This is a genomic window from Campylobacter sp. RM9334 (assembly GCF_020138145.1).
In the GTDB taxonomy this organism is placed as follows: Bacteria; Campylobacterota; Campylobacteria; order Campylobacterales; family Campylobacteraceae; genus Campylobacter_E.
Genome location: NZ_JACGAX010000004.1, coordinates 57672 through 114100, shown reverse-complemented (window position 1 = coordinate 114100; position 56429 = coordinate 57672). Strand labels below are relative to the sequence as shown.

General features: G+C 26.0%; 66 protein-coding genes, 5 tRNA genes and 1 pseudogene (2 of these 72 cut by a window edge). 47 read left to right on the top strand and 25 right to left on the bottom strand.

Features of this window, described 5'->3' with window-relative positions; genetic code table 11:
- From pyk to AVBRAN9334_RS03165, 3 genes are all read left to right on the top strand, one after another.
- Nucleotides 1-1265, top strand: the 3' portion of a protein-coding gene (pyk, locus tag AVBRAN9334_RS03175; protein ID WP_239803220.1) for a pyruvate kinase. Its footprint begins 175 nt before the window's first position; 1265 of the gene's 1440 nt are visible here — the last part of the coding sequence; the start codon falls outside the window, past its left edge; it ends in the stop codon at nt 1263-1265.
- A gap of 121 nt (nt 1266-1386) precedes the next feature.
- Entirely contained in the window at nt 1387-2988 is a 1602-nt protein-coding gene (locus tag AVBRAN9334_RS03170) for a hypothetical protein (protein WP_336607010.1), read from the top strand.
- Entirely contained in the window at nt 2985-3746 is a 762-nt protein-coding gene (locus AVBRAN9334_RS03165) for an FAD:protein FMN transferase (RefSeq protein WP_336607009.1), read from the top strand. Before AVBRAN9334_RS03170 ends, AVBRAN9334_RS03165 begins: the two co-directional genes overlap by 4 nt.
- Nucleotides 3747-4499: 753 nt before the next feature.
- On the opposite strand, the gene AVBRAN9334_RS03160 is transcribed toward AVBRAN9334_RS03165, so the two are convergent.
- The 4 genes from AVBRAN9334_RS03160 to AVBRAN9334_RS03145 form a co-directional block, all read right to left on the bottom strand.
- Nucleotides 4500-4907: a type II toxin-antitoxin system PemK/MazF family toxin gene (locus tag AVBRAN9334_RS03160; RefSeq protein ID WP_336607008.1), complete on the bottom strand. Its 408-nt coding sequence runs from the start codon at nt 4905-4907 to the stop codon at nt 4500-4502.
- Between the two features lie 24 nt (nt 4908-4931).
- Complete coding sequence (locus AVBRAN9334_RS03155) at nt 4932-6182, bottom strand: tyrosine-type recombinase/integrase (RefSeq protein ID WP_336607007.1); 1251 nt, start codon at nt 6180-6182, stop codon at nt 4932-4934.
- Nucleotides 6183-6626: 444 nt separating this feature from the next.
- Nucleotides 6627-6869: a hypothetical protein gene (locus AVBRAN9334_RS03150; protein WP_239803215.1), complete on the bottom strand. Its 243-nt coding sequence runs from the start codon at nt 6867-6869 to the stop codon at nt 6627-6629.
- Nucleotides 6870-6937: 68 nt separating this feature from the next.
- On the bottom strand, nt 6938-7510 hold the full coding sequence (locus AVBRAN9334_RS03145) for a hypothetical protein (RefSeq protein ID WP_336607006.1): 573 nt from the start codon (nt 7508-7510) through the stop codon (nt 6938-6940).
- A gap of 149 nt (nt 7511-7659) precedes the next feature.
- Here AVBRAN9334_RS03145 and AVBRAN9334_RS03140 point away from each other — a divergent pair, with 149 nt between their 5' ends.
- Nucleotides 7660-8073 (top strand): hypothetical protein, encoded by a 414-nt coding sequence (locus tag AVBRAN9334_RS03140; RefSeq protein WP_336607005.1) that lies wholly within the window; start codon nt 7660-7662, stop codon nt 8071-8073.
- Nucleotides 8074-8173: 100 nt separating this feature from the next.
- On the opposite strand, the gene AVBRAN9334_RS03135 is transcribed toward AVBRAN9334_RS03140, so the two are convergent.
- On the bottom strand, nt 8174-9343 hold the full coding sequence (locus tag AVBRAN9334_RS03135; protein ID WP_336607004.1) for an AAA family ATPase: 1170 nt from the start codon (nt 9341-9343) through the stop codon (nt 8174-8176).
- Between the two features lie 102 nt (nt 9344-9445).
- On the opposite strand from AVBRAN9334_RS03135, the gene AVBRAN9334_RS03130 reads away from it, so the two are divergent.
- From AVBRAN9334_RS03130 to AVBRAN9334_RS03015, 24 genes are all read left to right on the top strand, one after another.
- Nucleotides 9446-9715, top strand: coding sequence for a TrbC/VirB2 family protein (locus tag AVBRAN9334_RS03130; RefSeq protein ID WP_336607003.1), 270 nt, complete (start codon nt 9446-9448; stop codon nt 9713-9715).
- Entirely contained in the window at nt 9716-12496 is a 2781-nt protein-coding gene (locus AVBRAN9334_RS03125; RefSeq protein WP_336607002.1) for a TraG/VirB4 family ATPase, read from the top strand.
- Nucleotides 12477-13253, top strand: a complete 777-nt coding sequence (locus AVBRAN9334_RS03120; RefSeq protein ID WP_336607001.1) for a type IV secretion system protein — start codon at nt 12477-12479, stop codon at nt 13251-13253. The genes AVBRAN9334_RS03125 and AVBRAN9334_RS03120 overlap by 20 nt, the downstream gene beginning before the upstream one ends.
- The gene (locus AVBRAN9334_RS03115) at nt 13253-14341 is read left to right on the top strand and encodes a type IV secretion system protein (RefSeq protein WP_336607000.1); all 1089 of its coding nucleotides are present in this window, start codon (nt 13253-13255) and stop codon (nt 14339-14341) included. The genes AVBRAN9334_RS03120 and AVBRAN9334_RS03115 overlap by 1 nt, the downstream gene beginning before the upstream one ends.
- Nucleotides 14338-14478 (top strand): hypothetical protein, encoded by a 141-nt coding sequence (locus AVBRAN9334_RS03110; protein WP_239803207.1) that lies wholly within the window; start codon nt 14338-14340, stop codon nt 14476-14478. The genes AVBRAN9334_RS03115 and AVBRAN9334_RS03110 overlap by 4 nt, the downstream gene beginning before the upstream one ends.
- Nucleotides 14462-15133: a virB8 family protein gene (locus AVBRAN9334_RS03105; RefSeq protein ID WP_336606999.1), complete on the top strand. Its 672-nt coding sequence runs from the start codon at nt 14462-14464 to the stop codon at nt 15131-15133. The genes AVBRAN9334_RS03110 and AVBRAN9334_RS03105 overlap by 17 nt, the downstream gene beginning before the upstream one ends.
- A gap of 1 nt (nt 15134) precedes the next feature.
- A complete protein-coding gene (locus tag AVBRAN9334_RS03100) occupies nt 15135-16043 on the top strand; it encodes a TrbG/VirB9 family P-type conjugative transfer protein (RefSeq protein WP_336606998.1) in 909 nt (302 codons plus the stop codon).
- The gene (gene virB10 / locus AVBRAN9334_RS03095) at nt 16033-17310 is read left to right on the top strand and encodes a type IV secretion system protein VirB10 (protein WP_239803204.1); all 1278 of its coding nucleotides are present in this window, start codon (nt 16033-16035) and stop codon (nt 17308-17310) included. The genes AVBRAN9334_RS03100 and virB10 overlap by 11 nt, the downstream gene beginning before the upstream one ends.
- Nucleotides 17300-18253, top strand: a complete 954-nt coding sequence (locus tag AVBRAN9334_RS03090) for an ATPase, T2SS/T4P/T4SS family (RefSeq protein WP_239803203.1) — start codon at nt 17300-17302, stop codon at nt 18251-18253. The genes virB10 and AVBRAN9334_RS03090 overlap by 11 nt, the downstream gene beginning before the upstream one ends.
- Nucleotides 18237-20108 (top strand): type IV secretory system conjugative DNA transfer family protein, encoded by a 1872-nt coding sequence (locus AVBRAN9334_RS03085; protein ID WP_336606997.1) that lies wholly within the window; start codon nt 18237-18239, stop codon nt 20106-20108. Before AVBRAN9334_RS03090 ends, AVBRAN9334_RS03085 begins: the two co-directional genes overlap by 17 nt.
- Nucleotides 20105-20503: a cag pathogenicity island Cag12 family protein gene (locus AVBRAN9334_RS03080; protein WP_239803201.1), complete on the top strand. Its 399-nt coding sequence runs from the start codon at nt 20105-20107 to the stop codon at nt 20501-20503. Before AVBRAN9334_RS03085 ends, AVBRAN9334_RS03080 begins: the two co-directional genes overlap by 4 nt.
- A 10-nt stretch (nt 20504-20513) precedes the next feature.
- Nucleotides 20514-21272: a TrbM/KikA/MpfK family conjugal transfer protein gene (locus AVBRAN9334_RS03075; protein WP_336606996.1), complete on the top strand. Its 759-nt coding sequence runs from the start codon at nt 20514-20516 to the stop codon at nt 21270-21272.
- 1 nt (nt 21273) lies between these two features.
- Complete coding sequence (locus AVBRAN9334_RS03070; RefSeq protein WP_239803199.1) at nt 21274-21930, top strand: hypothetical protein; 657 nt, start codon at nt 21274-21276, stop codon at nt 21928-21930.
- A 70-nt stretch (nt 21931-22000) separates the two neighbouring features.
- On the top strand, nt 22001-22654 hold the full coding sequence (locus tag AVBRAN9334_RS03065; RefSeq protein ID WP_239803198.1) for a hypothetical protein: 654 nt from the start codon (nt 22001-22003) through the stop codon (nt 22652-22654).
- A gap of 37 nt (nt 22655-22691) precedes the next feature.
- Complete coding sequence (locus AVBRAN9334_RS03060) at nt 22692-23273, top strand: hypothetical protein (RefSeq protein ID WP_239803197.1); 582 nt, start codon at nt 22692-22694, stop codon at nt 23271-23273.
- A complete protein-coding gene (locus tag AVBRAN9334_RS03055; protein WP_336606995.1) occupies nt 23273-25432 on the top strand; it encodes a DNA topoisomerase 3 in 2160 nt (719 codons plus the stop codon). The genes AVBRAN9334_RS03060 and AVBRAN9334_RS03055 overlap by 1 nt, the downstream gene beginning before the upstream one ends.
- Nucleotides 25432-26736, top strand: coding sequence for a PcfJ domain-containing protein (locus tag AVBRAN9334_RS03050; protein ID WP_336606994.1), 1305 nt, complete (start codon nt 25432-25434; stop codon nt 26734-26736). The genes AVBRAN9334_RS03055 and AVBRAN9334_RS03050 overlap by 1 nt, the downstream gene beginning before the upstream one ends.
- Nucleotides 26737-26815: 79 nt before the next feature.
- Nucleotides 26816-27100, top strand: coding sequence for a hypothetical protein (locus AVBRAN9334_RS03045; protein WP_239803194.1), 285 nt, complete (start codon nt 26816-26818; stop codon nt 27098-27100).
- On the top strand, nt 27097-27750 hold the full coding sequence (locus AVBRAN9334_RS03040; protein WP_336606993.1) for a zeta toxin family protein: 654 nt from the start codon (nt 27097-27099) through the stop codon (nt 27748-27750). The genes AVBRAN9334_RS03045 and AVBRAN9334_RS03040 overlap by 4 nt, the downstream gene beginning before the upstream one ends.
- A gap of 184 nt (nt 27751-27934) precedes the next feature.
- Nucleotides 27935-28387, top strand: a complete 453-nt coding sequence (locus AVBRAN9334_RS03035; RefSeq protein WP_239803192.1) for a hypothetical protein — start codon at nt 27935-27937, stop codon at nt 28385-28387.
- Nucleotides 28374-28838 carry a lytic transglycosylase domain-containing protein gene (locus AVBRAN9334_RS03030; protein WP_239803191.1) on the top strand — a complete coding sequence of 155 codons (465 nt, stop codon included), beginning with the start codon at nt 28374-28376 and terminating at the stop codon, nt 28836-28838. Before AVBRAN9334_RS03035 ends, AVBRAN9334_RS03030 begins: the two co-directional genes overlap by 14 nt.
- 10 nt (nt 28839-28848) lie before the next feature.
- The gene (locus AVBRAN9334_RS03025) at nt 28849-29844 is read left to right on the top strand and encodes a toprim domain-containing protein (protein ID WP_336606992.1); all 996 of its coding nucleotides are present in this window, start codon (nt 28849-28851) and stop codon (nt 29842-29844) included.
- Complete coding sequence (locus AVBRAN9334_RS03020) at nt 29844-29978, top strand: hypothetical protein (protein ID WP_275591983.1); 135 nt, start codon at nt 29844-29846, stop codon at nt 29976-29978. The genes AVBRAN9334_RS03025 and AVBRAN9334_RS03020 overlap by 1 nt, the downstream gene beginning before the upstream one ends.
- Nucleotides 29971-30993, top strand: a complete 1023-nt coding sequence (locus tag AVBRAN9334_RS03015) for an ArdC family protein (RefSeq protein WP_336606991.1) — start codon at nt 29971-29973, stop codon at nt 30991-30993. The genes AVBRAN9334_RS03020 and AVBRAN9334_RS03015 overlap by 8 nt, the downstream gene beginning before the upstream one ends.
- A gap of 6 nt (nt 30994-30999) precedes the next feature.
- Here AVBRAN9334_RS03015 and AVBRAN9334_RS03010 read toward each other — a convergent pair whose 3' ends face one another.
- From AVBRAN9334_RS03010 to AVBRAN9334_RS02980, 7 genes are all read right to left on the bottom strand, one after another.
- Nucleotides 31000-31302, bottom strand: coding sequence for a hypothetical protein (locus AVBRAN9334_RS03010; RefSeq protein ID WP_239803187.1), 303 nt, complete (start codon nt 31300-31302; stop codon nt 31000-31002).
- A gap of 88 nt (nt 31303-31390) precedes the next feature.
- Nucleotides 31391-31768 carry a hypothetical protein gene (locus AVBRAN9334_RS03005; protein ID WP_336606990.1) on the bottom strand — a complete coding sequence of 126 codons (378 nt, stop codon included), beginning with the start codon at nt 31766-31768 and terminating at the stop codon, nt 31391-31393.
- The gene (locus AVBRAN9334_RS03000; RefSeq protein WP_239803185.1) at nt 31761-31988 is read right to left on the bottom strand and encodes a hypothetical protein; all 228 of its coding nucleotides are present in this window, start codon (nt 31986-31988) and stop codon (nt 31761-31763) included. The genes AVBRAN9334_RS03005 and AVBRAN9334_RS03000 overlap by 8 nt, the downstream gene beginning before the upstream one ends.
- Nucleotides 31988-32389 carry a hypothetical protein gene (locus AVBRAN9334_RS02995; RefSeq protein WP_336606989.1) on the bottom strand — a complete coding sequence of 134 codons (402 nt, stop codon included), beginning with the start codon at nt 32387-32389 and terminating at the stop codon, nt 31988-31990. Before AVBRAN9334_RS02995 ends, AVBRAN9334_RS03000 begins: the two co-directional genes overlap by 1 nt.
- Nucleotides 32390-32419: 30 nt before the next feature.
- Complete coding sequence (gene mobP1 / locus AVBRAN9334_RS02990; protein WP_336606988.1) at nt 32420-33583, bottom strand: MobP1 family relaxase; 1164 nt, start codon at nt 33581-33583, stop codon at nt 32420-32422.
- Nucleotides 33584-34120: a plasmid mobilization relaxosome protein MobC gene (gene mobC, locus AVBRAN9334_RS02985; protein WP_336606987.1), complete on the bottom strand. Its 537-nt coding sequence runs from the start codon at nt 34118-34120 to the stop codon at nt 33584-33586.
- Between the two features lie 9 nt (nt 34121-34129).
- Nucleotides 34130-34816 carry a hypothetical protein gene (locus AVBRAN9334_RS02980; RefSeq protein WP_336606986.1) on the bottom strand — a complete coding sequence of 229 codons (687 nt, stop codon included), beginning with the start codon at nt 34814-34816 and terminating at the stop codon, nt 34130-34132.
- A gap of 234 nt (nt 34817-35050) precedes the next feature.
- Between AVBRAN9334_RS02980 and AVBRAN9334_RS02975 the strand changes: the two genes are divergently transcribed.
- From AVBRAN9334_RS02975 to AVBRAN9334_RS02960, 4 genes are all read left to right on the top strand, one after another.
- Nucleotides 35051-35281 (top strand): hypothetical protein, encoded by a 231-nt coding sequence (locus AVBRAN9334_RS02975; RefSeq protein WP_336606985.1) that lies wholly within the window; start codon nt 35051-35053, stop codon nt 35279-35281.
- Nucleotides 35271-35939: a hypothetical protein gene (locus AVBRAN9334_RS02970; RefSeq protein ID WP_336606984.1), complete on the top strand. Its 669-nt coding sequence runs from the start codon at nt 35271-35273 to the stop codon at nt 35937-35939. Before AVBRAN9334_RS02975 ends, AVBRAN9334_RS02970 begins: the two co-directional genes overlap by 11 nt.
- A gap of 11 nt (nt 35940-35950) precedes the next feature.
- Nucleotides 35951-36529, top strand: a complete 579-nt coding sequence (locus tag AVBRAN9334_RS02965) for a hypothetical protein (RefSeq protein ID WP_336606983.1) — start codon at nt 35951-35953, stop codon at nt 36527-36529.
- A gap of 338 nt (nt 36530-36867) precedes the next feature.
- Entirely contained in the window at nt 36868-37125 is a 258-nt protein-coding gene (locus AVBRAN9334_RS02960) for a hypothetical protein (protein WP_336606982.1), read from the top strand.
- 425 nt (nt 37126-37550) lie between these two features.
- Here AVBRAN9334_RS02960 and AVBRAN9334_RS02955 read toward each other — a convergent pair whose 3' ends face one another.
- The 4 genes from AVBRAN9334_RS02955 to AVBRAN9334_RS02940 all read right to left on the bottom strand — a co-directional run bounded on the left by AVBRAN9334_RS02955 (nt 37551) and on the right by AVBRAN9334_RS02940 (nt 39192).
- A complete protein-coding gene (locus AVBRAN9334_RS02955) occupies nt 37551-37940 on the bottom strand; it encodes a hypothetical protein (protein WP_239803174.1) in 390 nt (129 codons plus the stop codon).
- Between the two features lie 10 nt (nt 37941-37950).
- Nucleotides 37951-38343: a hypothetical protein gene (locus AVBRAN9334_RS02950; RefSeq protein WP_336606981.1), complete on the bottom strand. Its 393-nt coding sequence runs from the start codon at nt 38341-38343 to the stop codon at nt 37951-37953.
- A gap of 76 nt (nt 38344-38419) precedes the next feature.
- Nucleotides 38420-38494 (bottom strand) — tRNA-Asn (locus AVBRAN9334_RS02945).
- A 149-nt stretch (nt 38495-38643) separates the two neighbouring features.
- Nucleotides 38644-39192, bottom strand: coding sequence for a biotin transporter BioY (locus AVBRAN9334_RS02940; RefSeq protein WP_336606980.1), 549 nt, complete (start codon nt 39190-39192; stop codon nt 38644-38646).
- A 64-nt stretch (nt 39193-39256) separates the two neighbouring features.
- Between AVBRAN9334_RS02940 and AVBRAN9334_RS02935 the strand changes: the two genes are divergently transcribed.
- A complete protein-coding gene (locus AVBRAN9334_RS02935; RefSeq protein ID WP_336606979.1) occupies nt 39257-41446 on the top strand; it encodes a molybdopterin-dependent oxidoreductase in 2190 nt (729 codons plus the stop codon).
- 39 nt (nt 41447-41485) lie between these two features.
- Here the strand turns inward: AVBRAN9334_RS02935 and AVBRAN9334_RS10180 are convergent, their stop codons facing one another.
- A complete protein-coding gene (locus tag AVBRAN9334_RS10180; protein ID WP_442862318.1) occupies nt 41486-42010 on the bottom strand; it encodes a methyl-accepting chemotaxis protein in 525 nt (174 codons plus the stop codon).
- A gap of 648 nt (nt 42011-42658) precedes the next feature.
- Nucleotides 42659-43432: pseudogene (locus AVBRAN9334_RS10175) on the bottom strand (nitrate- and nitrite sensing domain-containing protein); the annotation flags it as partial.
- Between the two features lie 75 nt (nt 43433-43507).
- Between AVBRAN9334_RS10175 and AVBRAN9334_RS02925 the strand changes: the two are divergent.
- Genes AVBRAN9334_RS02925 through AVBRAN9334_RS02900 form a run of 6 tightly spaced genes read left to right on the top strand, consistent with a single transcriptional unit; the run spans nt 43508 to nt 47169 of the window.
- Nucleotides 43508-44347 carry a hypothetical protein gene (locus tag AVBRAN9334_RS02925; RefSeq protein ID WP_336606977.1) on the top strand — a complete coding sequence of 280 codons (840 nt, stop codon included), beginning with the start codon at nt 43508-43510 and terminating at the stop codon, nt 44345-44347.
- Nucleotides 44348-44356: 9 nt separating this feature from the next.
- Nucleotides 44357-44914, top strand: coding sequence for a TlpA family protein disulfide reductase (locus tag AVBRAN9334_RS02920; protein WP_214119653.1), 558 nt, complete (start codon nt 44357-44359; stop codon nt 44912-44914).
- Nucleotides 44911-45309, top strand: a complete 399-nt coding sequence (locus AVBRAN9334_RS02915) for an META domain-containing protein (RefSeq protein ID WP_336606976.1) — start codon at nt 44911-44913, stop codon at nt 45307-45309. Before AVBRAN9334_RS02920 ends, AVBRAN9334_RS02915 begins: the two co-directional genes overlap by 4 nt.
- Nucleotides 45309-46106 carry a tRNA pseudouridine(55) synthase TruB gene (truB, locus tag AVBRAN9334_RS02910; RefSeq protein WP_336606975.1) on the top strand — a complete coding sequence of 266 codons (798 nt, stop codon included), beginning with the start codon at nt 45309-45311 and terminating at the stop codon, nt 46104-46106. Before AVBRAN9334_RS02915 ends, truB begins: the two co-directional genes overlap by 1 nt.
- Entirely contained in the window at nt 46100-46342 is a 243-nt protein-coding gene (gene csrA, locus AVBRAN9334_RS02905) for a carbon storage regulator CsrA (protein WP_214116264.1), read from the top strand. The genes truB and csrA overlap by 7 nt, the downstream gene beginning before the upstream one ends.
- Nucleotides 46342-47169 (top strand): 4-(cytidine 5'-diphospho)-2-C-methyl-D-erythritol kinase, encoded by an 828-nt coding sequence (locus AVBRAN9334_RS02900; RefSeq protein ID WP_336606974.1) that lies wholly within the window; start codon nt 46342-46344, stop codon nt 47167-47169. Before csrA ends, AVBRAN9334_RS02900 begins: the two co-directional genes overlap by 1 nt.
- A gap of 1 nt (nt 47170) precedes the next feature.
- Here AVBRAN9334_RS02900 and AVBRAN9334_RS02895 read toward each other — a convergent pair whose 3' ends face one another.
- Entirely contained in the window at nt 47171-47593 is a 423-nt protein-coding gene (locus tag AVBRAN9334_RS02895; RefSeq protein WP_336606973.1) for a Sua5 YciO YrdC YwlC family protein, read from the bottom strand.
- Nucleotides 47590-47859 (bottom strand): flagellar biosynthesis protein FliQ, encoded by a 270-nt coding sequence (fliQ, locus tag AVBRAN9334_RS02890; RefSeq protein WP_336607018.1) that lies wholly within the window; start codon nt 47857-47859, stop codon nt 47590-47592. Before fliQ ends, AVBRAN9334_RS02895 begins: the two co-directional genes overlap by 4 nt.
- 191 nt (nt 47860-48050) lie before the next feature.
- On the opposite strand from fliQ, the gene AVBRAN9334_RS02885 reads away from it, so the two are divergent.
- The 5 genes from AVBRAN9334_RS02885 to AVBRAN9334_RS02865 all read left to right on the top strand — a co-directional run bounded on the left by AVBRAN9334_RS02885 (nt 48051) and on the right by AVBRAN9334_RS02865 (nt 49397).
- Entirely contained in the window at nt 48051-48947 is an 897-nt protein-coding gene (locus AVBRAN9334_RS02885; RefSeq protein ID WP_336606972.1) for a GGDEF domain-containing protein, read from the top strand.
- A gap of 64 nt (nt 48948-49011) precedes the next feature.
- A tRNA-Gly gene (locus AVBRAN9334_RS02880) sits at nt 49012-49086 on the top strand.
- Nucleotides 49087-49102: 16 nt separating this feature from the next.
- A tRNA-Leu gene (locus tag AVBRAN9334_RS02875) sits at nt 49103-49190 on the top strand.
- Nucleotides 49191-49193: 3 nt separating this feature from the next.
- Nucleotides 49194-49267, top strand: a tRNA-Cys gene (locus tag AVBRAN9334_RS02870).
- Between the two features lie 42 nt (nt 49268-49309).
- A tRNA-Ser gene (locus AVBRAN9334_RS02865) sits at nt 49310-49397 on the top strand.
- A gap of 126 nt (nt 49398-49523) precedes the next feature.
- Here AVBRAN9334_RS02865 and AVBRAN9334_RS02860 read toward each other — a convergent pair.
- Nucleotides 49524-50099, bottom strand: coding sequence for a DJ-1 family glyoxalase III (locus tag AVBRAN9334_RS02860; protein ID WP_214119649.1), 576 nt, complete (start codon nt 50097-50099; stop codon nt 49524-49526).
- Nucleotides 50100-50194: 95 nt separating this feature from the next.
- Here AVBRAN9334_RS02860 and AVBRAN9334_RS02855 point away from each other — a divergent pair, with 95 nt between their 5' ends.
- Nucleotides 50195-51010, top strand: a complete 816-nt coding sequence (locus AVBRAN9334_RS02855; protein ID WP_214119648.1) for a mechanosensitive ion channel family protein — start codon at nt 50195-50197, stop codon at nt 51008-51010.
- 33 nt (nt 51011-51043) lie between these two features.
- On the opposite strand, the gene AVBRAN9334_RS02850 is transcribed toward AVBRAN9334_RS02855, so the two are convergent.
- The 4 genes from AVBRAN9334_RS02850 to AVBRAN9334_RS02835 are packed head-to-tail and all read right to left on the bottom strand — an operon-like array spanning nt 51044 to nt 55232.
- Entirely contained in the window at nt 51044-51850 is an 807-nt protein-coding gene (locus AVBRAN9334_RS02850) for a metal ABC transporter permease (RefSeq protein ID WP_442862417.1), read from the bottom strand.
- On the bottom strand, nt 51831-52556 hold the full coding sequence (locus AVBRAN9334_RS02845) for a metal ABC transporter ATP-binding protein (protein WP_336606971.1): 726 nt from the start codon (nt 52554-52556) through the stop codon (nt 51831-51833). The genes AVBRAN9334_RS02850 and AVBRAN9334_RS02845 overlap by 20 nt, the downstream gene beginning before the upstream one ends.
- Nucleotides 52553-53836 carry a hypothetical protein gene (locus AVBRAN9334_RS02840; RefSeq protein ID WP_214119647.1) on the bottom strand — a complete coding sequence of 428 codons (1284 nt, stop codon included), beginning with the start codon at nt 53834-53836 and terminating at the stop codon, nt 52553-52555. Before AVBRAN9334_RS02840 ends, AVBRAN9334_RS02845 begins: the two co-directional genes overlap by 4 nt.
- A complete protein-coding gene (locus AVBRAN9334_RS02835; RefSeq protein WP_336606970.1) occupies nt 53799-55232 on the bottom strand; it encodes a metal ABC transporter solute-binding protein, Zn/Mn family in 1434 nt (477 codons plus the stop codon). Before AVBRAN9334_RS02835 ends, AVBRAN9334_RS02840 begins: the two co-directional genes overlap by 38 nt.
- A 121-nt stretch (nt 55233-55353) precedes the next feature.
- Between AVBRAN9334_RS02835 and AVBRAN9334_RS02830 the strand changes: the two genes are divergently transcribed.
- On the top strand, nt 55354-55710 hold the full coding sequence (locus AVBRAN9334_RS02830) for a transcriptional repressor (RefSeq protein WP_336606969.1): 357 nt from the start codon (nt 55354-55356) through the stop codon (nt 55708-55710).
- Nucleotides 55703-56429 carry the 5' portion of a cytochrome-c peroxidase gene (locus AVBRAN9334_RS02825; protein ID WP_214116310.1) on the top strand. Its footprint extends 137 nt past the window's final position, so the window shows 727 of its 864 coding nt (coding positions 1-727); it begins with the start codon at nt 55703-55705; the stop codon falls past the right edge of the window. The genes AVBRAN9334_RS02830 and AVBRAN9334_RS02825 overlap by 8 nt, the downstream gene beginning before the upstream one ends.

Sequence of the window (56429 nt, the reverse complement as noted above, 5' to 3'; positions counted from 1 at the left end):
AAAATATCGGAGTATTACAAGATATTTCAGGGCCAAAGATTAGGGTATTAGAATTACCTGAGCCATTTTTATTAAAAAAAGGCGATAGATTAGATATTTATAGACATACAATAAAGGCTAATCAAAAAGCACAAAATCACTATGAAGTAAGCACAAATTATAATGAAATTCTAGGTGCAGTAAGAGTTAGCGAAGCTATATATTTATGCGATGGTTCTATTAAAGTAATAGTTGAAGATGTAAATCAAGATTATTTAAAATGCCAAGTTCAAAACGATGGAAAATTGGCGTCAAATAAAGGTATAAATTTTCCTAATACAAAAATCAATATAGAAGTAATTACTAAAAAAGATAAAGATGATTTATTGTGGGGTGTTAAAAATGATGTTGATTACATGGCAATATCTTTTGTTCAAAACGCTTATGATATCAAAAATGCTAAGCAAATATTAGCCGAAAACGGAAATAAAACTGCTGTTTTTGCAAAGATTGAAAAATTTGATGCTGTTGAGAATATAGATGAAATTCTTAATGTAAGCGATGGGATAATGGTTGCTCGTGGGGATTTAGGAATAGAAGTTCCTTTTTATAAGGTTCCAAGCATACAAAAATCAATAATCAAAAAAGCTAACGAAATAGGTAAGCCAGTAATTACTGCAACTCAAATGTTATTTTCTTTAGCAAATAACAAAAGTGCAACTAGAGCAGAGATAAGCGATGTTGCAAATGCTGTGTTAGATGGAACTGATGCTGTTATGCTTAGCGAAGAAAGTGCAGTTGGAATTGACCCTGTAAATGCCGTTAGCATTATGGCTGCAACGATTAGCGAAGTAGAGAAAATCTATCCATATTGCAATTTTAATCACGATAAAAGAGATATGACTGATACCATCGCAGCATCAGCTGTGCAACTTGCAAAAGATATTAATGCAGATGCATTGATTTGTCTTACAAGTAGTGGTGCAAGTGTTAAAAAAATGGCAAGATATAGACCTGATACAAAGATAATAACAATGAGCCATTGCGATAAAACATTAAAAAGCCTTAGTATTTGTTGGGGTCTTAGTGAAGCTTATGTGGTTGATAAGGCAGGTAGTTTGCACGAACTTTTACAAAATTGTGTAAGAGTAGGGGTAAAAAAAGGCATTATGGATAAGAGTAAAAATTATGTTATTACAGCAGGTTATCCTGTAGGAGAAACAGGTAGCACGAATTTAATCAGAGTTCTTGGAAAAGAACAAATAGAGTATTATTTAAACTTGTAGAAAAAAAGGAATTTAAAATAGGCTTTTGCTTATTTTAAATTCTAAAAAATGAATGATATTTAAACTTATATTAAATAATAATTATTATAATACTTATCAATAATTATGAAAGGAAGTTTAAATGAAGAGAATATTCTTAAGCTCAACTTTAGCTTGTGTTTTAGCAAGTTCTTTAAATGCTAGTTATGTAATAAAACCAAATGAAATGATTGATATTTATGATGATAGTATTAATAAAACTAGCATTCAAGCAAATCTTATTAAGTCTTTAAATCCAGATAATAGTTTTAAATGGCATTATGCAAGATACTTTGAAGGAAAATCAAAAACTGATTTATATTTTAGAGATATTAGTGTAAGAGATGATAAATTACTAGCAGCAGGGAGCTATCATTCATCAATAGTGTTATTTGATTTAAAAAATGATAATATTGTTTATAATGATTTTTATGCGATAAAAGATGCTGATCATTCTGAATTAGGTAAGAAATATCCAGAAGCTACTGACGATGCAAAAAAACAAGAAAAAGTTAAAGAAAATAGCAAAACAGATAATAACGATGATGATGAGTGGAGTGGGGCAAGTGAGCTTTTTGTAGAGCAAGTAGAATTTATAGATGATAAAACTGCTTTTGTAAATACTATGCCAAAATATTTAGGAAGAGATAATAAAAATGCTAGACCATATTTGCACCATTCAGGACTACATAAAATAAAATTAGATAATAGCGGTGATTTAAAGGAATTAGCCTTTTTAAAGGGCGAATATTTTTTGTTTAGAAAATACAAAGATGGTGTAATTGCTTTAGATGATAAAGAAACTTTTAGTATTTTTGATAAGAATTTAAAATTGATAAAAAGCTTTAAGATTAAAGATGTAGTAAAAGCTGATGTTAGGCTTGATAGATTATTTGTGCTTTTAAAAGGCGAAAATAAAGGCATTTATGAATACGATATTAAAAAATCTAAACTAAATAAAATCGCAGATTTTAACGCACAATATTTTGGTCGTCCTATAAAAGCTACTACAAGCCCTTTTTTAGTAAGTCCTGATGCAAAAAATATTTATTATACAACACCACATAATTATAATTCTAAGCTATGTAAAGTAAGTGTATTAAATCACACAACAGAGTGTTCAAATACAGGTTTTGCTTTATATTCTGGCTCTTATGCTATTAGTCCAGATGGTAAAACTTTGGCTTATACTTTTGGAGATAGATTAGGGCAAACTAGTATTTTTAATATTGAAAATAAGCCGTATTTAGCAGGAAGTATTAAGGGTGGGAATGTAAGTTATGCCGCTACATTTAAAGACAATAATACATTAATTGTTTCTAATAATCGTAGAAATATTGATATTTATGATTTATCAAAAGGCAAAAGCATTAGCATAGATGATAAATTTGAGAATTTAAAAGCAAATATTTTTAGTTTTATTGCACCAAATATGGAAAACATTAAAATTAAGATGAAAAATAGTGGTGGAAAAGAAAAAATAAAATCAGATATTATTTTTCCACAACATATTGATGGGATAAATATTGTTTATCTTTTACCTGATGAGTTTGCAGATTTTGTTGATGAAAAAGGTAAAATTTTTGCTTTACCAAAAAATGATTTAAGTGGGGAATTTAGCGTTATATTAAAGCTATGTGAAAACGGCAAAATAATTCGTGAAGAAGCTTTAACAACTCCATTTAATATAAAAGTTAGTAAGTGAAAGAATTTATTTTTTCTTGCTTTAGCACAAAATGTGTTGTTAAATTAGAAGCTAGCGAATATGAAGCTTCTAATTTGGCTATTAAATGTTTTGAGCTTTGTAAAAATCTACATTTAAAATATAATTATTTTGATAATTCTTCGCTGGTATCTAAAATTAATAATAAAAGCAAAAATCGGATAAAATTAGACCAACAAACTATGATGATTTTGCAAAAACTCTTAAGTCTTAGTGAAATTACTAATTATGCTTTTGATATTACACTAATCAATAAAAAATTAAAAAACAATGCAAAATATGGTAAAAATTCATATTTTTTATCTAAAAAATTTATAGAATTTGAAGATATAAATACAAAAATTGACTTAGGTGGTGTGATTAAAGAATTTGCAGTTGATGAATGTGCTAAAATTTGTGAAAAATACAAATATGTGATTAATTTTGGAGGGGATTTAAAGACTAATAAAGAAATATTTGTAAATATTAAAAATCCTAAAAATCCACAAGAAGCTATTAAAAAATGGCAAATCTTAAATCAATCGCTAACAACTTCAGCACAATATGAAAGGGCAAATCACATAATAAATACAAAAGATTTTAAATACTCTCAAGTTAGTGTAATAGGAGAAAACACGCTTAGTTGTGGGGTATTTTCAACTGCTTTGTGCTTTGAAGAATTTATTTTGCCTAAAGAGTATTTAGCAATTTGCATTGATTTTAATAACGAAATAAAATACCAATCTAGTCGTGATAGGTAATTTAATATATTTTAAGTGAAGTTAAAATAAAGAGAGTTTTATTATATTACTTTAGAACAATCTTAATTTAAAATTATTGTTACAAATGCTTGTTTTTTTAGATATTTAAAGAAAAATAGCAATAATTTTTGTATTACTTTCGCAAAATAGATAGAACTACAAATACCGCTTCTTATTTTACTTATTGCAACATAATTTTTATCAAAATCATTATTAAGATTATTTTTAAAAACTTAAATATATCTTTATGAATAGTGCTTAAAACTATTGCTTGTTATATTTTATTTGTAATATTTTACTAATTCTTAATATGTTTGTTTTGTTAAAATAATTAGAAGTTTCACTAAGTTTTATACCTATATTTAATATAGTTTTTATCTATGATTTTTATATTGTGCTATCAATTTTAAATTCTATTTTTTGCAAATAATTATATTGTGAATTTAACATTTAAAATATTTGTTTGATTTTAGATACGAGCTAAAAATAAAATTAAAGGAAATAAAAAAGTGGCTCCGGATGTAGGATATTTTTTAAATACATAAAAGCTTATTAATAAAGATAATATGGTAATTTAATTACAAAAGTTAATTTAAAAGTAACTAAAATAAAAGAATTAAACAAACATTATATAAGCTATTTGCAAATTAACTAAACAAATACTATAATAAAAATGTTTCACCCTTTTTGGGTTAGTCGCCCCCTTATCTCACAAGATAATGGCTCGGGTTTCCCCCACCTTTTGGTGTGGGGTTATTTAATTACTTCTCTTACTAGTATTTGTTTTATATTTAAAAAATCATTTTTTAGTAATTTAATTTTAGCTTGATACATAACTCTTTTATTATCAAACACTTTAATTTGAGACAATAAAGCAGTTTGTAAGCTTCCATTACTATCAAAAACATAACGATATTTATTAGCTTTTTCATATACTTTAGAACTTAAAGGAACACCTAAAAACAGCCTATTACCAGCACTATCAAAAAGCTTATTAATCACTAGCACAGGTCTAGCATAATCTTTACCTTTGCCATAAACTTCATAACCTATATTTAATCCTATTTTAACCCAATAAACTTCCCCAATTTTTATATTTTTATGTTTATTATTATCATTTGTTTTCTTTTTAACTTCATTCCAGTCATCATAATTCATCATAGCAAAATCCTATTTTTTCTTATTTTATAATAATTTTTCTATATTGTTGATATAGTCGCCATACCATTGCATTAAAATCATTTTTTCTTTTATAGATGATCTACTTCTTTCATAATGCATCGCTATGCCTTTTGTAGAATGATCCATAACTTCTTCAATTACTTTTTCACTAATACCCATACTATTTAAAGTGGTAATATTTAAACTACATATTGTTTTAAAAGTGCTTCTAAATCCATAAGGGACTACTTTTCCATAATATTTATAATTTAAAGTTTCTCTAATAGCTTTACTTATAGTATTTGTTGATATGTGCTTATTTTTGTATTTTGAAGGAAATACATAAATATTATTTTTTGAAATTGATTTTAATTCAGATAAAATTTTAATCATATATGTATTCAATGCTATTGTATGTTCATTTTTATTCTTCATTTCACTTGCTGGAATAGTCCATAATTTATTTTTAAAATCAATATAACTCCATTTCGCAGATACTGTGTTAAATGGTCTATTTGCAGTGAGAATTTGTAAAAATATTGCATATTTAATATTTAAATCAATTTTATTATTTTCTTTTAGGCATTTTATAAAATTTTTTATATCTTCATTATTTATTATAGCAGGTCTTCTGCCATCACGAGAGTTAATTTTATTAAATTCTTTTAAAGTAATAAAGTGTTCTTTTAAATTATTTGCTGGATTATTTTGTATGTAATTATCTGCTATCGCTAAATCAAAAATTGATTTTAAATATGATATTAGCCTGTGTATTATATCAATTCTACTTTTATTTTTATTTGCTGGATTATATATGCTAGTTAGTATATCTAATAATTCACTATGTTTAATATCTGCAATGTTTTTATCTCCCAACTTGGGTAAAAGGTATTTATTAATTCTTTGCATTATTTGTTTTATATATCTTTCATTTCTACATTTGTTTTGAACTATTTTTATATATTGTTTATATAAAATACTAAAATTGTAATTTACCCTATTGATGCTTAAATTGTAGTTTTCATCAATAAGTAGTTTTCTTAATATTTTAATTGCATCAGCTCTTGCTTCTTTTATAGAGTATATATTTTCTCTAAATTCATGAAGTTTTATCATTTTGTTTTTATACCTAATACAAAATGTTTTCATACCACTAGGATAAATTCTTAGATATAGTTCTTTTGGATTACCAACACATTTAATATATGCTTTATTGTTATTTTGTAATTTTTTAATATCTTTATTTGTTAAATTAGTGCTACTAATTCTTCCCATTATTATCCTTTTACAGTTTATAGTTTTAAGTTACTTAAAAAGTTATTTAAAGTATGTTTAAGTCAAAAAATAATATACTGAACTTGTTTTATACTTTCATTACCTTCTTATTTAAAATCTAATAATTTTTATTTTTTTTTACTTTATAAATACCACTAGTCTGTTACTTGTCTGACACTAGTCTGACCACTAGTCTGCTCTATAAAATAGACTAGTCTGACTAGTCTGTATATTTTTTACATATAAAAATTATTAAAATTTAAAAAATAGCAAAAAAAGTAATGAATTTTAAGTATTTTTAACGCTTGTCTGACACTAGTCTGACCACTAGTCTGCTCTATAAAATAGACTAGTCCGTAATCTTATGCACTAGTCTGAATTTTATTAATACTTATCTGGAATTTATATTAATTTATAGATTAAAATAGTTTATTTTAAATTATTTTAGTTTTCAGCCATTTTTTCTCTTAGTAGTTGTCTAAAAAAGCTATTTCTGCTTATATAATTTTCTGCACAATATTGTTCTAAAGCATTAAATTCATCTTCTGTTAATGTAACTGTAAAACCTTTAGTAACTTTTAACTTAGAGTTTTTTTTCTTTCTAGTTTGTTTTTGAGCTTCTTTATATGTATTTACAACATTGTCTTTTAAAATATCATCAATACTTACTTCTAATTTTTTAGTCATTTTTTATCCTTGTCAATATATTTTACTAATTATATTAATTATAGTCAATTAAAATAATTTAAAATAAATTAAAATAATTTATTGTTTTTAATATACTTTAATAGCTCATAATAAGATTTAATGAAATTTTTATAGCTATGCATTGATAGTGTGTTTTCTTTATATAATTCATTAAAGCTTTTTCCATAATTCATAGAATTTAATACAATTTTTGAGTCTTTAAAATAAAAAATTGGTATATTGCAATCTTTAATTTTTTTTAGGTTTTTTATTAAAAAAGCTACTTCTTTGTTGTCTTTAAAGCCAGTAGCGAGTATGATAAAATTTTTATTAAATTCTTTTAGTTCATTATAAGTTTCATAAGTTCTAATTATTGAATTTAAATTTGGATTTGTTGGTATTATTACATAATTTGACTTTTCAACAATATTTAAAATACCTTTTGCTACAAATCCACCAAAATCATATACACAATTATCTATTAGTTTTACTTCTTGAGAGATTTTAGCTTTATTTGGATAGATATGTTCAATACAGCTATTGTCATTTGATTGTAAATACATATTTAAATCTTTTGCTATTGAAAAGGCAAAAGGAGTTTTACCAACACCACCTTTTTTTGATATAACTGAAATTATCATTTTTTATTCCTTTAAATAATATATTTTAGTATATAATATATTAAAATAAATTAAAATAAGCTAAAATAATTTAAAATAGTTTAATTTAAGCTATAATTAATTTATGATTAATATAATTAAACAAATAATTCAAAATAAAGGAAGAAAGTATGAAAACAATTAATTTAGTGGCTGCAGGTATAGTGTGTTTATTTTCTACTGGTTGTGTTTTGCCAAAATTACCACCTGTTCCTGATGCGTTAAAAGCACCGGAAATAAATAATAATAATAGTAAAAGTGATATTACAAAAAGACCTATGATTTTAATGGAGTATCCTGATGGAAGAATAGAAACTCAAGGTAATATGAATTATGGTAAAAAGTGTGTATTAGAAAAAGATAGTAGAAGTGGTAGAATTACAAAAACAGGTGTTGTTGTTCGTGATAGATGTGTTCCTGACCATTGTAAAAAGTGGTATGATGATGTAGATCTTCAGCCTAAAAATGAAAAGGAAGAAGAAGAGTTAAAATTCTGTGAAATTGATGTTAAGTCAATTAATTTTGGCTATCAGCTAATTAAATAATTACATACCTAGCTTTTAGCTAGGTATTTTGTTTTTAGATTATACTTCATTTTTTTGTTTATACAATTATTAGTGTTTATTGCCTTACTTATATTATCAATCACTTCACAATACCATCTATTGTATTGGCATTATCGTTTTTGATAAGTTTATAAATGCTTTTATTGTTTTCCTTGATTTTTTCTTTAGCCCATAAAACACCACAATAATTATTTAAAATATTTGCAATTTTACTTTTATCTTTAACTATGCCTTCACTTATTAAATAATTTTTAATTTGTGTATAATTAGCTTCTTTATTGTTTGATAAAAATTCTATTATTTCATCTACTATTTTGGTATCGTTTTTATTCTCACTTGCCCATAATAAATCAACTTCTATCAATCTATGCTTATCTAAATCAAATTGAAAAGCCTTGTTTTTTAAATCACCATTTCTTGCTTTTATAGTTTTAAATATAAAAGTTTGTTTATCTGGGTTATTTTCAAGGATAAAAGCATTTGTTGTATCTTCTAAAAATGCAGATGAACCCGCGTAATTTTCTCCTAAATCTTTTTGTGGTTTATTTGTATGGTGTAAAAATATAACAGTAGCTCCAGCATCTCTTAAAGCTTTTACTAATCTCATAAATTCACTTACATCTTTGTTTTTATCTCTATCGCCTAGAATAAAGTTTTTTATGCTATCTAAGATAAACAATGTATTTGTTAAATCTACATTTTTAAATTTGTTAAGGAATATATTTGCTTCTTCTGCTGAATAATTGCTAGATGAAAACATATTAAATCTACTTCCAAATTCGTTTCTTATTTTATAGATTTTCCTATTTGTCAATGTAGCTATTGAATTATCTAAATCAAAATATACAACTTTATGTTCTATTGATTGTTTTAAAAAACTAGTGCAAATTCCTAAAGCAGTTAAAGATTTACCACCACTAGGCTTTGAAGCTATCATTGTGATTTCGTTTTTAACAATTAAATTATTTATAATGTATTCAATTTTTGACTTATCACTATCTAATGTTTCATAGTTAAACATATTCATATTAATTATGCTTTCAAAATTTTCACTGTTTATTTCAGAGTTTTCTAAAGCTTGTATTTTTTGCAATAAAAAATCTATTGTATGTTGAATATATTCTTTTTCTTTATCAAGCTTTATTTTTGATAATAAAGTTTTTAAGTTATCTACTTCTTTTTGAAATTCTGCTATTTCTTTATATTTGTTTTGTATAGCTTTTGCTATTTGAGTTTTATTTTCTATCATTTTTATTAGCCCTTCATTTAAGAATAATAAAAAAGACTATCATAAAAAAGTAAATGAAAATTATATTAAAATACTAAATAAAAAACAAAAAAAAGGATTAAAATGAAAAATAAAATAAATTATTTATTTTTATTATTGCTACCAAATTTTTTATTTGGTGCTGGTGGTTTGTCAAAAGTAAATAACTTATTTGACACAGTTTTAGGTTGGATTTTAGCAGTTGCTTTCACAATATCAACAATTGCATTAGTGTATTCTGGAATTAAAGTTATGTGGGGCGGACATCCGTTTCAAGAATATTCAAGAGTAATTGTTGGTTCTATTGTTATAGCTTCTTCAAGTGCAATTATTGGTGCTATTTACGCTTTTTAAATGAATACAGATTTATTTTTTAAAGCACTAAGCAGACCTGCTATGCTTTTTGGCGTTCCTATGATGCCTTTATTATCTGTTATGATGTTTATATTGTTTTCTGCAATATATATCAATCTATTTTTCTTTTTTTTAGCTATACCTATATTTTTTATAATGCGTTTTATGGCTAAAAAAGATGATATGATTTTTAGGCTTTTATTTTTAAAATTAAAATTTTTTACAAATCCTGCACAAAAAAAATTTTATAAAACTAAAGCATATGTAACTTCAAGTTATACACATAATAAAACTTATAATAATCTAACAAAATTAAGTATTAGTGCATTACATAGTCTTGCAAATATTTCATCGCACATTCCATTTCAAACTCTAATAAATAATCATATTATAACTACTAAAGAATGTGAATATGTAGCAACATTTGTTATTGATGGTGTTGATTTTGAAGTAGAAAATAGTGTGGATTTAGAAGTTAATAAAAATAAATTAAATATGTTAATAAAATCATATTCTTCTGAAAACATATCTTTTTATTTTCATAATTGCAGAATTGAATTAAACGATTATTTAAATAGTCTTTTTAAAAATAATTTTTTAAAAGATTTTAATGATAGGTATTATTCAAATTTTAACCAATTGAAAGAAAACAAGCTAGTATTATCAGTCATATATTCACCATTAAATAAACTTGCCAGTTCAAAATTTAAAAAATTGAGCGTAGAAACAAAAATTCAAGAGATTAGGCAACATGTTAAAAATTTTGAAGAATTGCTTTTGGGGATTGAAGGTAATTTAAAGGATTTTGGAGTTGCAAGACTTGGTAAATACATTGAAAATAATATAGTTTATTCATCTCAACTTGAGTTTTATAACTTTTTGCTTTCAGGAACTTTTTCAAAAGTGCGTGTGAATGATACAGTGTTATGTGATTATTTGCAAGGTAATATGAGCGCAATTTTATTTGGACATAATATTGCACAAATTGATTTAAACAATGGTAAAAAAAGATTTTTAAAAGCAATTGAAATTAAAGAATATCCAAATTATAGCTATATTGGTATGCTAGATCATCTTATGTATTTAAATATAAATTATGTTATTACACAAAGTTTTACTCCTATGAAGAAAGTAGATGCAAAAGAAGCAATTGGTTTGCAAAAAAAGAGATTAGTTAGTGCAGAAGATGATGCTATATCGCAAATAATAGATATTGATCAAGCATTAGATGATTTAACTTCTGGTGAAATTTCTTTCGGAAATTATCATTTTTCATTAATTGTATATGCTGATAGTATAAAAGAAGTAGAAGAAAATACAAATATAATAATATCAAAACTTGCAGATGAAGGCTTTTTGACTACTATTGCTAATATTGCTTTACCTGCAACTTATTTTGCTCAAATACCTGCAAATTATCAAATTAGACCACGACTTCATAAAATTTCAAGTAAAAATTATGCTTCATTGATTGCTTTGCATAATTTTGGTAAAGGTAAAAAGGATAAAAATTGTTGGGGTCAAGCAGTATCTATTTTAAGAACCCTTAATGGATCTCCATATTATTTTAATTTTCATGAAACAAGATTTAACAATGATGATTTTGGTGAATTATTATTAGCAAATACTATGATTTTAGGTAAATCAGGTGGTGGTAAAACAGCACTAATGAATTTTTTATTAAATCAACTTGCAAAATATTCTGATCCTTCAACTTTCCCAGTATCAATTCCAGAAGACAAGAAAAAAGCCACCTTTTTTTACCTAGATAAAGATAAAGGTGCTATTGGTAATATTATTGCCCAAAATGGAACTTACATTACTATTGATGGTGGAAATCCAACAGGCTTTAATCCTTTTATGTGTGATAACACACCAGAAAATATAAGAAATTTACAAATTCTTATGAAATTATTAGTTACTAGAAATGATGAGAAAATATCCGTAAAAGAAGAAGAAGATTTAAATTTTGCAGTTATTTCAATAATGAATAATTTTAATAAAGAAGAAAGAAAATATGGAATCACATTAATGCTAGAGCATTTAACTGAAGGAACAAATGAGATTAACTCAATTAGAAGTAGATTGGCACAATGGAGTAAAAATAAGCAGTTTGGTTGGGTGTTTGATAACGAAAATGACAATTTTTCTTTTAAAGATGATTGCAATTTATTTGGTATAGATGGAACTGATTTATTAAGTGATAATGACATTAATGGTCCTGTATCATTTTATATTCTATGGAGAATATTTGAAAAGTGCGATGGTAGAAGATTTGCATTATTTGTTGATGAAGCTTGGGATTGGATTAGAAATCCAGTAGTTGCAAAAGAAATACACAATAAAGAAAAAACAATAAGAAAGTTAAATGGATTTTTGGTGCTTGGAACTCAAAGTGTTGAAGATTTTGCCAAATCACCTATTGCAAGTGCAATAATAGAGCAAAGTGCAACTATATTATTACTGTCAAATCCACAAGCAAAAGAAGATGATTATTGTAAAGTTTTAAATCTTTCTAAAGAAGAGTATGAATTTGCAAAAAATACAATTCCTTCAATGTATCAAGTATTAATCAAAAAAGCAGAAGAAAGAGCTATTGTAAGTCTTGATCTTAGTTCTATCGGTAAAACATATTTAAAAATTATTTCTACAGGCAAAGCTTATGTTGAAAAACTTGAAAAAATAAATAAATTAGAAGTAGATTATAAAACAAAATTTCAAAAGATTTTAGAACTTTATAATGAAAGTATTGGAGATTGTAATGAAAAAAACATTGTTTAAATCATTAGTTGTTTTGTTATGCTTTACAAATAATGCTGTTGCCAGTGGAATACCAACAATTGATGTTGCTGCAATTGCACAAAATATTAAATCATATATAGATGATTTGAAGGAATATGCAGTGGAAGCTAATCGTTGGGCAACTACATTGATGCAGTATAGACAAGTAGTTGAACACTATGCACAAGAATTAAAAAATACTACTGGTATTAGTGATATTGTATCAGCAATAAATAGTGCTGAAGGTTTATATGAAGAAACTATAAAATTCAAAAGCAACTCATTGCAATTGCACTCTATGGTTAAAGAAGATTTAACAAGCGAAGGTTTAAAACAGCGTGGTAAAGAGTTATCTACAAAATTTTTATTAAGCGATTATTGCAGTAGCTATGAATCTAAAAACAAACAAGCAATTTGCTATAGAGAAGTTGCCACAACTTTTCAAAATGAAGAAGAGCTGAAAGAAATAGATAAGAATTTTAATGCTACATTAAAAGAAATTGAATCTTTAGCTAAAAAAGCAGTAAAAGCTACAACAATGAAAGAATCAGCTGATGCTCAAACTGCACTGCAAATAGCTCAATCAAAATTACAAACACAAGAACAACAATTAAAAATATTAAACGAAAAGCATATTAGAGCAATGCAAATTAATGAGCAGTTAAAAGAAGATGAGCGAGTAAATTATAATAACAATCAGTATAGAAATTTAAAACTAGCAAGAAAATTTAAACTTGATGATGTAAGGTTTGAATAATGATTGTTTATAAGCCAGATACAGGTGCTTTTATTTATGTTGGAGAGCTTGTATCAAATATTTTTGAGATTGATTCAAGTTCTAGTCCTTTTTATACTGCTTCTTCTATTATTCAAGGTTTTGTAATTACACTGCAATATACTGCTATTACTTATTTAACTATATGGCTAATATATGAGTTTTTACAATTTTCAATGTCTATAAAACAACAAAGTTTCGCAACTTTATTGTGGGATTTTATGATGAAGATTATAGTGATATTTTTGTTTATGAATTACGGTAATTTCATCGGTTTATTTAAATCAGCAATAAATGATGTAATGAACTATGCCGGTAATTTTGCCTTTAGTGGTAGTAATTGGACTGCTTGGGAAAAAGTTCAAGCTTATATGGATTCTATAGTAAAACTTGTTGCAAAGATGATAGATGATGCATCGTGGTGGTCTGGTGAAAAAATTGTAGCTGGGCTATCTGGGCTTTTTGGTTTAGCTGGTGGTCTTATTGGTTCTTTATCTTTAGCTTCTGCATTAAGTATAGTTCAAATCACTAATTCTATTTTAATAATGATAGCCCCATTAATGTTTGCATTTTTATTGCTTAAATCAACCAAACAAGTATTTTCACAATATATATCATTGTTAATAAGTAATTTTTTAGCACTTTTATTTATAAATATTTTTGCAAGCGTTATTATTCAGTTTGTTATGTCTTTAACAAATGATGAAATTTATGAAAAAAATCCTAATATTATTTTAGTGGTTATTTCTTGTATAGTTTCAGGTGTAATTTTACGCACCGGAACAACATTAGCTCTTCAATTAGCACAACAATTATCATCTGTTAGCCTAGATAGTGCTGTAAAGTCAGCCCAAACTTCAACTAGTGTAGGCTCTTTAGTAACTACTGGTGCAACTGCTAAATTAGGTTATATGAGTAGATTATTACCTGGTGGAATAGTAAATCAAGGTAAAAAAGAATTTGGAGCAGTTAAAAACGGATACCAAAGGGCTAAGAATGCTTATAACAAAACCAAACATGGAATTAATTCAATTAGAAATAATACTGCGAAATGGAGAAATAGCAAATGAAGTATTTGCCAACAATACTATTAATATTAATCTTAAATGCTTGTTCTATAAATAATAAAAATTTTGACAAATTATTTGATGGAACTAATTGGGAAGCTGTAAATAAAACGGAGAGTAATAATGAAAAAAACAAATGATGAAAATATTGCTTTAAGCTATGAAGCAAGTCTTAGATATTTACTAGATGTATCAAATAAAAGAGCTTGGACTATATCATTTATATCAATAATTATTGCAATCATTAGTGTAGTTGCAGTGTGTTTATTAACACCATTAAAAACAGTTGAGCCTTATGTAATAAAAGTTGATAATAAAACTGGTGAAACAAGTGTTATTACAATATTAAATGAAGAAAATTTTACTAGTAGTGAAGCTTTAGATAAGTTTTTTATTGGTGATTATGTTAAAACACGAGAAAGCTATTATTACAATATACTTGAAAAAGATTATTTAAAAACTCAATTATATTCATCTGATGAAGTTAAGAAAGAATATATAAGGTTATTTGAAGGTTCTGATTCTATATTAGAAAAATTAAAAAATTCTTATGAAATAAATGTAAAAATAAAATCAATCGTTTTAGGTGAAAGTGCTGGTATTAAATTAGCTACAGTTAGGTTTAAAACAATAACAAAAGATTTAAGAAGTGGTGTAGAACAAGAGAGTAATAAAATCGCCACTATTACATACGATTATTTAATAAATACAAGATTAGATGAAGCTACAAGACTTGAAAACCCACTTAGCTTTCAAGTGTTAAATTATAGATTAGATTACGAAATAGGACAATGATATGAAAAAAGTTATATTATTAATTACAATTTTTACGATTTATGGTTTTTGTGTAAATATTCCTAAACCTACAAAAGAAGATAAAAGAATTCAAGTTGCAGAGTTTAATGCTAATGAAGTATATGAAATAAAAGCTAAAAATGGCTATATTTCAATGCTTAAATTTGCTCATGATGAAAGAATTATAAATATAGTTTGCGGTTTTTTGGAAGGCTGGTCTATTAAATCAGATACTAATTTTATATTTATAAAACCACAAGCATATATTGCAAAAGCACAAGAGCAAACTATGGTAGATAGCAATGGTAATTTAGTATCGTTTTCTGACAATCAAGATGTAGTAATTCAACCAAACGCAAAAGATTGGAAAACAAATCTAATAATTACTACAAATAAAAGAATTTATACATTTGATTTACTTCTAACTGCAAAATTAGATTCTTCTTATAGAGTTGATTTTAAATACACTGATGATATTGCAAAAGTAAATCAATTAATTGCTAATAAAACTAAACTTGAAAACGAAGAAAAAGAAATTGAGCAAGAATTAAACAATATCAATGTTCCTAAAAATTATCATTTTGTTCAACATGTTAATAAAAATAGCGAAGATATAAGCGTTGATTATGCGTATGATGATGGTGTTTTTACATATTTAGCTTTTAATACAAATAAAACAATACCATCTGTATTTGAATATGATAAACAAAATAAAGAGAGCATATTAAATACTCATATTACTAAAGATAATGATTATACAGTTTTAGTGATTCATAAAATTCCAAAACAAATTTTGCTTCGTTCAGGTGATAAATTAGTTGGTATTAAAAATTTAGGTGCTGGTAAAAATTTATATCCATTAAAAAATACTAAATCTGATAAAGTTGAAAGGGTAATAAATGAGCAATAACGAACAAAATAGAAGTAAAATTAATGAAATAAATCAAGAACAAGAAAAAATAAATAATAATTTAGAATTAGATGTAGATACTAATTCTAAAATAAAACTACAAGCTACTGCAGTTATTTGTTTATGCGTTGTAATTGCTATATTGGTTTTTTATCAATTTGTAAAAACAGACAAGACAAAAGAAGAACCAATTAAGCAAAATACAGAAACTATTATAAGTGCAAAAAATCGTAGTTTTGAAATAAAGAATAATACACAAATTCAAGATGAGTTGGAAGTAAAAAAAGATTTAGAAGCTTTATTTGGATTAAAAGAACAAAATACTACTTTAGAACCAGCTATTATACTGAATACAAATGAAAACAATAAGCTAGTTAATAAACCTAGGGTTTTAAAATCTAGTGCAAATTTTAGTGTTAATAACTCATCTCAAAACACAAATAAAAGTCAATTAGAATTACTTGATGAAAATATAGCACAAGCACAAAATTTAAATAATTATTACAATGATAAAATAGCAGAAGAAACAAACAGGCTTAACTTATTAATGAGTAACCCAGAATCTTTTAACAATAATTCTAATAATTTAGATTTTAATAACTCATCACAAAACTATTCAAATAATAGCTCGTATCAAATAAATATGGCGAGAATAAATAATATTAATCCACATTTTTTATTATCAAAAGGTAGTTTTATTCATTGTTCTTTAAACACAAGAATTGTTTCTATGTTAGCAGGTAATGTTAGTTGCACTATTAGTAATGATGTATATAGTGCAGATGGCACTGTTTTGTTGATTGATCGTGGTTCAACCATGTTTGGTTCTTTTAAAAGTGGTGAAATTAGTGATGGTGTAAATAGATTGTTTGTTGTTTGGGAAGAAATAAGAACTCCTAATAATTTAATTATTCCTATAAACTCACCTGCAACAGATGGACTTGGTGCAAGTGGTATGAGTGGCTATGTAGATCATCAATATTTAAAACGATTTGGCTCTGCTATATTTTTAAGCATAATTGATGATGCAGTTAATGTAGCTATTAATGGTAAAAGGGGTAAAGATAATGTTGATTATACTGAAAATACAAGAGAAAATGCACGAGAATTAGCAAATACTGCACTGCAAGAATTTATAAAAATAAAGCCTGTTTTATATAAAAATCAAGGCGAAATAGTAAGCGTATATGTAAATAAAGATGTTGATTTTTCTAAAGTTTATAAGCTAAAAATGAAGACTAAAATAGGGCAAGGCTATGAGCGATAATACTTCTTTAAATAAATATGCGGAAATGCTTTTTGGTAAATTTTTGAAAGATGATTCAATAAATGAAGTTTGCTATCAAGGTGGCAATTTAATTTGGTGTGAAGATATTCAAGGAAAATGGACTGCTTATGAAAACGATATTAATGAACAAAAAGCCTTATCTTTTGCTAAAGCTAGTGCTAGTTTTAAAAAAGATGAAATAGATAAAAATAAACCTATATTATCTTGCATTTTACCTACTGGTGAGCGTATTCAGATAGTAATTTCACCTGCTACAAAAGATAAAATTGTATCAATTACTATTAGAAAGCCTAGTAAAGTTAGATATACAATCAATGATTACATAGAAAGGGGTGCAATAACTAAAGAATTTGCAAATAATTTAGGTGAAGCTATCAAAAATGGTAAAAATGTCGTTATTTGTGGTGAAACAGGTAGTGGAAAAACTACCTTCATGAAAACCTTAATTGATTTTATCCCATTAGATGATCGTATTATTACTATTGAAGATGTAGAAGAAATTAAATTTTATGACCATAAAAATTATGTGCAACTATTTTATCCTAGTGAAGCAAAAATAACCGATGCAGTAAATTCTGCTACTTTATTAAAAAGTTGTTTAAGAATGAAGCCTGATAGAATTTTGTTAGCTGAAGTTAGGGGTGGGGAAACTTATGATTTTTTAAATGTAATCTCAAGTGGGCATAACGGCTCTATGACAAGTTGCCACGCTGGAAGTGTTGGTGGTTGTATTGACAGGCTTGTAATGATGTCTATGCAAAATGATATGGCAAGGGCATTAGGAAAAGATATGTTAATAGATGTTGTAAAAAAAGCCATAGATATAATCATAGTTTTTAAAAATATAAATGGTAAAAGACAAATACTTGAGTATTTGTATGATGGTAAAATACATAAGGTTTATAATGAAAAAGCTAACTAAATCACAAATTATAGCTTTAGTATTTTTATTTATTTTGATTGATTATGCACTAACTATAATTTTTTGTTTGTATTTTAATGGGCTTTTAAAAAAAATATATTTGATTAAAATTGGATTTGTATTTAGTGCTATTATTAATAACTATCCTTATATTTACAAATCTTTAGGTTTTGCAACTTTGATAAGTTCTTTGATATGTTTAATTATTCCTTTAATACCACGACAGCAATCTTTACATGGTGATGCAAGATTTGCCACTAAAAGAGAAATTAAAAAAATGGGGTTATTTGGCAAAAAAGGTATTATCGTTGGTAAATATCAAGGCAAATTGTTAAAATTTGGTGGTCAGCAATTTGTTGCCCTTGGTGCTCCAACTCGTAGTGGTAAAGGTGTTGGTATTGTTATTCCTAATTTACTTGAATGGGAAGAAAGTGCAGTAGTTCAAGACATTAAACAAGAATGCTTTGATTATACTTCAAAATATAGAAAAGAAAAATTGGGCAATGAAGTATATTTATTTAATCCATTTGATAGAAGAACACATAGATATAACCCACTAGCATACATAAATATGAATGGCACAAATGTTGATGCAGAATTAACTGATTTTGCAAATATTTTATATCCAGTAGTAGGAGATCCAACAACGCAATTTTTTAATCAATTAGCACAAAATTTATTTATAGGACTTTGTTATCTAACTCACGACTTATTAAGTTCTGAAATGGGACTAGCATTTATTAGAAATTATAAACTAGATGTTTCTTTTACGCTTTATGGGATATTATCTATCAGCGAAGGTTTTAATTTTACTGTTGAAAGTAGTGAAGATGAAGAAGAAAGTATAAAACAAGAAATTAAAGGTTTTGAAAATACTTATAATTGGTTGTGTGAGCTAGGAATTGCAAGCCCTAAAGCACAAGAGCGTATAAAATCTTATTTGGCAATAGCTTCTGATAATACTAGAAGTGGAGTGATGAGTTCTTTTAATGCTCCATTAATGATCTTTAGAGCAGATAATATGCGACTTGCAACTAGTGCTAACGATTTTGATTTTAGAGATTTAAGAAAGAAAAAAATGACAATATATGTTGGCATTACTCCTGATCAATTAGATAATGCAAAACTCATTTTAAATATATTTTGGCAACAGTTAATACTATTAAATACAAAAGAGTTACCACAACAAAATCCAGAGCTACAACATACAGTATTGTGTTTGATGGATGAATTTACTTCAAGTGGTTATTTATCAAAATACTTAACAGGAGTTGCATTTATGGCAGGTTTTGGATTTAGAAGTTTAATGATATATCAGTCAGATTCACAACTTGAAATGCCAATCCCTAATGGGTATGGTAAAGAAGGTGCAAAAACTTTATTAACAAATCATGCATGTCAAATATATTATGCACCTAGAGAGCAAGAAGATGCTGAAAGAATTTCAAAAATTTTAGGAAATATGACAGTAATCAACAAATCAACAAATTATCAAAACGCATTAAGTTTAAATGTAGGTGGTAGTGAAAGCAAAACAGTAAGGGCACTAATGCTTCCACAAGAACTTCGTGAAATGTCATTTGAAAAAGAGCTTATAACAATAGATGCCGGAAAGCCTATTTTATGTGATAAGGCATTTTATTATAGTGATAATTATTTTATGGACAAATTTAAATCTATTTCAAAATCTCTAGCAAAAATAAAAGATTTGCCAACTAAAAAAGAGTTGGAAACTGTAATCCAAAATGGAGAAACAAGAATAAATATACCTTATCAAAATTTTGAAATTATGAAACAAGAAAATGAAAAACTTTTAGAAGAAAATTTATTAAAACTAACAAAGGAAGCAGCATGAAATTAAAATTATTTTTATTTATTTTAGTAGGATTATTTATTACAAACTGTGCAAAAAGTTCAGTAAAAATTGATAGTCCAAAATATGATCTTGTAAAACAACAAGTAGTAGAAAATACGACTTTTAATGTTATCAAAGATCCTAGTCTAAACTATTCGTGGGTTACTAATTACTTATTTTATTTTAAAGAAAATATTTTAGTTGAAAATAATAAGAAGGTAAGCTTTTTTTACTATGCACATAATAGTGATCAAATATATATATTTGCAAGAAAAGAGCTTGCTGAAAAATATGCTTTTTATTTAAAACATAATGGAATAACAGCAAATATAGTTATATATGACTTTATAGCAAATGAACCTAATTTGGTAAATATTATTTTTGAACATAAATAAGGAGATTGATATGCAAAGTTCTATTAAATTTATAGTTATATTGTTTTTTAGTATTAGTAGCCTATATGCCGATCAATTTACTGGCGATAAAAGAACTGCTTGTGAAGTTATATTATGTATGTCAAGTGGTAAAAAACCTTCGGAATGCAATGCACCTATAAGAAAATTTTTTTCAATTAGAGCTAAGAAGCCTTGGAAGACTTTTGAATTAAGAAGAGATTTTTTAAAACTATGTCCAACGAGCAATGGGAATGAAGTTGATGATGATTTAATTATGGCTGATTTAAAAGAATCAATTTTGAATGTTCCACATGAATGCACAGCAGAAATATTAAATAAGCAATATGAATATACTATAGGACAAGGGTATTATCCAGAAAAAAATTGCAAAGTTAATAATAAAGATAAATTAATTAGAATTACACATAAGCTACCACCACAATGTATAAAGCTAATTAACAATGCATATACAGATTTAAAAATGCCTAAAAATATATGTGATGGCAAATATTATACTATTAATGATTTTAATCGTGGATACTATGAAACCATTATTAATAGGAGTGATGATTTTCGGAATATTTATAAGTTAAATAAATTTTCACAACCTTCTAATTTATGGTTAAATTTATACAGACAAGACCAATATCAAGTTAGCAAATATCGTTGTAGTTATATAGTAGAAAGTGTTGAAAATTTTGATAAAACATATTACTACGATGTATATACGCAAAAGCATAAAATCAATAAAGAATGTTGGGTGTATTAAAATGAGCAATCAAGATAATATAATTGATTTAGTTGCAGAAGGTCTAATAGAATATCATGATGGTGATGAAAAAGATATATTAAATTATTCAAAACTCATAGATAGTCAAAATAAGCTTAAGAGTAAAATCTTAAGCTTAATAGATACAGCTAGAAGTTACAATAATTTAAGTGAAGTTGAAAAGAGTTTGTTTTATGAACTAGAAAGTAATTTTAATACTTTTTTTAATACTTGGGTAAATTTTTGTATTTTATTTAAAAAAGCACCTACGCAAGATGAGTTGATAGCTCAAAATAATATTTTAACAACCAAAAAAATAATAAATGATTTTAATCAAATTCATTCTCATTTTAAAGATTTGCAAATAGAAGAAAAATCTAAAATATTTAATACCAATTTTTCTAATTTTATAAATAATCAAGAAGCCAAACTAGAAACAACGGCACAAGAATTTGATGAGTTTTTAAAGAATTTTATAACAAGACAAGAAAACTATTTAAACAAATTTGAAAATCAAGTTAAAGAATTAAATCAAAATTATGCCAAAAGCATAAATTCAATGATGAAGAAAGCAAAAATGACTTTTAATATTTTGCTTGGTTTAAATTTTATTTTAGCTTTTATTTTAGGTGGAGTAATTTTTAAATTGCTTGCTTAAAAATACGCAAAATTATACATAAAATTATATGTATATATAATTTTATTTATTATTTTACAAAGGAGAAAATATGAATGTTTTTGTAACAAGTGGTAAAGTAGGAGATGATAAAACCATCATCGGTTTTGGTTCATTGCAAGAATATGAAGGGCAAAAGCCTAATGCAAGAGATGTTTTTAATAAGATTAATTCTATTGATGCTTTTTTAAAGTCAGTTGATGCTGATAAAATTCCATTGAATTTAAAAGTAGGAAATAAAGAAACTGGCGAAACCTATATGAAAGCTGATGCATATTATCAAAAAGGTATTAGTAAAGATGGTAAAGCATATGCGTTTAATAAAATAGCAATAGAAATTCAACCTGAAAAACGCAATGAAGCAGGAGAATTAATGCAAAATGCTGAAAAATTATACGCAACTAAAACTAAAGAAGGATATGCATTTGATAAGACAAATGATGATGCAATAATTGACAAATTTAATTCACTAATTAAAGATGGTGTTGATTTTACATTAAGTGCTACAAAAAACACAACTCTTGAAAAATATCCAAATTTAATGCAAGTTGTAAATAAAATTGATAAATCAGCAAATATAGAGATTGATTTTGTTCAATCGCAAGGTGCAGTAATTAAATCTATTCAAAGTCCAGCAGGTAATAAACTAGAAAGTGGAACAGAGCAAATAATGAATTATGCTAAAGATAAAAGTATGGATAGATAAATAATATGTGGGCTATTTAGCCCACTAAAGGACTGATATGAGTGAGAAAGAATTGGAGATTTTTAAGCTTGGTAAGGATTTAGCAAATATTTTATCAAGCAATGAAGCAAAAGCAGATTTAAAAGCTTTATACGATAAACACCCTGAAATGTTTAAAAATCTAATTGAAGTAAAAGAAGTAATACAAGAAGTAGTAAGCAATCCTGAAGTTGTTAAAGAAGCAAAAAACAATATAGATGTTTATGCAATGAAAAAACTTGATAAATTATATGAAAGTAAAGAAAAAATAGGTGATGTAGTTATAGGTAAAAATAACTTAAAAATTTATCATGCTAATAAAATGAGAGTTAGTGAATTAAAAAGAATACAAAAAAATATTAATTTAGAGCAATCCGTAGATGCAGACCCCAACACCCTGCATACGACTATGTTGGAAAAACCTCACGACTTGGAGCTGATGAATAAAAATTCATCTGGTGCAAACGCACTTTCTACGGATAATAAAGACATTATACAAGAAAATAATAAAAAGTTCTTTAGTGAAAGCTTAAATAAAGCAATAGAAAAAGGTGTGGTAAAAACCAGTAGCGAAAATAACAAGAAAGAATGGGAGAAATGATGAGAGTATTCATAGCTGAAAAACCTGAATTAGCAAGAGTGATTGCAAATAATTTAAATGAAAATACTGTTAAAAATGATGGATATATTCAAAAAGGTAATGATATTGTTACTTGGGCTTTTGGACATATTTTAGAACTTTTTATGCCTGAAGACTATAAGCAAGATTGGGGCAAGTGGAATATAAATGATTTGCCACTACAAATTGATGAGTTTAGATACAAGCCTAAAGACAGCTCTAAAAAGCAGCTTAAAATAATTTGTGATTTGTTAAAAAAAGCTACTGAAGTTATAAATTGTGGTGATGCAGATGAAGAAGGTCAAATTTTAGTAGATGAAATAATAAATTATGCAAACTATAAAGGAAGCGTAAAGAGATTATTATTACATGATTTAACTGATAAAGGTGTTAAAAAAGCTTTAAGTGAAATTAAAAATAATAGCGATTTTAAAGGTATTAGCGAATGTGGATTTGCTAGAAGCCAAGCTGACTGGATTGTTGGAATCAATCTAACTCGTGCATATACTACTATAGCTCAAAGTAGTGGATATAAAGGTGTTTTAAGTGTTGGTCGTGTTCAAACTCCTATTTTAGCTATGATAGTTGCTAGAGATTTGGAAAACGAAAATCATAAATCAAGTTACTATTATACTTTAACAGGAGAATTTGAAACAGAAAATTTAAAATTAAAAGCTAATTTAAAAACAAGCGAAAAAATTGTTGATGAAGTGGTTGCAAATGATATAAAATCAAAATGTGAAAATAAAGAATTTGATTGCATAGTTAATCATGAAAACAAAATAGAAAATCCACCACTACCATATAATTTGCTTTTGCTTCAAGCTGAATGCTCTAAAATATTTAACTATAAGCCTGATAAAACATTAGAAATTACACAAAGTTTAAGGGAAAAACACAAGCTAATATCTTACAATAGATCAGATTGTCAATATTTACCAGAGAATTTGCATAAAGAAAGCCCAGAAATTTTATCAGCTATAAAAAATAATCTAACAGGTTTTACAAATATTATAAATAATTCTGATACTAGTATTAAAAGTAGTGCATTTAATGATAACAATATAACGGCTCATTATGGTATTATTCCAACGGAACAAAAAGTTGATATAAAAGCTTTAAGTAAAGATGAATTAAATGTTTATGAAATGATAGCAAAAAGATTTGCATTACAATTTTTTAAACCTAAAAAATATTTGCATACTAGTGTAGTTTTTAAGTATGATGAATATGAATTTAGCACAAGCTCAAATAAAACTACATTTGCAGGTTTTAGCGAATTTATTGATACTAATGATAGCGAAATTAATACCGATGAAGAGCAAGAAAACGAAGAGTATTCACAAGATCTAAGCACACTTGAAAACTGCAAATCTTATTCAAGTAATATAAATATAAATAAAAAACAAACTAAACCTAGACCATTATATACTATGGCAACTTTATTAAAAGATTTAACAAGTGTAAGTAAATATGTAAAAGATGAAAAAATAAAAGCACTTCTAAAAGAAAAGGATAAGGATAAAAAGGGTGAAAGTGGTGGCATAGGCACACCAGCAACAAGAAGTGAGCATATTAAAAAGTTATTTGAGCGTGGATATATTGTTGAAGTTAAGAAAAAGATTAAATCTACTGATTTAGGAAGAAATTTAATAAAGCTATCACCTAAGCTTCTGACAAGTCCTGATATGACTGCGTTGTGGTTTGAAAATCAAAAAGATATAGAAGCTTTTAAATTAAGCAGAAATGATTTTTTAAGAGCAGTATTTAATGATGTAAAAAACGATATAGAGAGTTTGAAAAACAATGATGATTTAAAAACATTTGCAAGTGATAATGCAATAGATAAAACATATCCATGTAAAGTTTGCAATAATGGTTATATGCAAAGAAGAAAAACAAAAGATGATAAATATTTTTGGGGTTGTTCTAATTATAAGGGTGGTTGCTCCAAAACATATAATGATAAAGCTGGAAAACCTGATGGTTATAATGCAAATATTTATCCTTGCAAACAATGTGGTGCTGGAGTATTAGAGCGTAAAAAATCACAAAAAGGTAATTACTTTTGGGGTTGTTCTAATTGGCGTAATGGTTGCAAAGCAATGTTTTATGATGATAATGGAAAACCTAAAAAATAATGCAATTTTTTAACTGTTCTTGTTTAGATGATAGAAAGCAATTTAAAGATAAGATAAGGAGTGATTTTTCTTATCTTATCCCTTTTATAGAATATTACGAGATTAATTATTTAGTATGCTATCAAATTGATAAAATTGCTATATTAGTAACTGATGATGCCAATAAATTATTTAATACGCTTAATATTATTAAAGAAGCTAATATATGTGATTATTTTCAAATAAAAGATAAAGAAATTTATTTATTTACAATAAATATTTCATCATATTATAATAATATAATATTTGATATAAATAATTATTTGTATTGTAGTTTTAATGATGGTGTTATTAATACTTATGGAAGAAATACAACAATAAGAACATTTATTTTAGAAAATAGCCTATATGATATATATTGTTTTATGAATAATAAAAATAAGTATCCAGCAACCTTAAAGCATTTATGTAATTTAAATAAGCATTTTGTATATACATATTTATCATTTTTAAACTCAAATGTGGCTAAAGATATTTTATATGATTTAAAAAATGCTAATGAAGAAGATTTTATAAGCTATTATATGAAAATAGAAATAAAACTATTAGAAAACACACCAAACAAACAAGAATTATTAAAATTAAAATATCCGAATAAAAATATACCTAAAGTAGTAAATAAAATTGATTTAGCAAAATCAAAAGCATTATTTAATTTAGAAAAATATTTAAGTGCCACACACTATAAAAGAGTATGGCATAATGTTTTAAAACTAAATTATGATGATTATGGAAATTATTCAAAAGAACGCATATTATCTAATTATATGTTTAAGTTTAATGGTTTTAAAATAGATTTAAATTATAGTCTTGATGATTTGAAAATACTATTATCAGATTATATAAAACTATCAATATCGCTTAAAAGACCTATTAATTTAGATATAACTTCAGTAAAAAGACTTAAATCGCTACACGATGATTTAGTGGTTGAATATGACTATAAAATAGCTAAAAAGAACAAAATGGTTATTAAAAAAGATAATCCATTCTTAAAGTTAAAATTACCTGATAATTTTAAAATGATTAAAACTAATTTTGATTTAATCCAAGAAGGTAGAAGAAATAAAAACTGCGTTGCTTCTTATATAGATAAAATCAATAGTGAAAAATGTGGAATTTTTACTTTAGATTATAATGATAAGCACTATACAATAGAGATTATAAAATATAGAAATAAGTATTACATAAATCAAATAAAAACATTTGCAAATGAAGAAGCAAGTAAAGAAGTGGTTGAGTATGTTAAGGCATACCTTAATTAAGATATTTTTGAAAAATTATTTTAATTTATTTTAATTTATTTTATGTTAAAATAAATTAAAATAATTGAAAGGAGATAAGATGTCAGATTTTGTAATTTTAGAAAATAAAGAACAAGCATTAAAATACCTTGAAAGCTTAAAAGATACTATGAGTGAGAATATTTATCAAAAGATACAGATGGGTTTGCATAAATCATACGATAGCGATGATGAAGGAATAATTACTGAAAAATCATTAAGAGATCATATTGAATATGAAAACTTGATTGAATTAGGAAAAACTAAAGAAGCTGATGTTTATAAAAGTGAAAAGATGACCGAAAATATGAATATTTATTTAAAAGCCGAAGGTATTGTTAGATGAATAAACCTATAGCTTTATTTTTGGCAGGCACAAATGGAAGTGGGAAATCTACTTATAGGTTTGCAAATAAAATTGAATTTTTAAATTTAATAAATATAGATCCAGATAAATTTATTAAAGATAATAATGGCAATAATGCACTAGGCTCTAAGTTGGCTATAAATACATTTAATGCGTGTATTAAAAATAAAATTTCTTTTTCTATGGAAACTACGCTTTCAGGTAAAAGTGTTTTAAATAGAATAAAACAGGCTAAAAACAATGGTTTTAATGTCAAAATTATATATATTGGGCTTGATAACTCTAATCTTAATATACAAAGAGTTGAAGCAAGGGTTAATCGTGGTGGGCATAATATTGAAACTAATCTTATTATTAAAAGATATAAAGAAAGTAGATTAAATTTAATAAAATCACTGCCACTTATTGATAACTTAAAACTTTACGATAATTCAACAAATAAATTAATTAAATGTTTAGAAGTGGATAAGCAAAAATTAATAGATTTGAATACGCCATTGAAAAAATGGGTTAGTGATGTGTGTTCTAATATATTATTTAACGAAAACGGTAATTTATGTTTGCCTATTAAAAATATTGAAAAAATGACTGATATTGGTAAAAATAAAGATATAAATAAAGAACTTTAGATGTGGAAAATATTTTTTTTCTTTATTGATTTCTATTATTTGTTTTGCAAATGAAGAAGTTAGTGAAGCGATTGGGTGTGTTAAAATATACCTTTAATTAAAATGTTTTTTAAAACAATCATTTCAAGTTATATAAAGTTATTTTAAATTAAAATTAATTTAAATATTATTTAAGGAGAATTTAATGAAAAAATATAAAATTTTAGTAGCATTAGCTACAGCGACACTTTTTATCTCTTGTGGAGAAGATATTAATAAACCAAATTTCGGACATGAATATGTTAGTAAATATATAAAACATTGTTTATTTTTTCAAGCAAAAACTGATACTACTATTACTTCTATTGTTGCTGAAGATGGAAAATGTGGATTAGAGATCCCTATAAATATGCATAATTTTTGGGATGTATCGGAAAACGGTAATGAAATGATTAAATATGGCTATTCAACAGAATTTACAGACAAAGGTGTGAAAAATACCAAATCAATAATAGAAAGAAAAAAAATTGAAATTAAATTGAAAGAAGGGGAAAAATTTTACTTCGTTTCAGGTTGTTATCCTATAAAAAAATTAATATTAGAAACAGATATAGGTAAATTTGAGTATAAAGATCTCAAAAAAGATGATAAAAAATAAATTAATTTTTATTTTACTATTGCCTTTTATTTGTTTTGCAAATGAAAATGCCTATGATGCGTTATTTGTTAAATACTCTAAAATACATAAGATTCCATCGCAGCTTTTGTGGGCAATAGCAAAAACTGAAAGTAATTTTAATCCAAGTGCGATAAATAAAGCAAACGACAATGGCACTTACGATATAGGTTTGATGCAAGTTAATTCTATACATGAAGAAAATTTAAAAAAATTAGGTTTAACATTAAATGATTTGTATGATCCAGAAATTAATGTGCGATATGCAAGTGCATATCTAGCCAAATGTTTTAAAAAATGGGGATTTAATTACAAAGGTCTAAATTGTTATAATGGTAGAATTTCAAATAACAATTACAATATAAAGGTTTTAAATAAATTGCGAAAAAAACAAAAAATAGTATATAAAAATACTAATGCAATTATTAAATAAAGGGGGTAAAATGAATACTAGAGAAGATACTGCATACATACTTACTCAATTAGGTTATGAAGTTGATAGATATTTTAGATTTAAATTAAGAGATGAAAAAACTGCAAGTGCTTCAATCAATCTTAATGGTAGAATTAAAGATTTTGGTAGTGGTTGGTATGGTTCTTGTGTTGATTTATTGTGTGAATTTCATAAGTATTCTAAAAAGGAAGCTTTTGATAAAGTAAATGAATTTATGGGTGTAAATAATAAACAATATGCACTAAGCGAACCTAGTTTTAAAGAAAACAAGGAGCATTCATCGCTATCTATAAGTGAAGATTATATATCTAATTACGAATTGCAAAGAAAAGAAAATTTTACTCGTTATAGCGAACTTTTAAAACAAACATTGCCAAATATTGATAATCACAAAAGAATTGAATTAGCTAAAAAATATCAGATAGGATATTCTAAAGAATCAGATAGGTTAATAATGCCTATTCGTGATCTTGATAATAAGGCTATGACTTTATGGAAATATAATCCTAATCCTAAGCCATTCGTGGGTAGTAATAAAGAATTAATACAGTTACCAAAAGTAATGTTTTCAAAAGGTAAAAAGCGTTGCCCTTTTAATTTAAACGATCTTAATGAATATAGAACTAATTTAAATAAAGCTATTTTGGTTGTTGAAGGAGAAAAAGATTGTTTAAATGCAATTGCAAATGGATTTAGAGCGATCACTCTTGGTTCTGCTACAAGTTTAGTAGAAGATAAATATATTCATCTTTTTAAAGATACTAATATAACTATTTGTTATGACTATGATGATGCTGGGAAGAATGGAGCAAAAGCACTTGCAGAACAACTTAAGAATACCTGCAAAAAGATAGAAATTTTTGATTGGGAGCAAGTATCTAAGCAGTTTAAAATTGAATTGTCTAAAGGTTTTGATTTTACTGATTTTATGAAAATAACAAATGAAAAAAAACATAATGATAAAACAAAAGATAGGGGAAATTAATGCAAAATAAAGATTTTAATCAAGAAATAGATTTATTAGAAGATGGAGAAGTGGTTGCAATTTATAGTGAAGAAGAAGCTAAAAAATTAGGTATTATTGACTTTTTGGAAAGTGCTGGTGATATTAATGAGTGATATAAAATTCAATAACTCTAGTGCTGATAAAAATCATCAATATATTGAAGATTTTACAAATACACTTATAAAATCATTAGAAAATAACACTGCACCATGGATACAGCCATGGAAAGCAACAGGTCTAAAAAATAATCCACATAATGCTATTACAGAACAAGAATATAACGGTTGTAATGCTTTGTTATTAGAGATAATTACTGCTGAAAAGGGATATAAAGATCCTAGATGGCTAACCTTTAAACAAGCAAAAGATCTAGGTGGTTTTGTTAAAAAAGGCGAGAAAGGCGTTCCTATTAGGTTTGTTAGTGTTATTGAACCTAAAACAACAGATTTAGAAAAAGAGATGGAAGAAGGACTTATATCTTTAAATGATGATAAAAAATATATAGTTAAGCATTATACTTTATTTAATGCAGAGCAAATAGAAAATATGCCAGAACGAAAACAATTTAAAGTAGATCCTAATTTTGAATTTAAATCAATTGAAAATGCAGAAAAAATATTGGCTAATTCAGGAGCTATTATTGAGCATAAACTAGGCGATAGAGCATATTATAATCCTTCATTAGATAAAATAGTATTACCTGAAAAACAGCAATTTAAAAACGAAATGGGTTATTATAGTGTAGCATTACATGAATTAGGTCATTGGACAGGACATAAAAATAGATTAAATAGAAATTTAGAAGGTGGTTTTGGTAGTGAGCAATACGCAAGAGAAGAATTGAGAGCAGAAATTGCTAGTTATATGTTATGTAAAAAATTAAATATTGATTTTGATCCTAGCGAACATTTATCATATATTAATTCATGGAAAAAGATTATAAACAATAATCCAAATGAATTATATCAAGCAACAAAAGATGCTTTAAAAATAGTTGAATATGTTAGCGATTTTAGTATTGATAAAAATATCAAAAAAGAAAATGCTATATCAAAAAATGTTATGGATAATGTATTAAAAAATGTATTAAATAAAACAAAAGGAAGCGATATTGAAATAGCTAAGTAAAACTACTTAGCTATGAATTGTTGTAGTATTTGATTTTTCTTCTAATAAATAAACTGATAACATGATTGTAAAGTATGCAAGTAAGTATGCACCAGAATTTTGAGCCAAACTATACCCTGTTAATGCATTACATATATTTAAAAACAATAAACCACCAGACCCAATAAAAGAAAGAGATCTAGTATTGCTAAAAATGCTGAAAAATATAAATAAAATAATACATGTATAGTTTAATGCATCAAAGCGAGTTGAATAATCGTTACCAAAGATTGACTCACAAAATTTTACAAAAAATATCAATTCTTCCATAGACAAATTCCTTTTTTTATGTTTAATTTTATTCTACCATAAAAAAATAAAAAAGAAGATAATGTGTGTTGGTGGAAGCATTATATTGTTAATTTTCTTTTTTATCTTCTAGTATAAATCCATAGCTATTTAAAAATAAATATCCTAAATAAAACCAAAATAAAAACATTATAATGTTTTCAAAATCTTTAATTTCATCTAATCTTAGCAAAAGGCTTATAATTAATTGATAGGAAAATAATTTTATACCAGCAGTATATAAGATAAATAAAATTTTACGCTTAATTCCTATTCTTTTAATATGATAAATATTATTAATTATAACAAGTAAAAAAACAATAATAGTAATTATATGTATTTTTGCCTCATAATCAGTTGTAGAATAATTTCTTAGAAACAAAAGTATTAAAACAAAAATATCAATTAAATTAATATATTTTAAAAATTTAAAATATATTTTATTCATTATTATTCCTATTGATTATTGCATTATATAATTTTCTTGTAGCACTTTCTCTTAAATCTTTAATAGCATCTTCATCAAGTAATAAAAATTCATGAAATTTTATTTTATAATATTTTTTAATTAATGGAAAACTCCCAAAAAAATATTCATAAATAAAAATAATTATCAATATAATCGCAACAATTGAAAGCATAGCTGATATAGCAATAAATATTGGCATTATAACTCCTTTAATTTTTCTTCATATTGAGTTTTTATAAAATTAATTAAAATTTTACTCTTAAAATTAGTTTGTCCATACTTTAAAATCATTCTAATACAATAAGTATCATCTATTATTTTATATTTAGAATTAGAGCCAAATTCACAAATATATAATTTCTCACTTCTAAGTAAGTGTTGTAATGAAAATTTTTGACCACGCTCTTTTTCTTTATAAAGTTCATTATGTTTTGGAATCTGTATTACAGGATTAGATACTATATGTATCTTTATATTGTTATCGGTATCTATAAAAATATAATCTTCATATTTATTGTTAATATAACCATTAGCAAAAATATAAACTAAATATACGATTATAATGATAGGTAAATACTCAAAGATTTTTTTTATTTTCATAAAACTCCTTTATAACACATTAAACTATCTCTAATCTCTATCAAAAATATTTTTATTTTTAACGAAGCTTAAATCTTTAAAATTGCTTATGTTTGTTTTATCTTCTAATCTACTATTAATTTTTGGTTTTTCTGTTGATGCAACATATTCATCTTTGTTTAATATTTTATATATAGCTTTTTTCTTGTCTTTATTTTTCAATGGAATTAAATTCTTTTCGTTCTTATCTTTTATAGATACTTCCCATATATTTTTATAAGTGGTTAATTCATAATATTGAAATTGTTTATTAGGTAATTTTTTCTTAGCTGTCACTTTTGCTTCTAATTGATCAGTCACAGCAAAATAGCATTTATCACCTACGCATACATTATTGTTATCTACAACTTCTTTTAAGTCTTTGCCCCACAATATAAATTCTTTATCATTTTTATCCTTCATTTTTACATAAAAGCTTGGCTCATTATCTTCTTTAAATTCATATAAAGCATCACCGAAACTTATCACTTCATGATAATTCATATATTTATCTTTTTCTTTATACACTTTAGGAGTTAAATTAATTTTAGTTTTTATTGTTGCAGTTGCTTCTACTTTTAAAGCATTGAGTTCTAGTGCAAATAATTTTCTTAAATCTTGCAAATCCTTTTTTCTTATATGTTGTCTTTTACCAAAATTATCTTTTACTTTTAATACAACATGGCAATGTGGATTATCTGTATCTTTGTGCATAGCTACTAGAAAACTATTATTAGGATACTTAGTTTTTAAAGTCTTTGTTAAAGCTTCTTTGATTTTTTCTACTGGTGCATTTTTATGATCTTTCATTGAAAATATGATATTGTGTGTTTCCTTTATTTGCTTTTTATTTTTACTTGTATCATATTCAAATTCATCATACGCTAAAAAATTTTCAATAGCTTCATCATTGTTATTATATATATTGCTATCTTGATCAAATAATTCCAACTTTTCTTTTCTTGAAATGTAATTTAAATGCCGTTTCAGGCTTTTTGCATCATAACATGAACTGGCTATTTTAATCATAACTTCAGTATTTTTTTTACTATTAATATATATTTTATGCAATGTGCGTTTTTTATAATTTTTAGGAAGTTTTGCAACTTTTTCTTTTTTAATAAATACTTTTTTAGCTTTTAATTCTTCATCTTCTAGGTATATTTTTTTAGCCATTTATAATCTCTTTGTTAAAGCCATATAGTCTGATAAAATTTGCTTTATTATTAGTTTAATTTCATTGTTTGTATCTTCTACAATTTTATTAAATTTTTGCATGTCAGGACTAAAGTTATCAAATCTTTTTTCATTTAAAACTTTTGCAATTTGATTTATATTTACACCTATTTTTTTAATTTCTACAATAGCTTTAATTAGTTCATTAAATTGATTTTTGCTAACATACTTTTCATCTTTTAAAGATGATAATATTAAATATTTAGCTTCCTTAGTAATTGAATTAAAGCCATGTATTTTTCTAAAATTTTCTAATGCTTCATACTCATCTTTGCTTATGAAAATTCTAATCTCTTTATACTTGGTTTCCATATCTTTAATATTTTCATCTTTTAAAAATTTATAATTCTCCTTAATACATATTAGTATAAGCTCATGTATTACTTGAGTATATGAAACTCCTTTAGTTTCTTTTAACTTATCTAAATATTCAAGTGCATAATCTTTTAATCTAATTGTAGTTTTTTTAGAACTCATTTTTTCCCACTAGCATATAAAATTAAAATATGGTTGACTATTATTTATTTTTTCAAGCATAGATACAAATTCTTCAGCAATTAACTTTGGGTGACTTAAAATATTTACATTTTTAGAAACGGTATCTATATCCATTGAATAACATTTTGAAGAGTCCACTAGAGTTAAATGAACACCCAAATCTTGATGAAATTTAAATTCAAGTTTATTTAAATTATCGCAATCTTTTGCATTATAAAAAAATTCGTTTTCGGTTACTCTAACTTTAAAACCATAACGATATTTATCATCGAATCTTGGTCTTATATCTTTTGTTACTAAATCTGCATGATAGTCTTTATAGTTCTTTTGTTCTTCTAAAAAATTATTTTTTATAGTTTCAATATCTAATAACTTAATATCTATTTTAGGAAAATAATTTGACATTATTTTATAAAGACTTTGTCTGATAATGCAACGAATTTCAAAACGTTTGCTATGACTATATAATAATGGAATTAATTGCTCTGGATGATTTATGGTTTGCTGTGTATAATCATCATATCTAAAATGAAAAGAAAGGTTATGTAAAATACGACGTGTAATAGTTTTAAAATCAACATTATTTAATTTATTTATAAAATTTTCAAAATCTTCATGTTCGACTAATTTAGTAACACTTCCTAAAGTTAAAATATCATTCTTAATTTTATCCATATCTATTCCTTTCACGCTAATAACATATAAGAGCTAACAGCAGTTTTGACAATAGTATAAAAAAGTGTATGGCACTTTTTGGATACTTTGTCTATCCTGCCTAACCTTATTTCGTTATAAAATAAATAATAACTCTCTTAAGTTAATTAAAATAAAAAATATTATAAAATATAGAATTAAAAAATAAAATTAATTATATTGTATATAATAAAAAAAAATACTTAAGGAGACAATATGTATTCAAAACAAGATCAAATTATTGCATCATTAGAAGAAAAGCTTAAAGATGCTAAGCAAAAGAAAAAAGATTTAGAAAATAAATTTTTTCTTGAATTAGGTAAGCAAGCAATGATGCTTTTAGAAAAAGAAAAAGAATTCTATTCTTTATTTGGTGAGTTATGTAAAAAATATGATTTAAAAATAATAAATGATTTATCTATAAAGGAGAAAGAGCATGAAAGATAAATTTGAAAGCATTACAATAATATCAGTTGAAGATATGGATAAAAAAAGACAGGATATATTTTCAACTAATAAAGAATTTAAAGATAACGAAAAAAATGCATTGCTTCAATCTTTAGCTATGTTAGATGATATTGTTAAAGCCAGTGCAAAAGAAAATTTAAAATTCCCCAACGAGTTTATAAAATTAAAAATAAAGCTCAATGGAAAAGAGCAAGAACTAAATACTCCTTTAGGCGTTGGAGCATTTGGTAAGGATTTAAACCACTTGATAAATTTATCAAATACGAATTTAAATAAAGAAGTTGCAGACAAAAATACAAACAAACAAGTATTTGAATTGTTAGAAAGATTTGGCGAAGGTGGTAAGTTTAAACAACCTGAAAAACAAGAAAATTTTAAAAATATATTTAATGATTTACGCTCAATAAATTTACACGATGAAGAATTAAATGGAGTTTATCAAGCTACTTTAGATTTTTTTGAAATGTTTAAAGATGGCAATGCAAAAGTTATTGATAATTCCAAACAAGCCATTTCGTTAAAAGAAGCACAGGCTACACAAAAACTTAAAGAAAACATTGTAGAAATTATAAAAGAAAATAAAGTTGCTAATGTAAAAGAGAGTCAAAAAGACATTTCAAAACCTATACATAGATAAAAGGAAAAAAGATGAATTATATTATTAATAAAGAAGCTGATTTTTATATAGAAAAATTAAAAAAACATCTACAAGATAATTGTTTTTTAGACACAAAAAAAGATAGTAAAAAAAATGTTTTTGATTTTTTCAAATGTGGTATTGATTATATGATTGATATTTTAGAATTAAATAGATTAGAACTTAATTATGAAGCTTATGGTTGTTCTATTAATGCAGAAAGTATTTTATGCTTTAATGAATTAGATAAGTGGAATGCTAAAATAGAATATGTAGCAGATAAATATAATAATATAGGTTTTTTTCTTTATATTTGTAAATTTGAATTAAAAGATTTTACATTAAATGAGTTAAAAAAACTAGATATAGATAATATTGTTAAACACGCAACAGAATATGAATGTATAAAAAATAATAATATTTTTAAACTTGAATTAAATGATAAAATCACAAAAGAGAATTTAATAAATTGCATTATTTTTTATAGCAGAATTTATATTTTACTAAGAATTAAAAGCTCAGAAATTATTGAAAACATAATGTTTAAAAACACTAACATATCTAATAAAAACGATGTAATCAATTGGTAAAATGCAATGTTACTTTTTAAATAATAGAATATATAAATATAAGCATAGCAGTTAATAAAGCATATTTAACTTGTGATAAGACTCCATCTGGTGATGAAGTATATACACCTTTTTATGCAGTAGAACCATTACTAGAATTTATTCCTAAAAGCAAAACAATATGGTGTCCATTTGATAAACAATGGTCAGCATTCGTTCAGCTTTTTACAAAAAATGGTAATAAGGTAATTTACTCTCACATTGATGATAGTAGGGGGGGGGGATTTTTTTATTATGAACTTAAAGAACATTACGATATTATTATTTCAAATCCACCGTATAGCAAAAAAGATAAAGTCTTGAAAAAGTGCTACGAGTTAAATAAACCATTTTGCTTATTAATGCCAATAAAAGCATTGCAAGGTAAGGCTAGCGTAGATTTGTTTTTAAAATATGGGTTAGAATTAATAGTTTTTGATTTAAGGATAGATTATCACACTAATAGAAATTTTGAAAAAACGACTAAGGGAAATCATTTTGGTAGCGCTTATTTTTGTTATAAAGTATTAAAAGAAAAAATAATTTTTAAAAAATTAATAAATATGAGAAAAGTTTAAAATAATATGGCAGTTTTATCTTTTTGGGCTAATAAAATATCTGCCATATATTTAGAATTATAATAAAAATAAGTTAATAAAATAAAAAATAAAATAAAAAATTGATATAAATATATTCTAAACTAAAATAATTTAAAATAAACTATTTTAATCTATAAATTAATATAAATTCCAGACAAGTATTAATAAAATTCAGACTAGTGCATAAGATTACGGACTAGTCTATTTTATAGGGCAGACTAGTGGTCAGACTAGTGGCAGAGAAGCGTTAAAAATACTTAAAATTCATTCCTTTTTTTTGCTATTTTTTAAATTTTAATAATTTTTATATGTAAAAAATATACAGACTAGTCAGACTAGTCTATTTTATAGGGCAGACTAGTGGTCAGACTAGTGTCAGACAAGTAACAGACAATTAAAGTATTTTAATTATCATCTAATAAATCTATATTTATATTTTCTATATCAACATAATTTATGAAATTACCATCAGAATCAATATTAGCTAATTTACCGCCTTGTGTGCCTATTCTTTTTAACTTTAATACTTCTTTAACATATCTTGCAAGTTGTTTATCTGTAACCATAACTTCTAAATTATTTTTTAGTAATTCAATTATTTCTTTATATGTTTTACCACATTGTAATGCAATAATTATTACTTCTTTGATTTCATCAAATATTTTAAAACGCATTTCTTCGTTATATGTTTCTATTTCATTCTTTAAAGCTTGTTTTAATTTGGGTAATTTTTTCTTAATATCGCTTATGTTGGCTTTATGTAACGGTGTAAGTTTGTTATTTTCTTCTTTCATATTTTTCCTTTTACAGATCCTTAATGTCTAACTCGTTTATATCTACATGCTTAATAAATTTTCCTTCATCATCAATATAAGCAAGTTTTCCACCATTGCCACCAAATCGTTTAATTTTTAAATATTCTTTTAAGTAATCAGAAATTTGTTTTGCTGAAACTTTAAGATTAAAATTTGCTCTTATAATATTTGCTATTTCATTTAAAGGAATATCGTGTATAGCCATTAACAATATTTCATTTTTAAAATTATTCAGTAATTCAAGACGATTATTTTTTATTATTTTCGTCTTATTATTTTTAATTTTATTAGACACTTCTTTTTTGAAATTTAAAAGATCATTATTTTTTATAACAACAGAAGTATCATATATTGATTTAAGTTTTACATTATTATCTTTCATATAAGCTCCTAATTTTCACTAACCTAATATCTTTTCTTAAAGACAAAAATAAATAAAATTAAGGGAAATAAAAAAGTGGCTCCGGATGTAGGATTCGAACCTACGACCAAGCGGTTAACAGCCGCCTACTCTACCGCTGAGCTAATCCGGAATAAGTAGTAATCGTTAAGTAAAAGCGTAATAATAGCCAAGAAAATTTTGTTTGTCAAGAGTTTTTTGAAAAAAATATAAAAAAAATGTGAAATTTAATAAAAAATGCTTTTAGTCAAAATGATTTATTGACCTAAAAGCACTTATAAATTATAAGTTTTTAAATAGTTTATAAGCAGGATTTATAAGCAATGCAGCACAAAATGCTTTTGCAATATCAGTTACTATGAAAGGATATAACCCTATACTAAGTATTTTATCCTTAGGAACATAAAAGCTTAAAATAAATAAGCCACAAATATAAAGCACCGCAGTAGCTACTAGAGCATATAAACTTAACGCAAAGACATTATTTATATCATGGTCTTTAGCTTTTCCCATAATATAACCCATAGCAATCAAACCAAAAATATACCCACCACTAGGGCTTAAAATTGCGTGCAAACCACCACCGCTAGCAAATACAGGAAAGCCACACAAACCTTCTAAAAACCATAAAATCAAACTAAATAAAGCTAGTCTTGAGCCTAAAGCATAAGATATAGTTAAAACCACCATAGTTTGCATAGTAAAGGGTATGATGTCTATGCTTATTTTTAAATTAGCAGCAAATGCTATTAAAATACTTGCTAGTAATACTTTAGCTGTATTGCTTGCAGTATTTTTCTTTAAGTAAAAACTTTTTAAAGCTGCTAACATAATCCCTCCTTTGTAAAATTAAAAAATGATTATATACTAAAACAATATTTATAAAGGAAGAATTATGAAAAAACATTTAATAGCCACTAGAGTAGGGGCGTTTTATTTAGAAGATGATAAAATAACGCCTTTTATTTACGATGAAGCCCCGACTGATTTGATTAATAATTACACAAGCAGAATAAATCATAGCTCAAGGATTAAAAATCCTTGCGTTAGGCGTGGATTTTTAGATGGTTCTAAGGATAGATTAAATGATGAATTTATAGAGATTTCTTGGGATAAAGCCTTTGAATTAATTGCAAATAATCTTAAAAAATATTATGAAAAATATGGCTCTAGCAGTATTTACGCTGAAAGTTACGAATGGGGTGGGGTAGGTAAAATCGGCTGGGGTAGAATGCTAATTCATAGACTTATCAATGCTCTTGGTGGCGGGGTCTTTGAGTTAGGAGATTATTCAACCGGCTCTGCAATAGCTAGTATGCCTTATGTTTTTGGCTCATCTTGTGTTTATGAAAGAGCAACTGATTATAAAGAAATAATCAAATACGCTAAAGTAGTGGTGTTTTGGGGAGCTAATCCTATTATTACAAGTAAAATTGCTCACGATATTCCTATGCACGAACACGAAAAATATCTAAAACAAATGGCTGAAAATAAAGATATTGAAGTAATTTTTATAGATATTAGAGCTAATGAGAGTGCAAAAATGATGAATGCAACAACTCTAACTCCTAATTCAAATTCTGATATGGCAATGGCTATTGGAATGTGCAATTATCTTTATACTAACAAGCTTTATGATAAAGAATTTATAGAGAGTAAAACCACAGGATTTGATACATTTAAAGACTATTTTCTAGGTATAAACGACGGGGTAAATAAGGACTTAGAATGGGCTAGTAAGATTTGTGGTATTAGCAAAACTGATTTAGAAAATCTAGCCTTAAAGCTTAAAAATAATCCTAGTAATATTTTATTAGGTAGGTCAATTCAAAGACAATTAAACGGAGAATTTAACTACCTAGCAATAATTTGCTTAGCTGCTATGTGCGGACATATAGGCAAAGATGGTTTAGGGATTGAGTTTAATTTAAGCAGTGGTTGCAAGGGTGAGAGTGCAAAAAATACAGAAAAATTAAGTGATATAAATACACTTTTAGGCGAAATAAAAGGCAAAAATCATTATATCCCAAGCTCAAGGCTTAGCGAGTGCTTATTAAGGCCTAATACAAAAAGCACTTATAAAGATGAAGAAATCATTTATCCTGATATAAAATTAATGATAAATGCTTGTGGCTCATATCTTACCCATCAGCCAAATAGCAATGAGAGTTTAAAGGCTTTAAATAATCTTGAGTGTATTATTACACTTGAGCCTTTTTGGACGGCTCAAGCTAAGATGAGCGATATTGTTTTGCCTATTGCTATTGAAGGGGAGCGTTATGATATAGAGCAAAGCACGAATAAAGAAATAATTTTTGCACTAAAACCTATAAAAGAGCCTTTTTATAACTCAAAAAGTGATTTTGAAATATGCAAAGAAATAGCAAAAAGATTTAATAAATCTTATGAATTTTGCCGTGATTTAGATGAATTAGACCTAGTAAAATTGGCTTATTTAGATATTAAAGAAAGATATTTTAAAAAAGGAATAATTTTAAGTGAGTTTGATGAGTTTTTAGAAAAATCTTATGAAAAAGTGCAGGGCTTAAGCGAGTTAGAGCCTTTTACAAGATTTAAAAACATAAAAAATATTAATTTAAGTATAAAAAATAATATCGCAAAATACGAGCAAAAAGATGAGCTTTTAAGCGAATATCCTTTATTTTTAACTTCTGCACATAGTCCTTATAGACTTCATTCACAACTACATAATAGCGATATAAGAGATAGTGAAAATGATTTAGAGCCTGTTTATTTGCATAAAGATTTAGCTGTTAAAAAGAGCATTAAGCAAGGAGATATTGTAAGGGTTTTTAATGATAGGGGCGAGATTTTAGCGGGGGCTAGAATAATTTGTGATATTAACCCTAATAATATTTTGATTTTTCAAGGTGCTTGGTGGCAAATTGATGGTAAAAGGTGCCTAAATGGAAATGTAAATGTGCTAACAAGCTCAAGCCCAAGTTCAGCAGTATCAAATAGCAACACAGCTCACACTTGTAAAGTAGATATAGAAAAATTTAATGGCATTAAAAACTGGGAGAAAGACTGCTTTAAAACTCCGAAAATTATTAAGAATTTATAATTTAAATTCTTATTTTAATTATCCTAAAAACTAGGATAATTAAAATTCTTTTTTGTTTAAATCATCTAAAATATTGCTAGCTAGACTATCTACGCTATTTGCAGCTTTATTTGTATCATTTGCAATATTATCATTTTCTTTACTTAGCTCATCAATTTCGCTTATGGTTGTATTGATTAGATTAATTGCTTGAGTTTGCTCATCTATACTCATACCAATATCGTGAATTTGTTGGACTAATAATTTTACATTAGCTTCTACTTGATTTAATGATGAGCTAGTGTTATTAGCTAATTTGCCAACTTCACTTGCAACCACGCTAAATCCACGCCCGTGCTCACCTGCACGCGCTGCTTCAATAGCAGCATTTAAAGCTAATAAATTTGTATCTTCTGCAATGCCTCTAATAACATCAATTACGCTTTTTATGCTATCGCTTTGTTGGATTATTTCTTGGCTTTTTTGAGCTACTGCAGTCATTGAACTTGACATTTGATTGATTGCTACTGCACTTTCTTCAAGGTTGTTTTTAGCCTTTTTGCTACCATCTAATAAAAGTTTCATATTTTCTTTTAAATTATTAGAATTTGATTTTAAAGTATTGCTTATATTTTCTTGAGAATAAAGCATATTTTTAATTTCTTGTTGCAAGGTATTTAGGCTATTTTCTATTTCTCCTATTGGGTTTTTTATATTATTTTTAAATTTCATATTTGAGTATTCTTTTAATAGCTCATCAATTTGGTTAATATCTTTTCCTATTTTTAGTTTTAGAGTTTGCAACATTTCTTTTAGAATTTCTTTTAATTCTTTTATTTTTGGATTGTAAGGTTCGCTGGTGATTTCATTATTTAAATTACCTTGTTTGATAGAATTTGTAATATTTGTAATTTCATTTATACAGGTTTGGTCTTTTTCATAATTTTGTTTTAGTTCTAATACGGTTGCATTTATTTGCATAGCCATTTTGCCAAATTCATCTTTATTATTTGTGATTATTTTATCTACATCATTGCTTTTATATCTTAAAAAATCAAAAAAGCTATTAAGACCAGTATTAATTAAGCTAAGATTTTTAATGATATTTTTAGATATTATATAAGCTAAAAACATATTTAAAATCTGTGCTAATAAGGCTATTATTATTTGAATAATTATTTCTTGTTGAGCTTCAGACTTATTTACATTTGCTTTATTTAGAATTTGATTTGTTATTTCGTTTTCTAATTTTTTATAATCTTCTATCACATTAGTAGCTACTTGGAAAAATTCATTTGCATTTATATTAAAATTACCATTTATATTATTATTCATAGCAGTTGATATAAATTCTTGAAGTTTTTTATAGCTTTCAAGATTTGAAAGATTTTTTAAATATTCATCAATAAAATTAATCTTTAGTTCTTTTAATTCTTGTAATTTTCCAGTAATGCTTGTATTTAGATAACTAATATTTGAAAAAGTATTAATATCCATAGTATTTGCATTAAATACTCCGTTTAAAGTCCCTCTTAATAATCCATATCTTTCTTTAGTAGTAGATACTAAATTAAGAGCATCGCTTAAACTAGCATAGCTTTCATCAAGACTTTGAGAAATATCTTTTACTTTTTTGATTTGTTGATTTATTAAATTGGTATAATTTTGTAATACTATAGCTCTATTGGCTTTATTATCAACCATATTTCTTAGATTATCAACTTCATTTTTTAATTCATTATTTAAAACAAATTTATTTCTATGTTCTATTAGTGCTTGCTTATTAGCACCAGCTAAAAATCCTACGCTAAGACCACGCTCTACTTGTAATAAATGAATTATTTCACTATTTGTTGATATGATTTTTACGCTATCTTGAGCAATTATTGAAGAATTATATGTTTCATAACTCTTTTTAATTAGCAAAATATTATAAATTAATAATATAATTAAAAATGTGCTTGTAAGCAATAAAAGTTTTTTAGAAATAGATATTTTAGAAATCATAAGTCCCCTTAATTAATAGATTTAGATTTTTATTTTAAAGTTTTTTAAAGAATTATATAAATTTTAGGAGAACGGATGAAATTTTTTTTAATTTTTTGTATGTTTTTTTCAACTTTACTTGGTAATTCATTTAAGGGTAGTGATTTTGATGAATTAAAAAGTATTGATGTAAGAGATTATTATGTGAGTGAATATCTTGATGGTATGGGTGCTAATTGGGATGGTAAAAAGTTATATAATAATCACAATCAAACTTATGAAATTAGTAAAGAATTTACAAAGGATTTCCCACCTTTTGAGATAAAAGGTCTTTTATTTTGTGGGACTGATTATTATGATACCTTTAATGATGTTATGTTAAATAAGCTTAAATGTGCTAAGTTTTATGTGGTTGATGTCCCTAATCAAAAGGGAGATTTAAAAGATAGGTTAAATTATTTAAGAGATTATTTAAAAGAACATCCTAATAAAAATATTACATTTGTAGTTCAAAATGAATTTAATAGCGAAGATGAGTTTATAGATTTTTTTAACGAAGTTATTTTAAAAGAATCAGAAGGTGTGTATTTACACAAAAAGAATACTGATTATGATGTTCCAAGACAAGATAAAATAGTGCAAATTAGAAAGTTTTATAAAGATAATTGCGTTATATCAAAAACTAATTTAAACAATGAAGGTAAGCTAATTAATTATGAATGCCAATGGAAAAAGATTAACGCTTTAAGAGCCCTTACTAAATTTACTGATGAAAAATTAAACAATAACGAACTTACAACTATTACTATAGGCAGTGGTTTTAATATTAACGAAATAAATAAACCATTAAACATAGGAACCAAGATTGCATTTAAGTATTACAAACTTGATAAAGATGGAAAACCTATGCATAGCGTATTTATTAGAAGTTTTTAAGGAGTGGTTATGAAAAAATTATTATTTGTTGCTAGTTTTATTGCTTTATTTTTTAGTGCTTGCAACGATGAAGCTAAAACTACAAGTATTAAAACTGGAGATATATTAACTTTAAAAAGTTGGGATAATCAAGAAATAAAAATCAAAAGAGAAGAAAATGGCTTTAGTTTGGTTGATAGCAATAAAATTTTAATTATTGATATATTTGGGACTTTTTGTCAGCCTTGTAGAGCCGAAGCTCCAATGCTTTTTGATATACAATCAAAGCATTTAGATGATTTAGTGTTTGTTGGATTATCTTATGCAGAAGAAGCTGATAATGAAAAATTAAAAGAATTTGCAAAGAACTATAATGCGTATTATTTTTTAACAAATGATAAAAGAGCAGATTTGATAGTAGAAGCAATAACCGATGATATAAAATATAATACTCAGGTTCAATTACCTTTTAAGGTAATGTTAAAAGATGGTAAGTATCAAAAACTAGGCAATGAGTATTTTATTTTAGGTAAAGCTGATGAAGGATTATTAAGAGAGAGTATAAATAAAGCAAAGGAAAATAAATGAAAAAATCTTTAATATTATTAAGCGTATTAGCTTTTTTTGGCTGTGCGAATACTAACAATGTTGAGGTAGCAAAAGAAGTGAAAAAATTAGAAAATAAAGAATATAAAATATCAAAAATTATAGTTAAAGACACAAATAAAGAATATAGCAATTCTAGTAATTGGTCTTTAATAATTGAAGATAATAAATTAGGAATGTTTGTAGGTTGCAATAGAATTTTTAGTGCTATAAAACAAGAAAATAATAATATTTATTATGAAAATCCAGCAAGCACAAAAATGATGTGTCCTAATCAAGTAATGGAAGTAGAAAACGCAGTTGCTAGTAGTCTTACAAGTATGCAAATAATAGAAAATGGCTTAGAAAACGATAAAGTAAAAATTATTTTTGAATAATGATTTTTCTAGCAAACAAACCAATTAATATTAGCTCTAATTCTTACGCTTTAAAATTAGGTAAAAAATTAGGGCTAAAACTAGGATATTCAGGCACACTTGACCCATTTGCTAGTGGGGCATTACTCTGTGCTGATAAAAAACATGCAAAATTATTTCGCTTTTTAAATCTTGAGCCAAAAGTCTATGAAGCAACGATTTGGCTTGGTGCAATTAGTCCTAGCTTAGATAATGAAAACATAAGCTTTTGTAGTGTTAAAGAGCCTAGTTTAGAGCAAATTATGCAAGCATTTGCTAAGTATCAAGGAGATATAACTTACACTCCGCCTATATTTTGTGCTAAAAAAATCAATGGTAAAAGAGCATATGAGTTAGCTAGAAATGGCGAAAAGGTTGAGTTAAATGAGTGCGTAATGAGTGTGAGAGCTAAGTTTTTGCATTATAATTTCCCTTTTATTAGCTTTAGATTAAGCGCTAGTAAAGGCACTTATGTTCGTTCATACGCTAAGCTAATTTGCGATGAATTAGGCGTAAAAGGGACTTTAAGTGCTTTAAGAAGACTTAGTGAAGGCGGCTTTAAAGAATTTAAAAATTATGATGCTTTTAATAGTGTTGATTTAGAAGAAAATTTTTATTTAGGCGATATAAACGACTTGCTATTAGGCAAAAAATTAAGCTTAAGTGATTTTAAAAAACAAGATTATAAAACCTATAAAATAGATTTAGGAGATTGTTTTAGCATTATTAGGTTAGATGAAAAAATAGAATATATTTTAAATAAGGTGGAAAAATGTTAGTAGTATCAAGAAATGCAGGCGAAGGAATAGTTATTGATGGTGGGATTAAAATTAAGATTTTTGAAATAAAGGGCGATTCGGTAAAAATTGGTATAGAAGCTCCTAAACAAACTTTAATTTTAAGAGATGAATTAGTAGATTCTATAAAAGATGAAAATATCCAATCAGCTGCATCTTCAAGTGAATTACTAGATAGTTTAGTAAGCTCACTTTCAATGTATAAAAAAGATAAATAATGAAAGCTTTTGCAAAGATTAATATCTTTTTAAAAATTACAGGCAAAAAAGATAATTATCATCAATTAATTTCAAGATTTTATAGAATTGATAATTTATATGATGAGCTTTATTTTATACCTAAAAGCGAAGCTAGGAATTTAGATAAAACTTTAATTCCTAATTCAAATTCTTTATTAAAAATCAATGGAATTACTTATGAAAATGAGTTTAAACAAGATGTTTTGATGGATAAATTTTATTTGATAAATGATAATTTAGTAAGTAATTTTTATTCTAAAAGCGATATTTTTTCAAAAGTTTTAAGTTTGGTTGATGAGAATTTAAAACAAGAATTTCAAAATAATTTTGCTTTAGTTTTACACAAAAATATCCCTACTTTTGCAGGACTTGGCGGTGCTAGTTCTAATGCTGCTTGTTTTATAAAACTATTAAATGATATAAAGCCTTTTGATACTAAAGCAATTGCTAGGCTTAGTGGGGCTGATGTGAGCTTTTTTGAAAGTGGGTTAAAGAGTGCTAATGTTAGTGGATATGGTGAGATAATTGATGATTTTAGCGATGATTTATGCGATTTTTCATTAGAATTTAGCACGCCTTGTAGCACAAAAGATGTTTTTAGCGAATTTGCAAAAGAGCCAAAATATTATACAAATGATGAATTAAGTAAATTAAAGATAAAAGAGCTTTTAAATAATTTTACAAATTATGATTTAAACGATTTACTAAAACCTTGCAATGCTTTATATTCTATTACTTTAGATTATGCTAATAAGGGCTTATTTTTAAGTGGTAGTGGTGGTAGTTTCTTTAAACTTAAATCATAATTTATCTAATTTGCTTTAGTTTAGAATTGTTTATTTTAAACATTTTTGATGAACTTTTTTGAGCTAAATCCAAATCCACAATCACATTAGCTATATTTTTTGCATAATTTATATCAAATTCATATCCGTGCAAATTTGCACTACTTGAGTATAAATATTTAAAATCTTTTAAAAATATACTATGTTTATTATCATTTACTAGCCTAAATGATATTTGGTTTTTATATATAAAGGTTGTTTTTTTAGCCTTTCTTACTTGATTTTTAAATTTATTTGGAACTCTTGCAAGGTTTTTAAGGCTAGTTAGATATGTGCTTGTGATTATGCAAGGTTTATTAATTTCTCTTTTTTTAGCTAAATTAATTTCTTTATAATCTTTACTTAAAAACCCAGCTGTAGTATCGGTTTGTGCTAGATAAATCATTTAACAAAACTTGGAATTTTATTTAATATCATAGTGGTAAAATCTATCATTTGATTCATCATCCAAGGCATTAAAAAGATGATTATTACAACAACTAAGATGATTTTTGGGACAAAACTTAATGTCATTTCATTAATTTGCGTTGTTGCTTGAAATATACTTATTAAAAGTCCAGCAATAAGTCCAGCTAGGAGCATTGGAAGTGATAATAAAAGAGCTATTTTAAAAGTTGATACCCCAAGTGCAACTAAAGTACTTTCCATAATTAATCCTTATCATCAATGTGTTAAACAATTTTAGGCAAAATTACTTAATTATTTTAAAACAAGGAAAAACCATTAAAAACGATTTTATTAAATTATTAAAAGAAATAGACATAAACCTTTGGCTACTAGTTACTATATTTGTAACACATTGTTTTTATTGTTTATTGTTTATAATTAATAATATATTTCCTATGGCAATTTTTAATATTTATTCAATATCTAGTTATTTTATAGCAATTTGTTTTTATCTAAAAGAGAAAATAACCGCAGCATTTTTTGTATCCTTTACTGAGATTTTTCTACATCAGGTTGTTGGTTCTTACTATCTAGGCTTTGAGAGTGGATTTAGCACTATTATGATGTGCTTGTTTTTCTTACAATTTACATTTTTTAGTAAGTGGCTTTATAGAATTTCAGTGAGCTTGTTTTTGCTTTTTACAATATATGCTTTATATTATTTTAGAGATTATTTAGTAGGCGAATATAGAAGTAGTCAAGATTTATTTTTCTATATTAATACATTTTCAAGTTCGGTATTTATGTTGATTTATGGCGGTCTTGCAACGGTTACATCAAATAAAAAATTATCCGACTTAACTTATTTGGTTTATAGAGATTTTTTAACAGGACTTTTTAATAGAAAATATTTTGAAGAAAAAATAATCCCTAACTTTAATAAAGATGAATCAATTTTAATAGCTGTTTGTGATATAGATAATTTCAAAAGAATTAATGATACTTATGGTCATGATATAGGTGATATAGTTTTAAAAAGTGTAGCATCTGCAATTCATTATGAAATGTTAGGATTAAATGGTGTTGTTGCTAGATGGGGTGGCGAAGAATTTGTAGTGAAATTAAATGTTAAAAATAGTCAAGAAGCAGAATATTATATGAATGTAGTAAAAAATTCAGTTTCAAAACAAGAATTAAAAAAATATAATATTAAACCAACCATAACAATAGGTGGTATTTTTATCAACAACCCTTCTAAAGATAATTTTGAACATTATTTTAAAATTGCCGACCAAGAATTATATTTTGGTAAAAAAAGTGGCAAAAATTGTGTAAATATACAAGCTTCATAATTTTTTTTATAATTAAGTTTAATTTAAGAAAAAAAATATATAATTCTGTCTTTATTTCATAAGTGCGGGAATAGCTCAGTGGTAGAGCACAACCTTGCCAAGGTTGGGGTCGCGAGTTCGAACCTCGTTTCCCGCTCCATTATTTTACATATTTTGCCCAGATGGCGGAAATGGTAGACGCAAGGGACTTAAAATCCCTCGGTAGTTTTTACCGTGCCGGTTCAAGTCCGGCTCTGGGCACCATAAGGTGATATAGCCAAGCGGTAAGGCATGGGCCTGCAAAGCCTTGATCCTCGGTTCAAATCCGAGTATCACCTCCAATAGGCTTTTTAGCAATAAATTATCGCTTGTTTAATAATTTTCGGGAGATGGCTGAGTGGTCGAAAGCGGCGGTCTTGAAAACCGTTGAGGTGCAAGCCTCCAGGGGTTCGAATCCCTTTCTCCCGGCCACTTCATTTTTAACAATCTTTTTCATTTTATATTTTTTTAAAAAAGTATTTTGTTCTAGCTTTTTTAGCTCCTTTGTTAGAAGAAAATATTTTAATTGAGTGTTGAAAAACACTCAATATATTTTAATTAGAATTTAATTCCGAATTGATTTATTAATAAACCATCAAGCATTCCATTAAATTGGTCTAAAAATCCCATTTCTTTTACTATTGTAAGTGCAAAATAAGATGAAGTGATAGGTCCAGCACTTGTGATTATATTTTTACGAACTACTACAGGCTCATTTAATCTTGTTCCTTTAATTCCTTCTTCACAACCTGGATAGCAAGTAAATTCATCACTTAAAACCCCAGCATTTGCTAAAACTATTGGAGAAGCACAAATTGCTGCTATTAATTTGTTTTGAGAATTTAAATCTTGTAAAATTGATTTGATTTTTTCACTATTTTTAAGATTTGTCATACCACCAAAACCACCTGCTAGAGCAATTGCATCAATGTTTTTAGTATCAACTTCGCTTAGTTTTACCTTAGCTTTTAAAACCATACCAGTATCTAGTGTAACTTCTAAATTATCATCTAAACTAGCACAAATTACATTTATATTAGCTCCATAATTTTTCGCTCTTAGAAGAATATCAATAATACTAATTAATTCAATATCTTCAGCTCCATTTGCCATAGGCACTAAAATATTTTTCATTTTTACTCCTTTTAATTAGATTAGAGAATAATATTAATTAAAATTAAGTAATTAATTGTTAATATTCATTTTCAAATTTTTTAAAAAGGATATTGATGGATACAACAATTCAAGATGTAAAAGCCACAACCACAGAAACTCTGAATAAACTAATTGATTTGCAAAGTGCAGGTTTTGATTTTGAAGGATTTTTCTTAAAATATGGTTTTAAGATTTTAGGTTCAATTCTTATTATTGTTTTAGCATTGTTTTTAATGAAAGTTGTAGGAAAAATTTTAAGAGTTACTTTAATTAAAATTAGCACAGATGAGACTTTAACCAATTTCTTAGTTAAGCTTGTAAAAATTATAATTTTAGTTGTTGGAATTCTAGCAGCACTTAATAATGTTGGTGTTGATACGACTTCATTCGTTGCTTTATTTACAGCTACATCTTTTGCTATATCTTTTGCGTTTAAAGAAACTTTATCAAATATAGCTGCGGGTGTTTTGGTTGTAGTGTTTAGACCTTTTAAAATAGGTGATTATGTAAAATTTGGTGCAGGAGAAGGATTTGTATCTGATATATGTTTGTTTTCAGTTACGCTTAGAACATACGATAATACAAATATAATAGTTCCAAACTCAAAAGTTATAAGCGATAATATTTATAATTATTCTCGTGAAAAAACAAGAAGAATTGATTATTCTAAAGTAATTGATCCATCAACTTTATGTGATGTTAGAAAAGAAGTTGAAACAGCATTAGGTCAAAATGAATTAATTTTAAAAAATCCAGCAATTTATGTTGGGGTTAAAAATGTAAATGATACTAATATAGAAATAGCAATTCAACTATGGGTAAAAAATGAAAATTATGAAAAAGCTTCAATGCAGGTAAATGAAGCACTTGCAAAGATATTTATAAAATAATTTTAGAATTTGAAATGAGATTTTTATCTTATTTCAAATTCTTTTTTTCACAATAAAACTTAAAACATAAGCAATCATAAAGCAAAAACAAGCAAGTAAAATTATACAAGCTCCGCTACTTAATTCATAAGCAATACTTAAAATTAATCCACCTAAGCAAAAAAATAGCGATAATAATACAGAAATAATCATCATAGATGAAAGCTTGGTGCAAAACATAGAAGAAATATAGCTAGGAATACAAAGCAAAGCTAGTATTAAAACCATTCCAACTACTCTTAAACTAATCACTATACAAATAGCGGCTGCAATTATTAGCATATAATAAATTAGATTTGCATTAACACCATTTGCCTTGCAAAACTCACTATCAACGCTAACTCCTATTAATTGTCTATAAAATACAAAAGCCATTATGATAAAAGCTATATCAGCACTTAACATAATATAAATATCACTTAATTCAACTGCCAAAATAGCTCCAAATAAATAGCTAAAAACTATGGAATTTGAATTAGGACTTAAATCGCTAAGCAATATCCCAACACTCATTCCAAAAGCCCATACTACACCAATTACAGCATCTTGGTTTTTGTAATTTCTTGATAAATATGCAATCAAAACAGCACAAGCAATAACAAAGGCTAAAGTGCTAAGCATAGTGCTAACTCCAAAATAAAGCGAAATCCCAAGCCCACCATAAGCTGCGTGAGAAATACCACCTACCATTGCTACAAGGCGATTTGTAAGAACAAGCGCTCCTATAATCCCACAAGCAATGCTCACTAAAACTGCTGCTAAAATTGCATTTTGAATAAAATTATAATTTAGATATTCCATAATTTTCCCATATATCAACTTCGCATAAATTATTTTTATGCGTTGCTAAGTGTAATAATTTGTTGCTATCAAGACCTTTTGTGATTTTGTGCAAATGTGCAGTCTTGCTAATATGAATTAATTTATTTGCATACGAAGAAATTAAAGCTATATCGTGGCAAACACAAATTATGCTAATTCCTTGATTATTAAGGCTTTTTAATAATTCAAACACTTCTATTTGTCCTTTTGCATCAATACTAGCAGTAGGCTCATCAAGTAATAATAATTCACAGCCACTAAGTATTGCTCTAGCTATTAAAACTCTTTGTTTTTGCCCGCCACTTAAACTTGCAAATCTTTTATTTGAATAATCTTTTAAGCCCAATTTTTCAAGTGCTAAAAGTGCATTTAATTTATCTTGTTTTGAATTAAAAAAGAATGAATTTCTTTTTAAAGTTCCCATCAAAACTACATCTAAAACATTGATAGGAAAACTAGGATTTATATTAGCAACTTGCGGGACATAACTTAATTTATTTGTGTTTATAATAATTTCGCCTTTACTTGGTTTTAACAAACCCAATAAAAGCTTTAAAGTTGTGCTTTTTCCACCGCCGTTTGCTCCTATAATTCCTACGAATTCATTTTTTTCTACATTAAAACTAATATTGCTTAAAATCTCTTCCGTATCGTAAGAAAAGCTTACATTTTTTACTTCAATCATCCAAAAAATCCTATAAATAATCCAACGCATATTACAAATACAAGGCTTAAAATCTCTATTTTTGAGTTAAATTTAAATCTTGTTATTATAAATGCGCTTAAAAATATAGCCAAACTCATACCTAATGCGATTAATAAAGCCGCTATAAAAGCTCTAGCACCTAAGCTACTTATAAAGCCAATTACTAAAATAAGTCCAGGACAAGGTAATAAACCTATGCTAAATGCTAAAAAATTATCAAGAACTTTTTCTTTATTTACTACATTTAAAATTCTATTCTCATTAGCCACACTAAAGCTTTTTATATTATTTGGTGTTTTTGCAATTTGTGAAATTTGTGGTTTTTTTAGTTTTAAATAAAGCAAAATAAGTGCTAAGAAACTTATTAAAAATCCTGAAATTTTATTAAGATTTAAAAGATTAAATAAAGAGAAAAAACTAGCAATTATAAAGGCATTTACTAAGTGAATAAAACCTACTTTTAGACTAAAAAATAATATTTTTTTCTTAGAGTTCATAAAATAAGCTGCGGTTATGCTTTTTCCGTGACTTGGTAATAAAGCGTGAAAAAAGCCATAAATTAGTGCGATAGGATATAAATATATGCTATTGTCTTTTAATAATTCAAGCATTTTGCTCTGTAATTTTGCTAATTTTTCTAATAAAATATCATAAAATGATTTTGAAATTCCTGTTTCAAATTCTTTTGATTTTTCTACTTTTTCATCTACTTTTTGAGCTATTTTTTCTATTACATTTGCTTTTTGAAATTCATAATAAACTGCATTTAGATTAATGTTTTCATTAATGCTAAAACCATCTACTTTATAGGTATTTTCTTTTATTTTAAAATTAAAAAACCCATCTAAATCCTCTACCGAAAACATTAAAACTCTATCAATTTTAGGACTAAAATCATAATCTATAAAGTATTCTAAAAAAAGCTCCTTATCAAAACTTACTTTAATATCTTTAACAATAAATTTGATTTTTTTGCTTTCTCCGAATGGCAAATCATAATATTTTAAAGTAGTCAAAAAATCTCTAGGTAGTAAATAATCAAGTAAAGCAGCACGAACGGCTACTAATTCTTTTTCATCTAAATTCTTGTCATTATTTAAATCATAGCCGTCTAATAGTGTTTGTGAAAAATTAGAAGAAAATTCCCATGAAATGGAATTTCCTTTAAAGCTAACATGAGCAGTTGGCGTATATAAAGCACATAAAGCACAAGCGTATATATTAATGCTTAGAACAATTATCGTTAATAATTTTCGCAAAGTTTAAAAGCTCCTTAGATAATTCATTAGAAAGTTGATTAATTTCTACTAATTTTAATCCACTTTCCTTGTGAATGGTTTTTGCCAATTTATCATTAAATTGCGGTGCTTTTAAAACAAGGCAAGCTTTTTTATCTTTTGCAATTTCTATGATTTTTGCTAATTCACTAGGTTTTATTTCTTTACCTTCAAATTCTAAAGTATATTCAACAAGATTATATCTTTTAGCAAAATATCCCCACGATGGATGAGCACTTATAAAACCTTTTACATTCACATTTTTCGTTAAATCATATATTTTTAAGTTTAATTCATCTAATTCTTTTTCATAATTTTTTAGATTTTCATCAATTGTTTTGCTTTCATTAGGAAAAGCTTCTTTTAAAGCATTAGCTGAATTTTGTGCAATTTGTTTTAATAAAATAGGGTCAGTCCAAATATGCACATCTAAGCCTGAATGCTCGTGTTGATGCTCGTGGTGATGGTGCTCTTCTTTATGATTTGAGCCTATGTGATGAATTAAGTCTTTTTTAATATCTTTTACGCTCATATTTTTAGGATAATAAGTTGGCCAATTATCCATTTCTTTTAGCAATTCTTCTTGACTAGAGTTGCCAAAAAATATATGAAAATGTTCTAAATCTTTTGTAGGAGCGATATTGTGGTCGCTAAATTGCACATATTTAAATTCTGCATCTTTATTGGTAGCTTCAAATAAATATCTAACACCTTTTTTACCTGATTCATAGGTTAGTATTTTGTATCCAATATATTTATAATTTGATTTTTTACTTATACCATTTTGTATAAATTCCATACTATCTTTTGTAATGATTATGCTTTCTACATCGGTTTTATAGCCATTTAGATAATATTCTTTATATTCTTGCTCAGTTTTATCTTTTTTTGCATTTGATTTTAATTTGTAATATTCATCTAAATCCCCATTTTTAGCGTAAGGATAAATTGATTTCCAATTACCAATCCAATCACTTAAATCTCTATTTTTTACATCATTATCATCAAAAATCCCATTATATATATCATCATTATGTTCGTGATGGTGCTCGTTTAATTCTTTATGAGAATAATTATTTTTTTGAATATTTTCATCAGTGTGAATTATTTTTATATTGGTATTTTCGGCAAGTCTTTTAAGCCATATATCTTCAATTTCAACCCCGATACCTAAAAATACTTTAGCCTTACTAAGCTCCATCATTTGCTTTGGTTTTGGCTCGTAAGTATGTGGGTCAGCTCCTGCTGGCATAAGAGTTGTAATATTTGCATTTGGTAATAGTTTTTTAACAATTTCAACTTGCGGTAATATGCTAACTCCTACATTATTAGCTAATAAATACACGCTAGCTAATGAACTTAATAATATCTTTTTCATTGCAATTCCTTTTCATAAATGTTTTAAAGTTGCAAGTGTAGTAAATTGTTGCTTAAATGCAACTTAGTTGCAAAAAATAAATTAGGTTTAAATTTTAATTTTTTTTGCTATTATTTACGAGATGAATTCAGTAAAATTATTAAAAAAGCACGATATCGGTATTACAGAACTTAGAATTTTATTATTAGATGAGCTTTTAGCTGCTAAAGAGCCTATGAGTTTTGATGAATTTAAAACTAAGGCAAATAAAACTACATTTTATAGGACGATGGAGCAGTTTCAAAAGGTTAAATTAGTAACTAAAATTGATTTAGATGGCAAGGGTTATTATCAAATAAATAAAGGTAATAATGCACTTTTTGTGTGTGATATTTGTCATCATACTAAAGATTTGGAGTTTCCAACAATTAATAATTTAAAAGTTAATTCTGTCTTGGTAAAAGGAGTTTGTGAGGAATGCAAGGACAATGATGAATAAGATTATATTTTTAATTGTATTTATTGTTTTTGCTTTTGCAGATGAGAATATATATAAACCTTTAACTAGCATACCTTATGATAAAAAATTAGCTGCCGTTGGTAAAAGATTATATTTTGATGTAAATTTAAGTCCTAATAAAGTATCTTGCAATACCTGTCATAATTTAAATCTTACTGGTAGTGGGACAAATAATTCTGGTATAAATTCTGATAATTTAACAAATCCACCAACAATTTTAAATATTGTATATTCTAATTTATTTTTTAAAGACGCAAATATTACTGATTTAAGAGAGCAAATTAAACAAACATTAAAAGATGATATGAATATTACGCCTGATGAATTTAATAGTTGGGTTAAGTTAAATGTAACATATCAAAGATGGTTTAATGAAATAGGATTAGCCGCTAATTATGATAATTTAGTAAGTGTTTTGGTAGAATTTGAAAAAGCCTTAATAACTCTTGATGCTCCTTTTGATTTGTATTTAAAAGGAGATAAAAATGCTATAAGTGATAATGCTAAAAGAGGACTTAAATTATTTAATTTTTATGGCTGCTCGTCGTGTCATAATGGTAGTAATTTTGGAAGTAATATAATTGCTGATATAAATACTAGCTTTTCAGAAGGCTGTAAATTAGAAGATAAAAAAGTAAAAGTGCCTACTTTAAGAAATATTACAATTACCCAACCATATACATATCAAGGAGCATTTA

Bases quoted from the DNA above. Each gene is read 5' to 3' on its own strand.
- AVBRAN9334_RS02975 (WP_336606985.1), top strand. From the start codon at position 35,051: ATGTATTCAAAACAAGATCAAATTATTGCATCATTAGAAGAAAAGCTT.
- AVBRAN9334_RS03070 (WP_239803199.1), top strand. From the start codon at position 21,274: ATGAGCAATCAAGATAATATAATTGATTTAGTTGCAGAAGGTCTAATA.
- AVBRAN9334_RS03105 (WP_336606999.1), top strand. From the start codon at position 14,462: ATGAAAAAAACAAATGATGAAAATATTGCTTTAAGCTATGAAGCAAGT.
- AVBRAN9334_RS03135 (WP_336607004.1), bottom strand. From the start codon at position 9,343: ATGATAGAAAATAAAACTCAAATAGCAAAAGCTATACAAAACAAATAT.
- AVBRAN9334_RS02900 (WP_336606974.1), top strand. From the start codon at position 46,342: ATGAAAGCTTTTGCAAAGATTAATATCTTTTTAAAAATTACAGGCAAA.
- AVBRAN9334_RS02955 (WP_239803174.1), bottom strand. From the start codon at position 37,940: ATGAAAGAAGAAAATAACAAACTTACACCGTTACATAAAGCCAACATA.
- AVBRAN9334_RS02855 (WP_214119648.1), top strand. From the start codon at position 50,195: ATGGATACAACAATTCAAGATGTAAAAGCCACAACCACAGAAACTCTG.
- truB (WP_336606975.1), top strand. From the start codon at position 45,309: ATGATTTTTCTAGCAAACAAACCAATTAATATTAGCTCTAATTCTTAC.
- AVBRAN9334_RS10180 (WP_442862318.1), bottom strand. From the start codon at position 42,010: ATGAAACTTTTATTAGATGGTAGCAAAAAGGCTAAAAACAACCTTGAA.
- mobC (WP_336606987.1), bottom strand. From the start codon at position 34,120: ATGAGTTCTAAAAAAACTACAATTAGATTAAAAGATTATGCACTTGAA.
- AVBRAN9334_RS03045 (WP_239803194.1), top strand. From the start codon at position 26,816: ATGTCAGATTTTGTAATTTTAGAAAATAAAGAACAAGCATTAAAATAC.
- AVBRAN9334_RS02995 (WP_336606989.1), bottom strand. From the start codon at position 32,389: ATGAAAATAAAAAAAATCTTTGAGTATTTACCTATCATTATAATCGTA.
- AVBRAN9334_RS03125 (WP_336607002.1), top strand. From the start codon at position 9,716: ATGAATACAGATTTATTTTTTAAAGCACTAAGCAGACCTGCTATGCTT.
- AVBRAN9334_RS03150 (WP_239803215.1), bottom strand. From the start codon at position 6,869: ATGACTAAAAAATTAGAAGTAAGTATTGATGATATTTTAAAAGACAAT.
- AVBRAN9334_RS03100 (WP_336606998.1), top strand. From the start codon at position 15,135: ATGAAAAAAGTTATATTATTAATTACAATTTTTACGATTTATGGTTTT.
- AVBRAN9334_RS03000 (WP_239803185.1), bottom strand. From the start codon at position 31,988: ATGCCAATATTTATTGCTATATCAGCTATGCTTTCAATTGTTGCGATT.
- AVBRAN9334_RS03005 (WP_336606990.1), bottom strand. From the start codon at position 31,768: ATGAATAAAATATATTTTAAATTTTTAAAATATATTAATTTAATTGAT.
- AVBRAN9334_RS02915 (WP_336606976.1), top strand. From the start codon at position 44,911: ATGAAAAAATCTTTAATATTATTAAGCGTATTAGCTTTTTTTGGCTGT.
- AVBRAN9334_RS02835 (WP_336606970.1), bottom strand. From the start codon at position 55,232: ATGAAAAAGATATTATTAAGTTCATTAGCTAGCGTGTATTTATTAGCT.
- AVBRAN9334_RS03170 (WP_336607010.1), top strand. From the start codon at position 1,387: ATGAAGAGAATATTCTTAAGCTCAACTTTAGCTTGTGTTTTAGCAAGT.
- csrA (WP_214116264.1), top strand. From the start codon at position 46,100: ATGTTAGTAGTATCAAGAAATGCAGGCGAAGGAATAGTTATTGATGGT.
- AVBRAN9334_RS03110 (WP_239803207.1), top strand. From the start codon at position 14,338: ATGAAGTATTTGCCAACAATACTATTAATATTAATCTTAAATGCTTGT.
- AVBRAN9334_RS03050 (WP_336606994.1), top strand. From the start codon at position 25,432: ATGCAATTTTTTAACTGTTCTTGTTTAGATGATAGAAAGCAATTTAAA.
- AVBRAN9334_RS02950 (WP_336606981.1), bottom strand. From the start codon at position 38,343: ATGAAAGATAATAATGTAAAACTTAAATCAATATATGATACTTCTGTT.
- AVBRAN9334_RS02850 (WP_442862417.1), bottom strand. From the start codon at position 51,850: ATGGAATATCTAAATTATAATTTTATTCAAAATGCAATTTTAGCAGCA.
- AVBRAN9334_RS03030 (WP_239803191.1), top strand. From the start codon at position 28,374: ATGATAAAAAATAAATTAATTTTTATTTTACTATTGCCTTTTATTTGT.
- AVBRAN9334_RS02895 (WP_336606973.1), bottom strand. From the start codon at position 47,593: ATGATTTATCTAGCACAAACCGATACTACAGCTGGGTTTTTAAGTAAA.
- virB10 (WP_239803204.1), top strand. From the start codon at position 16,033: ATGAGCAATAACGAACAAAATAGAAGTAAAATTAATGAAATAAATCAA.
- AVBRAN9334_RS03020 (WP_275591983.1), top strand. From the start codon at position 29,844: ATGCAAAATAAAGATTTTAATCAAGAAATAGATTTATTAGAAGATGGA.
- mobP1 (WP_336606988.1), bottom strand. From the start codon at position 33,583: ATGGCTAAAAAAATATACCTAGAAGATGAAGAATTAAAAGCTAAAAAA.
- AVBRAN9334_RS03075 (WP_336606996.1), top strand. From the start codon at position 20,514: ATGCAAAGTTCTATTAAATTTATAGTTATATTGTTTTTTAGTATTAGT.
- AVBRAN9334_RS03035 (WP_239803192.1), top strand. From the start codon at position 27,935: ATGAAAAAATATAAAATTTTAGTAGCATTAGCTACAGCGACACTTTTT.
- AVBRAN9334_RS03025 (WP_336606992.1), top strand. From the start codon at position 28,849: ATGAATACTAGAGAAGATACTGCATACATACTTACTCAATTAGGTTAT.
- AVBRAN9334_RS03010 (WP_239803187.1), bottom strand. From the start codon at position 31,302: ATGGAAGAATTGATATTTTTTGTAAAATTTTGTGAGTCAATCTTTGGT.
- AVBRAN9334_RS02845 (WP_336606971.1), bottom strand. From the start codon at position 52,556: ATGATTGAAGTAAAAAATGTAAGCTTTTCTTACGATACGGAAGAGATT.
- AVBRAN9334_RS03145 (WP_336607006.1), bottom strand. From the start codon at position 7,510: ATGATAATTTCAGTTATATCAAAAAAAGGTGGTGTTGGTAAAACTCCT.
- AVBRAN9334_RS02980 (WP_336606986.1), bottom strand. From the start codon at position 34,816: ATGGATAAAATTAAGAATGATATTTTAACTTTAGGAAGTGTTACTAAA.
- AVBRAN9334_RS03060 (WP_239803197.1), top strand. From the start codon at position 22,692: ATGAGTGAGAAAGAATTGGAGATTTTTAAGCTTGGTAAGGATTTAGCA.
- AVBRAN9334_RS03115 (WP_336607000.1), top strand. From the start codon at position 13,253: ATGATTGTTTATAAGCCAGATACAGGTGCTTTTATTTATGTTGGAGAG.
- AVBRAN9334_RS02860 (WP_214119649.1), bottom strand. From the start codon at position 50,099: ATGAAAAATATTTTAGTGCCTATGGCAAATGGAGCTGAAGATATTGAA.
- AVBRAN9334_RS03130 (WP_336607003.1), top strand. From the start codon at position 9,446: ATGAAAAATAAAATAAATTATTTATTTTTATTATTGCTACCAAATTTT.
- AVBRAN9334_RS02925 (WP_336606977.1), top strand. From the start codon at position 43,508: ATGAAATTTTTTTTAATTTTTTGTATGTTTTTTTCAACTTTACTTGGT.
- AVBRAN9334_RS03085 (WP_336606997.1), top strand. From the start codon at position 18,237: ATGAAAAAGCTAACTAAATCACAAATTATAGCTTTAGTATTTTTATTT.
- AVBRAN9334_RS03065 (WP_239803198.1), top strand. From the start codon at position 22,001: ATGAATGTTTTTGTAACAAGTGGTAAAGTAGGAGATGATAAAACCATC.
- AVBRAN9334_RS03040 (WP_336606993.1), top strand. From the start codon at position 27,097: ATGAATAAACCTATAGCTTTATTTTTGGCAGGCACAAATGGAAGTGGG.
- AVBRAN9334_RS03090 (WP_239803203.1), top strand. From the start codon at position 17,300: ATGAGCGATAATACTTCTTTAAATAAATATGCGGAAATGCTTTTTGGT.
- AVBRAN9334_RS03055 (WP_336606995.1), top strand. From the start codon at position 23,273: ATGAGAGTATTCATAGCTGAAAAACCTGAATTAGCAAGAGTGATTGCA.
- AVBRAN9334_RS02885 (WP_336606972.1), top strand. From the start codon at position 48,051: ATGGCAATTTTTAATATTTATTCAATATCTAGTTATTTTATAGCAATT.
- AVBRAN9334_RS03080 (WP_239803201.1), top strand. From the start codon at position 20,105: ATGAAATTAAAATTATTTTTATTTATTTTAGTAGGATTATTTATTACA.
- AVBRAN9334_RS02830 (WP_336606969.1), top strand. From the start codon at position 55,354: ATGAATTCAGTAAAATTATTAAAAAAGCACGATATCGGTATTACAGAA.
- AVBRAN9334_RS03120 (WP_336607001.1), top strand. From the start codon at position 12,477: ATGAAAAAAACATTGTTTAAATCATTAGTTGTTTTGTTATGCTTTACA.
- AVBRAN9334_RS02920 (WP_214119653.1), top strand. From the start codon at position 44,357: ATGAAAAAATTATTATTTGTTGCTAGTTTTATTGCTTTATTTTTTAGT.
- AVBRAN9334_RS02965 (WP_336606983.1), top strand. From the start codon at position 35,951: ATGAATTATATTATTAATAAAGAAGCTGATTTTTATATAGAAAAATTA.
- AVBRAN9334_RS02970 (WP_336606984.1), top strand. From the start codon at position 35,271: ATGAAAGATAAATTTGAAAGCATTACAATAATATCAGTTGAAGATATG.
- AVBRAN9334_RS03015 (WP_336606991.1), top strand. From the start codon at position 29,971: ATGAGTGATATAAAATTCAATAACTCTAGTGCTGATAAAAATCATCAA.
- AVBRAN9334_RS02940 (WP_336606980.1), bottom strand. From the start codon at position 39,192: ATGTTAGCAGCTTTAAAAAGTTTTTACTTAAAGAAAAATACTGCAAGC.
- AVBRAN9334_RS02935 (WP_336606979.1), top strand. From the start codon at position 39,257: ATGAAAAAACATTTAATAGCCACTAGAGTAGGGGCGTTTTATTTAGAA.
- AVBRAN9334_RS03140 (WP_336607005.1), top strand. From the start codon at position 7,660: ATGAAAACAATTAATTTAGTGGCTGCAGGTATAGTGTGTTTATTTTCT.
- AVBRAN9334_RS03160 (WP_336607008.1), bottom strand. From the start codon at position 4,907: ATGATGAATTATGATGACTGGAATGAAGTTAAAAAGAAAACAAATGAT.
- AVBRAN9334_RS03155 (WP_336607007.1), bottom strand. From the start codon at position 6,182: ATGGGAAGAATTAGTAGCACTAATTTAACAAATAAAGATATTAAAAAA.